The 57,671-nt window shown below is 38.4% G+C and carries 50 protein-coding genes (1 of these 50 running past the window's edge); 9 read left to right on the top strand and 41 right to left on the bottom strand.

What is annotated here, in order from left to right; all coding sequences use genetic code 11:
- Positions 1-1,251: the 5' portion of an AAA family ATPase gene (locus tag DVJ99_RS00250; RefSeq protein ID WP_114602690.1), read on the bottom strand. 846 nt of this gene lie to the left of the window's left edge; only the first 1,251 of its 2,097 coding nucleotides appear in the window; the start codon lies at positions 1,249-1,251; its stop codon lies beyond the left edge, outside the window.
- A gap of 596 nt (positions 1,252-1,847) precedes the next feature.
- Positions 1,848-2,543, bottom strand: coding sequence for a GTP pyrophosphokinase (locus DVJ99_RS00245; RefSeq protein WP_114602689.1), 696 nt, complete (start codon positions 2,541-2,543; stop codon positions 1,848-1,850).
- A 215-nt stretch (positions 2,544-2,758) separates the two neighbouring features.
- Between DVJ99_RS00245 and DVJ99_RS00240 the strand changes: the two genes are divergently transcribed.
- Positions 2,759-3,958: a GTP-binding protein gene (locus DVJ99_RS00240; protein WP_114602688.1), complete on the top strand. Its 1,200-nt coding sequence runs from the start codon at positions 2,759-2,761 to the stop codon at positions 3,956-3,958.
- 184 nt (positions 3,959-4,142) lie between these two features.
- Here DVJ99_RS00240 and DVJ99_RS00235 read toward each other — a convergent pair whose 3' ends face one another.
- The 5 genes from DVJ99_RS00235 to DVJ99_RS00215 all read right to left on the bottom strand — a co-directional run bounded on the left by DVJ99_RS00235 (position 4,143) and on the right by DVJ99_RS00215 (position 9,260).
- Complete coding sequence (locus DVJ99_RS00235; protein ID WP_114602687.1) at positions 4,143-4,547, bottom strand: DUF2188 domain-containing protein; 405 nt, start codon at positions 4,545-4,547, stop codon at positions 4,143-4,145.
- Between the two features lie 42 nt (positions 4,548-4,589).
- Positions 4,590-6,515 (bottom strand): FUSC family protein, encoded by a 1,926-nt coding sequence (locus DVJ99_RS00230; RefSeq protein WP_114602686.1) that lies wholly within the window; start codon positions 6,513-6,515, stop codon positions 4,590-4,592.
- A 154-nt stretch (positions 6,516-6,669) separates the two neighbouring features.
- On the bottom strand, positions 6,670-7,377 hold the full coding sequence (gene budA, locus DVJ99_RS00225; RefSeq protein ID WP_162912116.1) for an acetolactate decarboxylase: 708 nt from the start codon (positions 7,375-7,377) through the stop codon (positions 6,670-6,672).
- Between the two features lie 85 nt (positions 7,378-7,462).
- Positions 7,463-7,771, bottom strand: a complete 309-nt coding sequence (locus DVJ99_RS00220; RefSeq protein WP_114602684.1) for a putative quinol monooxygenase — start codon at positions 7,769-7,771, stop codon at positions 7,463-7,465.
- 214 nt (positions 7,772-7,985) lie between these two features.
- The gene (locus tag DVJ99_RS00215; RefSeq protein WP_114602683.1) at positions 7,986-9,260 is read right to left on the bottom strand and encodes a pyruvate MFS transporter; all 1,275 of its coding nucleotides are present in this window, start codon (positions 9,258-9,260) and stop codon (positions 7,986-7,988) included.
- A gap of 410 nt (positions 9,261-9,670) precedes the next feature.
- Here DVJ99_RS00215 and uptA point away from each other — a divergent pair, with 410 nt between their 5' ends.
- Positions 9,671-10,285 carry an undecaprenyl phosphate transporter UptA gene (uptA, locus tag DVJ99_RS00210; RefSeq protein WP_114602682.1) on the top strand — a complete coding sequence of 205 codons (615 nt, stop codon included), beginning with the start codon at positions 9,671-9,673 and terminating at the stop codon, positions 10,283-10,285.
- A gap of 53 nt (positions 10,286-10,338) precedes the next feature.
- Here the strand turns inward: uptA and DVJ99_RS00205 are convergent, their stop codons facing one another.
- Both DVJ99_RS00205 and DVJ99_RS00200 read right to left on the bottom strand, forming a co-directional pair.
- On the bottom strand, positions 10,339-11,001 hold the full coding sequence (locus DVJ99_RS00205; RefSeq protein ID WP_114602681.1) for an ABC-2 transporter permease: 663 nt from the start codon (positions 10,999-11,001) through the stop codon (positions 10,339-10,341).
- A complete protein-coding gene (locus DVJ99_RS00200; RefSeq protein WP_114602680.1) occupies positions 10,998-11,855 on the bottom strand; it encodes an ABC transporter ATP-binding protein in 858 nt (285 codons plus the stop codon). Before DVJ99_RS00200 ends, DVJ99_RS00205 begins: the two co-directional genes overlap by 4 nt.
- Positions 11,856-12,076: 221 nt before the next feature.
- Between DVJ99_RS00200 and DVJ99_RS00195 the strand changes: the two genes are divergently transcribed.
- The gene (locus DVJ99_RS00195) at positions 12,077-14,029 is read left to right on the top strand and encodes a fructose-1,6-bisphosphatase (protein ID WP_114602679.1); all 1,953 of its coding nucleotides are present in this window, start codon (positions 12,077-12,079) and stop codon (positions 14,027-14,029) included.
- Positions 14,030-14,109: 80 nt separating this feature from the next.
- Here the strand turns inward: DVJ99_RS00195 and DVJ99_RS00190 are convergent, their stop codons facing one another.
- Positions 14,110-17,079: a glycoside hydrolase family 2 TIM barrel-domain containing protein gene (locus tag DVJ99_RS00190; RefSeq protein ID WP_205527042.1), complete on the bottom strand. Its 2,970-nt coding sequence runs from the start codon at positions 17,077-17,079 to the stop codon at positions 14,110-14,112.
- Positions 17,080-17,173: 94 nt separating this feature from the next.
- Between DVJ99_RS00190 and DVJ99_RS00185 the strand changes: the two genes are divergently transcribed.
- Complete coding sequence (locus tag DVJ99_RS00185; protein ID WP_105993093.1) at positions 17,174-18,016, top strand: AraC family transcriptional regulator; 843 nt, start codon at positions 17,174-17,176, stop codon at positions 18,014-18,016.
- A 66-nt stretch (positions 18,017-18,082) separates the two neighbouring features.
- Here DVJ99_RS00185 and melB read toward each other — a convergent pair whose 3' ends face one another.
- The 4 genes from melB to DVJ99_RS00165 form a co-directional block, all read right to left on the bottom strand.
- Entirely contained in the window at positions 18,083-19,480 is a 1,398-nt protein-coding gene (gene melB / locus DVJ99_RS00180) for a melibiose:sodium transporter MelB (RefSeq protein ID WP_114602677.1), read from the bottom strand.
- Between the two features lie 237 nt (positions 19,481-19,717).
- On the bottom strand, positions 19,718-21,781 hold the full coding sequence (locus tag DVJ99_RS00175; RefSeq protein ID WP_114602676.1) for a heavy metal translocating P-type ATPase: 2,064 nt from the start codon (positions 21,779-21,781) through the stop codon (positions 19,718-19,720).
- 103 nt (positions 21,782-21,884) lie between these two features.
- On the bottom strand, positions 21,885-22,778 hold the full coding sequence (locus tag DVJ99_RS00170) for a VOC family protein (protein ID WP_114602675.1): 894 nt from the start codon (positions 22,776-22,778) through the stop codon (positions 21,885-21,887).
- Positions 22,779-22,927: 149 nt separating this feature from the next.
- Positions 22,928-24,001, bottom strand: a complete 1,074-nt coding sequence (locus DVJ99_RS00165; RefSeq protein WP_205527041.1) for a metal ABC transporter solute-binding protein, Zn/Mn family — start codon at positions 23,999-24,001, stop codon at positions 22,928-22,930.
- A 344-nt stretch (positions 24,002-24,345) separates the two neighbouring features.
- On the opposite strand from DVJ99_RS00165, the gene DVJ99_RS00160 reads away from it, so the two are divergent.
- Positions 24,346-24,627, top strand: a complete 282-nt coding sequence (locus DVJ99_RS00160) for a GNAT family N-acetyltransferase (RefSeq protein WP_114602674.1) — start codon at positions 24,346-24,348, stop codon at positions 24,625-24,627.
- Positions 24,628-24,698: 71 nt separating this feature from the next.
- Here the strand turns inward: DVJ99_RS00160 and DVJ99_RS00155 are convergent, their stop codons facing one another.
- The 9 genes from DVJ99_RS00155 to DVJ99_RS00120 form a co-directional block, all read right to left on the bottom strand.
- Positions 24,699-26,480, bottom strand: coding sequence for an ABC transporter ATP-binding protein (locus DVJ99_RS00155; protein WP_114602673.1), 1,782 nt, complete (start codon positions 26,478-26,480; stop codon positions 24,699-24,701).
- Positions 26,464-28,260 carry an ABC transporter ATP-binding protein gene (locus DVJ99_RS00150; protein ID WP_114602672.1) on the bottom strand — a complete coding sequence of 599 codons (1,797 nt, stop codon included), beginning with the start codon at positions 28,258-28,260 and terminating at the stop codon, positions 26,464-26,466. The genes DVJ99_RS00155 and DVJ99_RS00150 overlap by 17 nt, the downstream gene beginning before the upstream one ends.
- A 41-nt stretch (positions 28,261-28,301) precedes the next feature.
- Positions 28,302-29,300, bottom strand: coding sequence for a D-2-hydroxyacid dehydrogenase (locus tag DVJ99_RS00145; protein WP_114602671.1), 999 nt, complete (start codon positions 29,298-29,300; stop codon positions 28,302-28,304).
- A gap of 166 nt (positions 29,301-29,466) precedes the next feature.
- Positions 29,467-30,138, bottom strand: coding sequence for an NAD(P)H-dependent oxidoreductase (locus DVJ99_RS00140; protein ID WP_114602670.1), 672 nt, complete (start codon positions 30,136-30,138; stop codon positions 29,467-29,469).
- A 78-nt stretch (positions 30,139-30,216) separates the two neighbouring features.
- Complete coding sequence (locus DVJ99_RS00135; protein WP_114602669.1) at positions 30,217-30,747, bottom strand: NAD(P)H-dependent oxidoreductase; 531 nt, start codon at positions 30,745-30,747, stop codon at positions 30,217-30,219.
- 74 nt (positions 30,748-30,821) lie between these two features.
- Positions 30,822-30,998 (bottom strand): hypothetical protein, encoded by a 177-nt coding sequence (locus DVJ99_RS13055; protein ID WP_162912115.1) that lies wholly within the window; start codon positions 30,996-30,998, stop codon positions 30,822-30,824.
- Positions 30,999-31,176: 178 nt separating this feature from the next.
- A complete protein-coding gene (sdaAA, locus tag DVJ99_RS00130) occupies positions 31,177-32,067 on the bottom strand; it encodes an L-serine ammonia-lyase, iron-sulfur-dependent, subunit alpha (protein ID WP_105993084.1) in 891 nt (296 codons plus the stop codon).
- A 13-nt stretch (positions 32,068-32,080) separates the two neighbouring features.
- Entirely contained in the window at positions 32,081-32,758 is a 678-nt protein-coding gene (gene sdaAB, locus DVJ99_RS00125) for an L-serine ammonia-lyase, iron-sulfur-dependent subunit beta (RefSeq protein WP_105993083.1), read from the bottom strand.
- A gap of 43 nt (positions 32,759-32,801) precedes the next feature.
- Positions 32,802-33,845: a PTS sugar transporter subunit IIC gene (locus DVJ99_RS00120; RefSeq protein ID WP_114602668.1), complete on the bottom strand. Its 1,044-nt coding sequence runs from the start codon at positions 33,843-33,845 to the stop codon at positions 32,802-32,804.
- 755 nt (positions 33,846-34,600) lie between these two features.
- On the opposite strand from DVJ99_RS00120, the gene DVJ99_RS00115 reads away from it, so the two are divergent.
- Entirely contained in the window at positions 34,601-35,170 is a 570-nt protein-coding gene (locus DVJ99_RS00115; RefSeq protein ID WP_114602667.1) for a hypothetical protein, read from the top strand.
- A 165-nt stretch (positions 35,171-35,335) separates the two neighbouring features.
- On the opposite strand, the gene DVJ99_RS00110 is transcribed toward DVJ99_RS00115, so the two are convergent.
- Together DVJ99_RS00110 and DVJ99_RS00105 are read right to left on the bottom strand one after the other, a co-directional pair.
- Positions 35,336-36,361 (bottom strand): LacI family DNA-binding transcriptional regulator, encoded by a 1,026-nt coding sequence (locus DVJ99_RS00110; RefSeq protein WP_114602885.1) that lies wholly within the window; start codon positions 36,359-36,361, stop codon positions 35,336-35,338.
- A gap of 64 nt (positions 36,362-36,425) precedes the next feature.
- Complete coding sequence (locus tag DVJ99_RS00105; protein ID WP_114602666.1) at positions 36,426-37,193, bottom strand: alpha/beta hydrolase; 768 nt, start codon at positions 37,191-37,193, stop codon at positions 36,426-36,428.
- Positions 37,194-37,383: 190 nt separating this feature from the next.
- On the opposite strand from DVJ99_RS00105, the gene DVJ99_RS00100 reads away from it, so the two are divergent.
- A complete protein-coding gene (locus tag DVJ99_RS00100) occupies positions 37,384-38,394 on the top strand; it encodes a HoxN/HupN/NixA family nickel/cobalt transporter (protein ID WP_240430795.1) in 1,011 nt (336 codons plus the stop codon).
- 51 nt (positions 38,395-38,445) lie between these two features.
- Here DVJ99_RS00100 and DVJ99_RS00095 read toward each other — a convergent pair whose 3' ends face one another.
- From DVJ99_RS00095 to DVJ99_RS00040, 12 genes are all read right to left on the bottom strand, one after another.
- Positions 38,446-38,772 carry a branched-chain amino acid transporter permease gene (locus DVJ99_RS00095; protein WP_114602665.1) on the bottom strand — a complete coding sequence of 109 codons (327 nt, stop codon included), beginning with the start codon at positions 38,770-38,772 and terminating at the stop codon, positions 38,446-38,448.
- Between the two features lies 1 nt (position 38,773).
- The gene (locus tag DVJ99_RS00090; protein WP_114602664.1) at positions 38,774-39,484 is read right to left on the bottom strand and encodes an AzlC family ABC transporter permease; all 711 of its coding nucleotides are present in this window, start codon (positions 39,482-39,484) and stop codon (positions 38,774-38,776) included.
- A gap of 84 nt (positions 39,485-39,568) precedes the next feature.
- Positions 39,569-39,964 (bottom strand): acyl-CoA thioesterase, encoded by a 396-nt coding sequence (locus DVJ99_RS00085; protein WP_114602663.1) that lies wholly within the window; start codon positions 39,962-39,964, stop codon positions 39,569-39,571.
- Between the two features lie 78 nt (positions 39,965-40,042).
- Positions 40,043-40,600, bottom strand: a complete 558-nt coding sequence (locus tag DVJ99_RS00080) for a GNAT family N-acetyltransferase (RefSeq protein ID WP_114602662.1) — start codon at positions 40,598-40,600, stop codon at positions 40,043-40,045.
- Positions 40,601-40,757: 157 nt separating this feature from the next.
- The gene (locus tag DVJ99_RS00075) at positions 40,758-42,500 is read right to left on the bottom strand and encodes a pyruvate oxidase (protein ID WP_105993074.1); all 1,743 of its coding nucleotides are present in this window, start codon (positions 42,498-42,500) and stop codon (positions 40,758-40,760) included.
- A 109-nt stretch (positions 42,501-42,609) separates the two neighbouring features.
- Positions 42,610-43,296: an LrgB family protein gene (locus tag DVJ99_RS00070; RefSeq protein WP_105993073.1), complete on the bottom strand. Its 687-nt coding sequence runs from the start codon at positions 43,294-43,296 to the stop codon at positions 42,610-42,612.
- Positions 43,293-43,679 (bottom strand): CidA/LrgA family protein, encoded by a 387-nt coding sequence (locus DVJ99_RS00065; protein ID WP_114602661.1) that lies wholly within the window; start codon positions 43,677-43,679, stop codon positions 43,293-43,295. The genes DVJ99_RS00070 and DVJ99_RS00065 overlap by 4 nt, the downstream gene beginning before the upstream one ends.
- A gap of 436 nt (positions 43,680-44,115) precedes the next feature.
- Entirely contained in the window at positions 44,116-44,652 is a 537-nt protein-coding gene (locus tag DVJ99_RS00060; RefSeq protein ID WP_114602660.1) for a YdhK family protein, read from the bottom strand.
- 113 nt (positions 44,653-44,765) lie between these two features.
- A complete protein-coding gene (gene cidR, locus DVJ99_RS00055; RefSeq protein WP_105993071.1) occupies positions 44,766-45,653 on the bottom strand; it encodes a cidABC operon transcriptional activator CidR in 888 nt (295 codons plus the stop codon).
- A 151-nt stretch (positions 45,654-45,804) separates the two neighbouring features.
- The gene (locus DVJ99_RS00050) at positions 45,805-46,995 is read right to left on the bottom strand and encodes an ABC transporter permease (RefSeq protein ID WP_114602659.1); all 1,191 of its coding nucleotides are present in this window, start codon (positions 46,993-46,995) and stop codon (positions 45,805-45,807) included.
- On the bottom strand, positions 46,992-47,672 hold the full coding sequence (locus DVJ99_RS00045) for an ABC transporter ATP-binding protein (protein WP_114602658.1): 681 nt from the start codon (positions 47,670-47,672) through the stop codon (positions 46,992-46,994). The genes DVJ99_RS00050 and DVJ99_RS00045 overlap by 4 nt, the downstream gene beginning before the upstream one ends.
- Entirely contained in the window at positions 47,669-48,796 is a 1,128-nt protein-coding gene (locus DVJ99_RS00040) for an efflux RND transporter periplasmic adaptor subunit (protein WP_114602657.1), read from the bottom strand. Before DVJ99_RS00040 ends, DVJ99_RS00045 begins: the two co-directional genes overlap by 4 nt.
- Positions 48,797-49,057: 261 nt before the next feature.
- Between DVJ99_RS00040 and DVJ99_RS00035 the strand changes: the two genes are divergently transcribed.
- Complete coding sequence (locus DVJ99_RS00035; protein WP_114602656.1) at positions 49,058-49,678, top strand: YIP1 family protein; 621 nt, start codon at positions 49,058-49,060, stop codon at positions 49,676-49,678.
- Positions 49,679-49,809: 131 nt separating this feature from the next.
- Positions 49,810-50,646 (top strand): alpha/beta hydrolase, encoded by an 837-nt coding sequence (locus DVJ99_RS00030; RefSeq protein ID WP_114602655.1) that lies wholly within the window; start codon positions 49,810-49,812, stop codon positions 50,644-50,646.
- On the opposite strand, the gene DVJ99_RS00025 is transcribed toward DVJ99_RS00030, so the two are convergent.
- The 4 genes from DVJ99_RS00025 to DVJ99_RS13450 all read right to left on the bottom strand — a co-directional run.
- Positions 50,631-51,143 (bottom strand): methylated-DNA--[protein]-cysteine S-methyltransferase, encoded by a 513-nt coding sequence (locus DVJ99_RS00025; RefSeq protein ID WP_114602654.1) that lies wholly within the window; start codon positions 51,141-51,143, stop codon positions 50,631-50,633. The genes DVJ99_RS00030 and DVJ99_RS00025 overlap by 16 nt on opposite strands.
- Before the next feature lie 164 nt (positions 51,144-51,307).
- Positions 51,308-56,398: an Ig-like domain-containing protein gene (locus DVJ99_RS00020; RefSeq protein ID WP_114602653.1), complete on the bottom strand. Its 5,091-nt coding sequence runs from the start codon at positions 56,396-56,398 to the stop codon at positions 51,308-51,310.
- A gap of 677 nt (positions 56,399-57,075) precedes the next feature.
- The gene (locus DVJ99_RS00010; RefSeq protein ID WP_114602651.1) at positions 57,076-57,192 is read right to left on the bottom strand and encodes a YSIRK-type signal peptide-containing protein; all 117 of its coding nucleotides are present in this window, start codon (positions 57,190-57,192) and stop codon (positions 57,076-57,078) included.
- Between the two features lie 309 nt (positions 57,193-57,501).
- A partial coding sequence (locus DVJ99_RS13450; protein ID WP_205527043.1) for an LPXTG cell wall anchor domain-containing protein occupies positions 57,502-57,671 on the bottom strand: 170 nt, incomplete at its 5' end.

Here is a 57,671-nt window from a genome sequence, read left to right as displayed (position 1 = left end):
TTGGCCAATGATTTTGCTTTTGAGTCGTTTAGAAATGTTTTTCAAGCGTGCAATATCATTGTCATCCATTTGAGATACAGGAATACCAGTCATACGTTCTACAGTATCAGCGACATCTTGTACAGTTGCTGTTGAACCTTCGCCATGTCCTGATTCAAGTCTGTCTTGTAATTGTTTGATTTCTTTTTGGTATTTATCTGCATCAGAGTAAGCTTCTTCGCTGACTGCTTTAGATTTTTTATCTTCTAATTCTTTAATTTCTTTTTCAACTTCCACTTTGTCTACGACTGGATTTTGTGCAGCTAAGTGTGCAGCTGTAATATCTAAGATATCTAATGCTTTATCCGGTAATAAACGTTGAGGAATATATTGTACAGATAAGTCCACACATGCTTTCAATACATCATCCGGCAAGATCACGTTGTGGTGTTCTTCGAATTTTTCACGTACACCTTCTAAGATTTTTTGAGTATCTTGTGCTGAAGGTTCTTTTACAACCACTTCGTTGAAACGACGTGCTAATGCTGGGTCTTTTAAGATGTTGTTTCTATATTCATCTTGTGTAGTCGCACCGATAACTGAAATTTCACCGCGGCTTAATGCTGGTTTGATAATATCAGATAAGCCTTTGCTGCCTGAATCTCCGCCAGTTGAACCTGAACCGATGATTTGGTGGATTTCGTCAAAGAATAAAATGACATTTTTTCTTTCTTTAACGCTGTCTAACAAGTTTTGAATGTTTTCTTCGAAAGCACCGCGGTATTGTGTACCTGCTTCTAATGAAGAAATATTGACTGAGATAATTTCTTTATCTTTGATTGCAGCCGGTACATTACCTTTTACAATCGCTTGTGCTAAGCCTTCAACGATAGCTGATTTACCTACACCAGCTTCCCCTACTAAAATAGGGTTGTTTTTGTTGCGTCGGCTTAATACTTCTGCAGTATCTTGCACTTCTTTGTCACGGCCGATAACCGGATCTAATAAACCGTCTTTAGCTTCTTGTGTCAAGTTGCGGCCTACTTTTTCTAAATAGTCTTCTCCGCCTTGACCATTAGCTGCTTGTCCTGGTTGTGCACCTTGAACATGTTGTGTCGGTTGACCGCCTTGTTGTTGCAATGCTTGTAATTGTTCAGGCGATACTTCGCGACCATTGATATAATATTTTTTGTTTCCATCTGCGTTTTGCATATCTTGCATCATTCTTCTAAAAATTGAGTCAAATTCATTTCCGAAAAATCCGTTATTCATATATTCATAACCTCCGTTACTGTGCAAACATTAATCTTAATATGTTTGCGTTCCTATAATATTGTTATTTCTTCGATGCAAATACGTCATAGACTCACTTCTTGATGAACATTTGAATCTTCTTTGTACGACTGATAACTGCTTAAGTGCACTCAATTAGTTGATACATGATACTAATTATCACACTTAACTATTGCCATCATTTGAAAATTCAAAACACCGTGCCAGACAATATTCTTTAATTTGTAACATTCACCAATACTTTCCTATGGGGTACTTGCATCATTCGTTATTCTATTTAATCTTTAAACTTCTGTTACTATTAATTGTATATTTATTATTTGGTCAACTAAAGTCAAATAACTTAAATCCTTTTGTTATCCCCTCTATCAACCTTACATATGTAATTATAACGTATATTTATGCATAATGCAAGGGTTAAATATGCATTTTTCAAAGTTTTTTTGCTTTTTCACCAATTTTCACCTTTCTTGTATGTCACAAGGGATACAGCAGCTTATTTATGCGTTGTTTCCTATATATAGGAAGAAAAAGAAGCCGAATCTCATTAAAGATCCAGCTTCTTTGTTCGCTGCTTAGTTATTCTTGATTTTGCCATGCAGTGTTTGCAGTTTGTTTTCGACTGCTTTGATTTCTTCTGCACATTGTTTCAATGTATCTTGATAAATTTCTGTATTGGTCGCATTTTTATAACGCAGCTTATGTTCCAGGCTTGCCCACATATCCATACCGATAGTACGTAATTGAATCTCTACCGGTACATTTTCAACTTTATCCGTTAAAAATACAGGAATTGCCACAACAAGATGCAGGCTGCGATAACCGTTTTCTTTTGGGCTTTCAATATAGTCCTTTCGTTTAAGCAGTTTGACATCAGCTTGTCTTAATAATAATGAAGCTACAACTTCAATGTCCTCTAAGTAGTTGCAGACGACACGAATCCCTGCGATGTCTGTTATATTGTCTCGTGCAGATTCAGTCGTAACCGGAAGTCCCCTGCTTTCCAGTTTGCGTACTAAACTGCTGATTTCTTTAACTCTTCGTTCCATATGATGTATTGGATTGTGTTCATATAAAATTTGAAAGTCATTATCCAATATACTGAGCTTGGTACTGACTTCCTCTAATGCTGAAGCATATAAATGATGCAGACTGACAAAGTCTACCAGTTCCTCAATTTGATAGTGCTTTTCTTGGAACTTTTGAATATTGCGCTTTAAATCTTCTTTCAGCGCATTCAAATTTAAAGTCTCTCTTCTCTCTACATACATAATAATCCCCCGTTCTTTGCTTAGCTTCATTATAACGGAGTTAGCATGCAAACTTAATTATTTGCCACTCTAAAATAAACTAAATCGAAATAAATTATAACTTTCTATCTTTATAACATGAGCGCCGCTCCTTGCGCTGCAACCTTTTTTTCTATACAATATAAATCGTAATAATTACGATTAAACGTGTGTATATATAATAGGAGGATTTATTTATGGCTAAAATACCAGTAACTGTATTAAGTGGTTACCTAGGTTCAGGGAAAACAACATTACTTAACCATATTCTGCAAAACAGAGAAGGCTTGCGTATTGCAGTAATTGTCAATGACATGAGCGAAGTCAATATCGATAAAGACTTAGTCGTACAAGGCGGCGGTTTGTCACGTACAGATGAAAAGCTTGTTGAATTATCAAACGGCTGTATTTGCTGTACATTGCGTGAAGACTTGCTTCAAGAAGTTGAAAACATCGTTAAACGCGGCGGTATCGATCAAATCGTTATCGAATCTACAGGTATTTCAGAGCCTGTACCTGTCGCACAAACATTCTCATATATTGATGATGAATTAGGTATCGATTTAACACGTATCTGCCGCTTAGATACAATGGTCACAGTGGTTGATGCTAACCGTTTCATCAATGACATCAAATCAGAAGATCTGCTTGTAGACCGCGACCAAGGTGCTAGCGACGAAGACGAACGTACTATCGCAGACTTATTAATCGACCAAGTTGAATTCTGCGATGTTTTAGTATTAAACAAAACAGACTTAGTTTCTAAAGAAGAATTAGATAAATTAGAAGGTATCTTGCGCAAGTTGCAGCCGACTGCGAAATTCATTCGTACACAAAACTCTAAAGTAGAATTAAGCGATGTTTTAAATACAAGCTTGTTCGACTTTGAAAAAGCCAGCAACTCAGCAGGATGGCTTCAAGAATTAACTGAAGGCGGCCACGCGAACCACACACCTGAAACTGAAGAATACGGCATTTCATCATTTGTTTACGAACGTCGTCTGTCTTTCCATGCAGAACGCTTCCATAAGTGGTTGGAAAATATGCCGAATACAATTGTACGTGCTAAAGGGATTGTTTGGCTTGCACAATATAACCATGTTGCATGCTTAATCTCACAAGCAGGTTCATCTGTATCTATCCACCCTGTCACTTTCTGGGTCGCAGCAATGTCAGAACAGCAGCAACGAGAAATCTTGCATGAACGTGACGATGTACGCGAAAACTGGGATCCTGAATTCGGAGACCGCCATACACAATTCGTAATCATCGGTACTGACTTAGACCAAGAAAAACTGACAAAAGAATTAGACGAATGCTTATTAACAACAGAAGAATACGAACAAGACTGGTCACAATTACCAGAACCTTACGGCTGGCAAATTACACAAGCTTAATAAATGAACAAAAAGCCTCTTAACATCGACTGTTAAGAGGCTTTCATTATGAGTAAACGTTTCTGTTGCTCCCTTGATTCACTGTGCGGCACGCTCAGTTTTGCCGTTTCTGCCGCAGTGTTGTGAATCAGTAATTATTAAATACCCGGCTATTCAATAAAATAATCATAAAATGCTTTTAGTACTAAGGTTTGACATGTACTTGTGTGTTGCGGTTTTTCGCAATTTCTTCAGCACGCTGTACTGCTTTTTCTTTTGTATCATATTCATCTGCTGCACGTTTCGCACCATATGTCCGTACTTTCCACTTGCTATCTTCTTGATATACTTCTACATCATTATTATTTAATTGCGGACGTGCATCTTTATCTTTTTTATGCTGCGTCACATCTTTATCTTCCAATGCTTCGCGTTCTTTCTTAGTCGCATCTTGATACCACGATTCAGCTTGTTTTGTCGCAATCGGAATCGCAGTACTTTCATCATAACCGTCTTTTAACAGCGCATTGCCGATATCGATAGCTTTCTTACGCTCTAACGGCTCAAAATTCTTCCATGAATTCGGATAATCATCTAAAGTCCAAGGCATAAGCAACCTCCTAATAGAATAGCTTTATAGTATAACTACCACTTAATTCGGCTGCTCAACCGTTTCATTGCTTTTGAGACGTGCATATTGCTGAATGTTTAATAAGGCTGTTCGAATATTGACGTATTGCGGCAGTGATGGCAAGCCTGTACCTTGATAAATCGGCACATGCTTTTCAAAATGCGCTGCGATATCTTCAAACACAATCAAATATTGTCCCATGACCACGTCATCAATGGTTTGCGGGTTCGGATTATTTTGTGCTCTCGATAACATGAAGCTGATTTCTTCCAGCGCAAAGATAATCGGATAATACGCACTGATCTTCGTACTGTCTGCGAACAATTCACCGTGTGCATTATTATACATACTGTTCATATTGCTCAATTTAATGCTCAGTTTCAATTCGCTGTATTTAGGTTCATTGTTGCTTAAATAGTTATTTTTAGAGAACACATAATAGAAGAATGACATTTCATAGCGCACGACTTCCGCAATCGCACCCGGCAAGGTTTGAGATGCATTCTTGCGTCCTAAAATCAACAGTCCGATGACTGCGATAATAACACCGATAATTACATCTACTACTCGCGGCAATGCGATGAGTATCGATAATTTGCCTGAAGCTAAACCATTCAGCATGATCACTTGTGTCGTAATAAAAATCATCGCAACGGCATAGTTCGCACCGATGATAATCTCAGTTAATGTGGCACTGAGTGCTAATACTAAAATACTGATCACCATAGGCGGATGCAGCATTAAAATGAGTGTTAATAATAAGACACCGACAAAGGTACCGATAGTACGTGCAACAGCACGTTCCATACTATGAATGGTATGTGTACCGATTAAGATAGTATGTGCTGTTAATGGAATCCAGTACGCTTTATCAAAATCAAACATCAAGGCAATAAATACTGCTGTACCCATGATAATTAAATAACGCATCGTATTCATAAATACTAATGAGTCTAGTGTCAGGTTGTATTTCAATTGTTTGCCGTAAAGCGGCTGACGTAAATGTGCCTCGTATTCGATTTGTCCTGTCGGACTGTGCAAGATTTCATCAGTACGATAAATTTGTTTCTCCAATCGTTGGAAAACAACTGGGATATCGACTGTTTCCTTCCATTGCAGCGTCGTACTTTCGTCTATTGTTGAAAAGACACTGCGTTCAATGTATTCCATCATATCGATCAGCACATCAGGCAGTGTTTCGATTTCTTTCGTATTTAATTCTAGTAATTCTGCGAAGATACCTTCTGCATTATTATGCAGCAAATAAAGTCTTTGGAGCTGTTCTGATTGTTTCTTGCTTGAAGTAAATGAGGTAATCAGCTGTTTGTCTGTTGCTTTGAATTGACCGACTAATTTTTCAGCTGTTTGTTTGAATTTTTCCTTGTCTGAGAAATCCTTGAACAATTGAAGCAAAGACTGATATTCTCCTTCAATTGCACGTTCTTGGGTATTTTTCTTTTGCGACTTCAATAATATTGTGACGACTATAATCGTGAAAAGCCCGCCTAAGAAAACAAAGAAACCGCGAACCAATGCTTCATCCGGTGCAATCGGCATATTAATCGGCAGTGCAAACGTTACTATAAAGAAAGTAGCCGAAGGCCCTGGAATCTCTAATGCACTGAAAACATAATAAGTTACCACTGTCACGATTAATAATATCAGTCCGAATAATAAAGGAATCGAAACAGTGATAGTTCCTAGCATAATACAGAGAGTAAAGCCAATGGTACACCACCATAAAATACGCAATTTAGACTTATTGGAACCGCCGAAGACATAAATATTCGTCAGCGTACCGGTTGCTGCTAATAAGCCGTATTGAAAGTAACCGGTTAAATAGCCTATTAATAACGGGATGAGCATTAACAGACCTTGTCTTGTCCCCTTACTAATATTAATATTCTGCTTCTTGAATTTAAAAAGCGAGCTTAAATAATGCATCATCCGTTGATACTCCTTTCCTTTTCTCTATTGATCAACGTACCTATTGTATCATGAACGTCTATTGAATTATGCAACAACAAATGAGACAAAACAAAAACGCCAAGATATAATACTTTCGTATTATACCGTGACGTTAAATAATCATTGCGTAATGTTATTCGGCCATTCTGATTTCTTCATCAATATTTTCATAATCGATATCCGCTTCTAAGAACGCTTCATCTTGTGTCGGGAAGTGCTGCTCGAATGTTTCAGCATCACTGATATCCACACTGCCGCGTTCTAATTCAAAGCCTAAAATATGTCCGCCTACTGTACGGTCTTGATCGACGAAATGCAGATGGAAGCCGGCAGAACCTACACCATGGAACAATTCAGGTGTAAAGAAACCTACAATTGTACCGTTCACATAATCATAATGATGTTCCGGCTGACGATTCACCGATGTCATTAATCGTTCATAAGGCGGTTCTTGTTTAGGCATCATGCGTACATGTACATGGTTGAAACTGCCGTCGATGCGAATCGCTGAAAACAAGTTTCGGCTTTTCATTCGTTGTAAAATCTGATCGTATAACGCATCTTGTTTTGTTACTTCCAAAACTTCAAAAGATTGTGTCGGATCAAATTTAGTTATCGTCGCGAACGGCAGCATTTCATCTCCGTTCAAACGTCTGAATTCACCGTATTCATTTGCGTGGTATGCATTGCCGTTGACAAATATAACTTCACCATCGCAACCTGTTAACGTACCGATACCCATATCGCCCTGTTCCAGCATATCATTAATTGAAACAGTTCCTTGCAGCATTCCGGCCATTAACGTTGCTAACGTTCCATGTTGGTAAATCATAACTTTCAATCTCCTTATAAATACGAATTTGCTAACATCGTATCTTTCCTTTATTAATCTCTATTATAGCATTAAAGATGCAGGCTGCCTTGCATTACGCTTCATTTTCTGACAATGCTTCCGCATCATCGAACACTGTAATTTTCGGTTCATCTAAACATAACTGTACAACTTCTTTCCAATATACTTGGAAATGATCTGACTTTTTATGGTTTTCGAAACCTTCTTCGCAACTCCATTGCTCAATAATCGCAAAGGAATTAGGAATATTCGCATTTTCATAATGCTCATAACTATGGTTGGATGCTTCTGCTTGCGAAGCTGCGACAAGCTGCCCCATCAGCTCTAAGTATCTGTCGTAATTCATGTCGCTTACTTTTGTATTAACAATAACTGTAATCATATTTCTATACCTCTCTATAATTATATAAAATCAACATGTTACATTTTCCCCAAAAATGTACCTATCAACCATACATAACATAATTGCATCTATTATCAAACGCAAAGTGAATGCATACAAACAGGCCATGTTCTATAAGCAAGCCCCTTACACTGACCTATAATAACATGACCTTATTGACTAAATCTTGTATAAAGCTTATGTTTTTGTCAAATTACAATTTTGATTTATCGACCACAAGCGGTTCATCCGGTTTAACAAAGAACCACATAAATACAGCAACTGCAATTAAAATCAATAATGACTGCAATGTCCAAGTCCAGCCGATTAATTCTGCTAAAATACCCGCGATTAACGGACTTAACATCGCACCGACATTACCCCATAAGTTCATCCAGCCTGATACTGTACCTGAGAAGTTGCGTCCGATATCTGCAGCAGCTGCCCAGCTCATTCCTGTTGCGATACCCATACCGCTTAAGCATACAGCTAACCAAGCAATGTTGACTTCTAAGACTTCACTGCGGATCGCAAACAATAAACCGATACCGAAAACTACTAAACCGATAATCGCAATCGTACCGCGTGCCACAAAACGTGATTTGCCTGATTGTAAAATTTTATCTGAAATCGCACCTGCTGCCATGATACAAATAAACATTGCTAACCATGGTACACCGGCTAAAATACCTAAAGCTGTGTATTTCACGTGATATTGTTCCATTACATACGTTGGCAGCCAAATTAAGAATAAACCAACGATAAATTGTACAACAAAGTACTGAATCGCAATTGCATAGAAACTGAAATGTTTAAAGAAAGCACTCCAAGGTGCAGATTGTTTGTCACCTGTATCTACTACATCACGGCCCTCCATGATATAGCGTTTTTCTGCTTCATTGACCATTTTATGCTGCTCTGGCAAGTCTTTCGCGATAATTACCCATAATAACGCAATTACAAAACCTACCGCACCAAAGATATAAAAGACTGCTTGCCAATTAAACATGCTGACAATCCATACTGTCACAATCGGCGCAATTACCGGACCGAAATATGAACCGGCTAATAATGCACTCGATGCACGTCCTTTTTCGTTACGTGTAAACCAATAAGAGTTAAACACTGCATTTGATGGATACATCGGCGCTTCCCCAACTCCGAATAAGAAACGGACTGTATATAATAAACCGTGGTTCTTCACAAGACCAGTTAAGATCGTGAAGGCACTCCACCAAATCAAAGCAAGCGTCAACATTTTACGCGGACCGAATTTCTCCGCTAAAATCCCCGATGGAACTTGCATGATGGCATAACCCGCTGAGAAGAATGTTGCCAATAGACCAAATTGAGCCTTCGTCATATGTAAATCTTCCATCATAGGTGCCGCAATCAACGAGATGTTAGATCTGTCCATATAAGCAATAACCCCGATAATAAAGAATGCAAAAGCGAAGAACCAACGTACGTTACTCTTTCTTTCACTCATAGATATCCCAACTTTCTGTAATAAAGATACATTAGGTCATCATATGACCTAAGTTATTCTAGTAAATATTACCACTAATTGAAACCGTTAACAATAACTTTTTTACAAAAATATGAACGTTAAGCATTACACAATATTATTACGAACAGATATATACCCATAATCCTAAGTCTTATCACACTTGTCTTTTATCCGAATTCTGCACTCGGCATTAGATTTTTTAAAAATATATTTTAGATATGCATGCAATGAAATAATCTATCCTTTAACTTTTTTACTATAGGAATATCTAATTGGATGTTATTCGTTTCTATTTTTAGTACAATGAAGATTAGACACATTAAAACACAATCGTATATACACTACATATTCAATCGATATATAAAACTAAAGGAGCACTGCTATTTACCATGGAACAACTACTGACAGACTTTATCTCGCGCTTTGGGTATATTGCGATCTTCATTTTGATTCTTTCAGAGAACATTCTCCCCTTCGTGCCTTCAGAGATCGTTTTAACTTTTGCAGGTGTTTTAGCTGCTAAATCACACATTTCTATTTGGATGCTGCTGATTATTGCGACTGTTGCCTCATTCATCGGCTTATTAGTCCTTTACTATATCTGCAGCCTTGTCAACGAACAAAAACTATACCGTTTTGTCGATAAATACGGTAAATGGATTAAACTCAAAGGCAAAGATGTCGAACGTGCTAATGCATGGTTTAAAAAATACGGACCGATTGCAGTCTTTATCTGCCGCTTCGTTCCAGTCTTGCGTGTATTGATCACAATTCCTGCCGGCGTCAACAAAATGAACATCGTTACATTTGCGACACTTTCATTAATCGGTACAACCATTTGGAACTTCGGTCTGATCTACTTAGGCAAATCACTCAGTGATAACTGGCACGATATTTTAAACGTCATGCATACCTACTCATACATTATGTATGCCATCATCGCAATTGCACTTATCATCTTTGTATATCGCTATATTGCGAAAAGAAGACAAAGCCAGCATTAAGATTAAAGGAGCACGCCAACTGATAACTCAGTCAACGTGCTCCTTTATTTTACTTAAAAGTTTTGTTTATTGAATTTATGCACCGCAAACAAATAGCCTCCGAGTGCAATAAGGAAAGAAAAGATTAAGAATAAGAAAGTTCGGCTGATTTCAAATGCGGCGTGATGCATAGCTGCTTCTCCAGTTCCATAAATCATACCGCCGATTAATAATGTAACGACATTAAAGGCAATATAAATCACAACAAGAAGTACAGTAATGACCATCTGAATCAGATTGGACTTATCTGATCCTACCGCATAAGTAAACGGGTACAACAGCGAAAGCAAAAAGCTGAAGGATATACCTATTAAAAGTGCTGCAATAACTTGTGTCAGATTATTCATGCCTATCATTAAACGTACCGCAAAGATTACTAATGCGACTACTAAACCAAGACCTACTGTAATGAAGTAATACGCATAATGCCCTAGTACAATTTGTTTGCGGGTTACTGGCATGGTAATGGCGTACTTATACCAATTCGCTGCAGCTTCATTTTTCAAATTATCTGTCGGTGCAGTTACCGTAAAAGCGATAATAATGATTGCCACAAAGTTAGCGGAATCTTCATTCCCCAAAACGGTAAAAAAGATGCCTGCTAATAAAGCAATAATCAGATATAAAATCAGCATATTTTTTGTAACATAATATTGACTATAAATCATGCCTTTCATCGGTACTCACCTCTCAAAATAATTTTGTTGACCTCATCAATGTGCTGAATCGGTTGGAGAGGCAATTGTGTTGTCCGTGCATTATGGATGACAACCGCTTCAATTTCCCCTAAATGTTCTTTTGCGGCTAAAACATCATCATATTCTAACTTATCAAACTCAGCTTGATCACATTTTACAATACTATAATGTTCAAATAAGTCTTTCTTCTCTATTTTCGCAAAGATTTCCCCGTTTTTGATAAAAATCAAATGTGTCGCTAATCGTTCGATGTCTTCCGCAATATGCGATGTCAAAAGCACACCGTGCTGTTGCTGATGAACGAACTTTTCGATTTCTTCTTGAATCTCATCTCGACTAGCCGCATCTAATCCCGCTGTCGCTTCATCAAGGATTAACAACTTCGTCTCATGCGACAAAGCAGCTGCCATAATCAGCTTCATCGACATACCTCTTGAAAAATCTTTAACCAGTTGCCCTGCCGGCAATTCAAATTGTTTAATCAAATTGAAGAAGTAATTGCTGTCCCAGTTTTGATACAGTGCTTGAAATACTTTCTCCAATTTTAAAATAGTCATCTTCTTTGGAAAGTTCATCGCATCAAAGACAACGCCTATGTCATTTTTATAGGCTGTATCTTTGGGCGTCACTTGTTTGCCGAAGAAATTGATCTGACCGCTGTCGACAGTATAACTGCCTGTAATCATACGAATTAATGTAGATTTGCCTGAACCATTTTTACCAATCAGCGCAACGATTTCCCCTGCATTCACTTCAAATGAAACATCGTTGATAAAGAAACGGCTGTCGGTAAATTGTTTTGTCAAATTCTGAACTGAAAGTAATGTTGTCATAGTACCTCCTATGTATACTTTATTCATTTTTTATCTTAACATAATTGATTAAAGCCTCCTTGTTTTTTTAAACTGATTTTAAAAATTGCTTTACAATAGCCATATTTTCTTCATGGATTCTATCTTTTTTTTCATCTTTTCAGTCGCGACCATTGAAAAATATTTAAAAAAGTACAATAATCAAATGTAAGCGCTATTATTATTGAGTCCAGGAGGAAAAAATGATTACCAACGAACGTGAACTTAAACATAAATATTTTGACTTGCTTGCGGAGAAATTCAATCACGAAGAACAACTTGCATCTGAGATTATCAGCCTTGAATCTATCTTAGAATTACCAAAAGGCACAGAACACTTTGTCAGCGACTTGCATGGCGAATTCGATTCATTCCAGCATGTATTGCGCAATGGTTCTGGAAATGTCCGCACCAAAGTAAATGATATCTTCAAAGACAAATTGTCTAATCAAGAAATCAGCGACTTTACTGCTTTGATTTACTACCCTGAAGAAAAACTGAAAATGGTGAAAAGCAGCTTTGATACCAAAGAACCTTTAAATCGTTGGTATGAAAAACGTATTGACCAAATGATTCAAATGGTTCAATATTCCGCTTCTAAATATACACGCTCTAAACTGCGCAAAGCCTTGCCTAAAAAGTTTGTGTATATCATTGAAGAATTACTTTATAAAACCAATGAACTCGAAAACAAAACACCTTATTACAATACATTGATGAATCAAATCATCGAAACACAACAAGCTGATGATTTGATTATCGGTCTTTCATATACGATTCAACGTTTAGTTGTAGACCATCTGCACGTTGTCGGAGATATTTACGACCGTGGTCCTGAACCAGAGAAAATCGTAGAAACATTAATCAACTATCACTCTGTAGATATTCAATGGGGCAACCATGATGCGATTTGGATCGGTGCTTATGCAGGTTCACGTGTATGTTTAGCAAACATCTTGCGTATTTGTGCACGTTACGACAACTTGAATATTGTGGAAGATGCCTATGGTATCAACTTAAGACCGCTATTAAACTTAGCTGAGAAATATTATGGCGACAATCCTGCCTTTCGTCCTAAATTACGTTCTGATTCTAACTTATCAGAACAAGAGCAGCTTCAAATCACGAAAATCCATCAAGCGATTGCGATGATTCAATTTAAATTAGAAATGCCGATTATCAAACGCCGCCCATCATTTGAAATGGAAGAACGTCTGGTATTAGAACATGTCGACTATGATAATTTGACTTACACATTGCATGGTCAAACACATGAACTGACAGATACATGTTTCGTGACAGTAGATCCGAAAGACCCAGCGCAATTATTGCCGGAAGAACAAGAAGTCATTGATAAATTATTAATCTCTGTACAAGAATCTGAGAAATTAAAACGCCATATGACTTTCTTAATGGATAAAGGTTCTTTATACCTGCCATACAACGGCAACTTATTAATCCACGGCTGCATTCCAATTGATGAGAACGGTAAAATGGAAGGTATGGAAATCAACGGCGAATTTTATTCAGGACGTCAACTGTTAGACCAATTTGAAGCATATATGCGTAAAGCATTCAGAAACAAAGACGTAACAGATGACTTAGCTACTGACTTAGTATGGTATTTATGGACTGGGAAATATTCATCCCTCTTCGGCAAACGTGCAATGACTACATTCGAACGTTACTTTATTAAAGATAAAGCAACACATAAAGAAGAGAAAAATCCATACTATTCATTACGAGAAGACCCAGAAGTTGTCGGCAAATTGCTTAAAGACTTCGACTTAGACCCTGAACAAGGCCATATCATTAACGGCCACACACCAGTCAAAGAAATCGACGGCGAAGATCCGATTAAAGCTGACGGCAAAATGATTGTCATTGACGGCGGCTTCTCTAAGGTATACCAATCAACAACAGGTATTGCTGGTTATACATTATTGTACAATTCGTATGGCATGCAGCTGGTTGCACATCAGCACTTCAATACGAAAGAAAATGTATTGCGCTATGGTGCAGATGAGCTTTCCACAAAACGTTTAGTGGACAAAGAATTAAAACGTAAACGCATCCGCGACACAAATACAGGTCAATTGATCAAAGAAGAAATCAGCAACCTGAAAGAATTGATGTACCACCGTTATACAGAATAATGATTAGAAAATGAAAAAGCATCAGAAGGTATTGTTATCGCCTTCTGATGCTTTATTATTTTGATAAGCTTTTACAGCTTTTAGTTGAAACTGATTGTAAATGCAAGGTCGTAATGGTCTGCATTCAAACGGTAACGTTCTGGCAATTCAGGTCCGCAGCTGTTTGTGCCGATACCGCTTTGTGCTGCATCAATATTGATAAATGTATAACCTTCTGATACTAATTGATCAGCATGTTCTACTTCAGTCAGCTGTTGATCTGAATATGGTTTTGCGTTGAAGCTGAACGGAGTTGCTGCGTTGAATGTCAGTTGCGACACGTTGTTTTCAACTTTAACAAACGTCGTATTATTATGGCTGCCGTCTTCTTGCGGACGAATATGCGGCCAGAAGTTCTCTTTCACACTTGAGACGAAGTAACCTAAGTGGCTAGCCAGCTGTTTATCGCTGTAGCTGCTGAAAGGTCCTTGTCCGTAATAAGCCAAACGCTCGAAATCTTTTGCAAGTTTGAACTCTAAACCGATACGCGGCAAGAACGGCATACGCGGATTTTTATCCAAACGCAGTGCTGCATCAATGTTGCCGTCATTTTGTACTTGCCATGTTAACGTACCTTCTAAAATTTTCGGCACACGGTGATTCACAATACTAATATCAAATCGGATACTTACAGCTTTTTCGCTCTTCACAATATTATAATCATACACACGTGTATAAGCATGCTGGTAACCCATTTCTTCCCAATCTGGACGTACATAAATATCATTGTCTGTAGGTGCACGCCAAATACTGACAGCGGTAGGTTCATGAAGCAGAATACTGTCATCTGCTTTAGCGAATGTCAGTGCAGCTGTTGTTGTATCAAATACAAACTGTGTTTGGTCGCCGATGACTTCAATTGTGTGTGCTGTGTCATCCACATTGACTTTCAAATCAGAAGCTGCGTCAAATCCGCCTGGTACAAATTGCAAACGCTCTGCAACTACTTGGTCATGACCGACTACAGTTTGATCTGCTGTACGCACATACTCTACTAATACATCGCTTAATTGATTTAATACTTTTGCATCTGCAATTTGTGTCAAATCAATTGTTGTTTCTGTATGCGGTTTGAAATCTTCTAACACTACTTGTTCTTCATAGATTTCGCCTGTTGTTGTTGTGAAAGTAAAGCCTAATGCAACAACTTCTTCAGCATTGATGAAATCTAAACGGTTATAGAATGTCAGTTGATGGTTGCGGTGTTTCGTTAAAATCACCGGACGATTCACTTGCTGGAATTCATAATAACCTTCATGCGGTGTTCTGTCAGGACTTACAATACCGTCCACACAGAAGTTGCCGTCATGCAGTACTTCGCCGAAGTCGCCGCCGTAACGATAAACCGGTGTGTTTGCATCTGTTTCGCTGATATCAATCGCATGATCGCACCATTCCCAAACAAAGGCACCGATAAAGCTTGGATAGTCTTCTAACAATTGATGATACTCTGCTAAACCGCCTGGAGAGTTCCCCATTGCATGTGCATATTCACATAAGATGAATGGCTGTTTCACTTTCTTATTCTCTAAATAACGTTCTTTGATTTCTTCTGGAGATGGATACATACGGCTGATCATATCTAATTTAGAGAAGTCTTCTCCGCCTTTTGCATAAAAGGCACTCTCATAATGAATCGGACGTGTCGCATCTAAATCTTTAGCTAATTTCGCTGCTTTTTCGATATTCACACCATAACCTGATTCATTGCCTAAAGACCACATAATGACAGATGAGAAGTTGCGCAATTGCACAATAGATGCTTCGATTCTATCTAAAATCGGCGCTTCATATTGCGGGTCATCTGCGATAATGTTAAAGTCTTTCGTATTTTCATCACCATAGAATAAAACAACACCGTGTGTTTCTAAGTCCGCTTCACTCATCACATAGAAGCCGTATTCATCTGCGAGTTCATAGAAGCGCGGTGCTTTAGGATAATGTGCTGTACGAATCGCGTTGAAGTTCGCATGTTTCATTAATGTTAAATCTTCATGCATTTGTGCTTCTGTTAATACATAACCTGTTTGAGGGTTGCTGTCATGATAGTTTGCACCGCGTAATTTAACAGATTTGCCGTTAATCCACAGCTGCTGCTTCTTAATTTCAACTTCTCTCAATCCGACTTGTTGTGTAATGATTTCATCCTCTGTTTTAATAACGAGCTGATAAAGATAAGGTGTTTCTGCACTCCAATACTGTGCATGCTCTACATTGATAACGATGTCGCCTTTTCGATTGCTTTTGACATCTTCAGCTACCAATGCACCTTCAGCATCATACAGCGATGCTGTGTAGTTCGGCTTGCCATGTGTATCTGTCACATTTAAATGCACTTGGCCTGTTTGTTTTCTTGTTTTTATTTTCGTTTGAATCACAAAGTCTTCAATACGATTATTTGGACGTTCTACAATATAAACATCTCTGAAAATACCTGAATGGCGGAACATATCTTGGTCTTCAAAATATGTACCATCTGAATATTTCACAACTAAGACTTCGATGTTATTCTTGCCTTCTTCGACAAATTCAGTCACATCAAAGCGAGAAGCACTGTGCGAAACTTGGCTGTAACCGACAAACTTGTCATTAATCCAAACATAATATGCACTGCTTACCCCTTCAAAGTTTAGGACAAATTGATTGTCTTTGTCATAAACTGAATCAATATTGAAAGTACGTTCATAATAGCCGCAAGGATTCTCTTTTGGTACGTAAGGCGGATCAAACGGAATCGGATATTTTATGTTTACATATTGTGTTTGATCGAAGCCATGCAAGTTCCAAACAGATGGCACCGGCAATGTTTGTGCAGCTTTTGTTCGGCTGGATTCAAAGTCTTCAATACTTTCGAAGAATCCGAAATTCCAATCTCCTGTTAAATTTGTCACAACTTTGTTTTCAGTTGTATTATCAGCGGATGGTTTATTTTGTTTTGGTATAAAGTATGCTGCATATGGCAATGTATTCACATGTAATTTATCTAAGTTATAGTGTAAATCTAAAGTCAATTGAGACCCTCCTAAAATATTTCTAAAATTCCATATTTTTCTCAAATGCAAATGGTATAATGGCTTTATCATATAAGAAAGAGAGTTGAAATATGTGCAAGTCTTCTGGACGAAATTTAAAAAACTGAGTTATGAAGCTCAAGTCGATGAATGCGGCATGGAAAAATTATATGCAGGCAACGGCTTTGAGTACACCGTCACCAAACCAGCTGTACTCCATATTGTCACTCAAGGCAGAGGTACGTTCATCGTTGATGGTTCAACTTATTATTTAAAAGAAGGAGATATCTTCTTACTCCTAAAAGGCATGGAAGTAAAATACTATTCTTCCGGTAAAATCCCATGGCATTATATGTGGGTCGGTTTCAGCGGATCGCATGCGCTCAATTACCTGAACCGTTCTACTTTAGCAGATGATTATGTCGATCAAAATCATGACACATCTGACTTGTTTAAACTCATTTTCAGAATCTGTGTCCTCGCTAACAGCATCATCACAGAAGAATCTCATGATATCCTGCTTAATCAGCACTTGCTAGAGCTGTTGTACTTGCTTACGCAGCGTTATCCTAAAGCAATCGAAGTACCCGAACAACTCGCATCGCAAGATTTAAAAGTCGCATTAGAATATTTCAACAATAACTTCAAAAGTCAGCAGACGACTGTAGATCAAGCAGCGAAACTCGCTAATGTCAGCCGCAGCAAATTATTCAAACTCTTTACTAAACACTTCGGCGTTTCGCCAAGCAAATATCTTAAAGAATTGCGAATGGGCTATGCTACACATGAGCTGACCTTTACCAACAAGCCGATTTATGAAATCGCTTCGGAATTGGATTATGCACAATCTGTCCCATTCACCAAAGCATTTACTGCGCATTTCAATCTCTCTCCTTCTGCCTACCGTGCAGAGAAATTAAATCATAAAAATTCATAAAACCATGCAAAAGCAGTGACCTGATTAATGTATTAATCCATGCGCACTGCTTTTGTTTATGGCTTTTTATAATTCGCGATGAATCGGTTCGCGTCCTTCTCTTTTACGTTTGTATTCTAACGTTTGTTCAATGTCTTTCAAGAAGTCGCCTTTTAGGTTGAAGGCTTTATGATAGAGAATACTGCAAATAATGATAAAGAAGATAGGTACACCGATCATACCGATTCTGATACCCCAAATCGTATCTGTTGTTTGTTCTACGTTTGGTACATAACCGATCATTGAAAGTCCGACACCCACACTTAAACCTGCAAAGGCTTGTGCTAATTTCACTAAGAATGTTTGTGTAGATGTGATGACACTCTCGTTACGCTGACCGAATTTTACTTCACTGTAATCAATAACGTCCGCAAGTGCAACTGTGTTGATTCCGACTAGTGTACCTGTACCAAAGCGGATACAAGCACCTCCGATAATGACCCAAATCGCCGCATGCGGTGCGATGAATCCAGCTGCTAAAATTACTACAAGGCCGATGATGATTCCGAATACCGCATAGTTGAAGACTGCACTGCGTCCGAATTTCTTAACAAGGTATGGGAAGATGAGCAATGAACCCATTTCCATTAAAATCATTGTGTTGAAAACTGAGAATAAGCTTTCTACACCCGCTACATATTTAAAGTAATACAAGATAATACCGTTAATCATTTGACCGCATAAGTTGAATGCTAAAATCACGCCGATAATCGCAAGCAGCTCTTTATTTTTGAATAAAATACGCCAAATGTCTTTAAAACGGATTTTGATTGCGTTCTGTCTTTCGATTTCTGTATCTTCATGTACGCAGAAGACTGTAATTCCGATAGTGATCAAGAATGTAATACTGCAAATAATCGCAAGTGCGAAAATACCTGCACCTTTGAAAGGTTCGCCTAACCAGCCATCAAGTTTATGGATAAACATTAATCCGAAGCTACCGATTACAAATGCCGCAAAGCTTGCGAAGAAACGCGGTACAACTGCGACTTCTTCACGTTCACGCGGGTTGTTCGTCAAGTTCGGCAGCCATGACCAATATGGAATATCCATGATTGTATACGTCATACCCCAAAGAATATAAATGATTGAAATATAGATATACATCCCGTTGCCAGGAAAGTTGAAGTTCGTAAATAACAACACTGTGATAACTGCGTTAATTAATGTTCCGATAACCAGCCATGTTTTGAACTTACCGAAACGGTTGTGTGTATTATCAACTACCATTCCCATGATCGGGTCGTTAATTGCATCCCAAATACGTGCAGCGAAGAATAATACGCCGACAAACGCTGGAGACAATCCGACAATATCTGTGATGTAAAACATCAAGAACAGGCTGACAATATTGAAGATTGCGTCTTTTCCGACTGTACCAAAACCAAATGCATACTTTTCAAACTTAGTTAATTTTCTTTCCAACCTTTTCACCTCTATCTAAAGACTGTTATTTCTTAAGCTGTTTTCTCGATATCGTTAAACTTTTACTATACATGTAAACGTTATCATTTTATCTGATACAAAAGAATATCCAAATCGTTCTTTTTGTTATCCAAATGTTTCCAGTTATGTATTTTTTGGTTGTTTTTGAACACTTTTTCATTAAAAAAACACCGCTTCCTTAAGAAACGGTGCAATTGATAGTATCAACATGACTTATTATTCTTTTTTAACTTTTAACATCATCGCATTCACTGCGACAATAACTGTACTTAATGACATTAATACAGCACCGACTGCAGGTGAAAGCATAATACCCATAAAGGCTAAAACACCTGCGGCAAGCGGTACTGCAATAATATTATAACCAGCACCCCACCATAAGTTTTGGACCATTTTACGCATAGTTGCCTTTGATAATTGAATGAAATACAGCATATCCATCGGATTGCTTTTCACTAAAATAATATCCGCAGAATCAATAGCGACATCTGTACCTGCGCCAATGGCTACACCAATATCTGCACGTACCAGACTCGGCGCATCATTAATACCGTCGCCGACCATCATGACCATTTGATTATCTTCTTGATAACGTTGAATAATGGATTCTTTATCCTCCGGCATTAACTGTGCATACACCTCATCAATACCGATTTGTTGTGCGACAGTATGCGCTGCTTGTTCATTATCCCCCGTAAGCATAACTACTTTAATGCCAGCATCATGCAAGGCTTTCACCATATCTTTAGAGCTTGCTTTGATTTGATCGCCTTGTGCGACAATACCTGTCACTTTGTCATCAATGATTAAATAGCTGACAGATTGACCTTCTCTTGCCAATCGATCGAAAGCTTCTTGGTCATACTCCAATTGATGAGACTGCAAATAAGATACACTGACGACTTTAAGGTGATGATGGTTCATTTCACCTTCCAAGCCGACACCTGGCAAGTTATGCACATTTTCAGCTTCAGGTATGTCCAAGTCTAAATCAGCTGCTTTATTCAATATTCCTTCGGCAAGCGGATGATTAGAAGATTGTTCAATCGCCGCAAAATAAGCCAAGACTTGTTCATCCGAATAATTTTCACTCAAGCTTTGATAATGATTCACCGCAAAGTTGCCTTCAGTTAATGTGCCTGTTTTATCCATCATGACAACATCCAGATGTTTCACTTTCTCTACCGCTTCTCGATGTTTAATCATGACACCATGGCTTGCGCCTAAAGATGTTGAACGTGCCACAACGAGTGGAATAGCTAATCCTAACGCATGCGGACAAGCAATTATCAATACAGTGACAAGACGTTCTAATGCAAAGTCCACACTGTGTGTAAGCATCAGCCAAACTACAAATGCGATAAATCCGACAATCACCGCAAAGTAGAATAAATAACCTGCGACTTTGTCCGAAAGCAATTCTGCTTTAGATTGGTCTTTTTGTGCATCGCTGATCAGTGTCATCACTTGGTTAATATAACTTGATTCTCCGACAGCAGTGACTTCTGCTTCTATCGTGCCTGAACCATTCATTGCGCCGCCGATGACTTTATCATCCGGCCCTTTTTCCACTTGTTTCGCTTCACCTGTAACCAGCGATTCATCAACGCTTGTTTTGCCTTTTTTGATAATACCGTCTGCAGGTATGTTTGAACCTGCTTGTACTTCAATGACATCACCAGTTTTCAAATCCTGCACAGGTACTTCTTTACGTTCGCCTTGTGCATCTATCACAATTGCTGTGCTCGGCAATAGGGCTGCCATTTTTTCTAATGCGTTGCCGGCATTGCCGACTGCTTTCATTTCAACCCAATGCCCTAAAAGCATAATTACAATCAGTGTCGCTAGTTCCCAGAAGAAATCCATAACATGTGCTTCAGCATGCACGATATGATTCATCGCAAATGCGTAAAGACTATAAAAATAAGCAACCGAAATCCCTAATGCTATGAGCGTCATCATTCCAGGTTTCTTTTGTTTCAATTCATCTCTCGCACCGCTTAAGAACGGCTGACCGCCATAGATAAACAAAGCAGTCGCTAATATAAGTACCAGCCATTCAGAATATGGAAATGTAAATTGAAACGGAAGCTTAATTCCCATCATCGGCGATAAGAAAATAATCGGTATCGCCATAATCAATGACACAAAAAATTTCTTTTTAAAGTCACCATGATGATGCATGTGATGCATACCGCCGCTGTCATGATGATGGTGATCATGATGTTGATGTTCATCATGCGGCATTTTATGTTCATGGTGTGTTGAATGTTGGGCCATTGACGTCACTCCTTTCTAGTTACATTATCAATATACCCCTTATAGGTATATTTAATCATAAAAAAAGTGCACAATGCCCTGAGACATTGCACACACTTGTCATTTATAGTTCTAACGGTTTAAGGTTTTGTGTTAATTCTTCACGTCTATCTTCGTATTGCGGCGGAATTTGAAGGTGTTCACCCATTGATTCAAATGGTTCATCTACCGCAAAGCCAGGTCCGTCTGTAGCCATTTCAAAGACAATGTCACCTTTTTCTTTAAAGTAAATTGCTTTGAAGTAATGACGGTCTTTAACTTCTGTTACGAAATAACCGTTGTCTTCCATGTGTTTTTGCCAATCTAAATGTTCTTCCTCTGTTGGGATAGACCATGCCACATGGTGGACTGTACCGACACCGAATAAGCCTTTAGGTAATGGTTGTGCCGCCATGATGATTTGATGTTTTTCTTCGCCTGTTGTTTCCAAATGGATTTTAGAAGGATTTTCACTAACTACATTCAAGCCCATATCATCTACTAAAGTACTGCGTGTACCTTGCGGATCAGAAGATAATAATTCTGTACCATGGAAGCCTAAAATTGCATTGTCTTCAGCTTCTTCTTCGCCTTCTACTAACGCAAGTGCTAAACCGTGCACATCTTTAAATTCTAATGTCGCATCGTCAAAGAGACCTGAAATTTTAGTTTCGATTCCTTTATCATTCAAATGTTTTTCCCATGCATCCATTGAACCTTTTGGAATTCTGAATGCAATACGGCCGACTTGTCCGCTGCCGACACGGCCTCTGTGCTGATTCGGCCAGTTGAAGAATGTCATAACCATACGTTTATCTTCATCTTGTCTTGAGAAATAAAGGTGATAAACACCCGGGTCATCAAAGTTCACTGTTTGTTTAATTAATTGCAATCCTAATACATCGCGGTAAAAATCTAAATTTTCTTGTGCATCCCCTACAATTGCGGAAATGTGATGAATACGTTTAATATTTTCCATAAACGAAAAACCTCCTCTATTCAGTATAATTATTATACTTACTTTGTTAATGCTATTATAGCACAAGTATAATTTTTATACCACTATTTTGTTTTAAAAAAATACGCACTTCCGATTTAACCGGAAATGCGTAGATTAAACGTTATCGATTAGCTGTCTAAAGCTTTTTTAAGAGACTCGATATTTTTCTTCATCAATGATTGATAAGTAATATCTTTGTCTTTCGCTTCATCTTTAGTTAATACAGATAAGTTGTGGAATGGTAATGGTTTAGTGTTTGTTTCTTTTCTGATGATGTCAGTGACTTTAGAACTGATGTTTTGTTCATATAATACATATGGTTGTTTTTCTTTCTTGATGTCAGAAACAAGTGCCATTAATTCTTTTTGAGATGGCTCATCGTTATTCATACCGTTAATACCTTCTTGTTCGAAGTCATAACGTTTCGCTAAGTAAGCTAATGAATCATGAGAGATAATAACTTTGTCGCGTTTTTTGTTTTTAGAAACGTCTTTTAATTCTTTATCTACATCATCGATGTCGCCAACTAATTTTTTATAGTTTTTCTCGTAGTAATCTTTATGATCAGGGTCTTTTTTAACAAATGCGTCTTTGATTTCTTTCGCAAATGTTTTGTCCGCTACTGGATCTAACCAAATATGAGGATCATATTTGCCGTGGTGGTGATGGTGTTCGCCGTGTTCTTCGTGTTCACCATGTTCTTCATGATCACCGTGCTCTTCATGGTCGCCATGTTCATGATCGCCATGTTCTTCGTGTTCACCGTGTTCGTGCTCATGTTCATGTTCTTCGCCTGGAAGAATTGCGCCTTTGTCTAAGCCTTTAGTTAATTCAAGAACGTTGTCTTTGTTTTTAACTGTTTTCGCAATTTTACCTGCTGCTGGGTCCATTTCTTTGTTTGTATAAATGAATAAGTCGCCTTTAGAAATGTTCATGACTTCTTTTTGTGTCGGCTCAAAGCTATGTAAGTCTGAACCTGGCGGGTAAATTGATTTCACATCTGCGTATTTACCACCGATTTGATCCGCAAAACTTTGGAATGCGAATACTGTAGTATTAACTTTCAACTTGTTGTCTTCACTGACTTTTGCGTCTTTGCTGCCTTTATTGCCGCTATCTTTGCTGTCGCTGCCTGAGTTGCCGCAAGCTGCTAAAGCTACAGTTAAGACAAGTGCGAGTAATGAATAAATTACTTTTTTCATCTTAAAAAGGTCCCTCCAAATCGTAATCATTATGGTTTAAACTATACCCCTAAATACAGGTAAATGCAATGGTATTCTACAAATCTTTTAGATTTCCAGAATTCTGAAATTTTTATTGCTGTAATTTATAACAAACCTACTAGCCCGTTCACGATTCATATAACCTATAAAGCAAAAAGTATTCTAATTAAAAAGGAATCAACTGTTTATTATAATTGTATTTAAGAAAGCGTTTTCATTAAAGAAATGATAAATTTTGTGTAATACCCTTGTTTCTTCCCCTTCTTATTGTGTACCATTTAGGTAGGAGTTTGACTTAAAAAATAAATAAAGAGGGGTTAACTATGACAGATATGAAACAGGGCGACCATAAATTCTTTATGGGGGAAGAAAGTGCACCAAGTGCCATTATCGAATTCAGAGAGGAAACAGATAATGTCATTGATATTTTCCACACTGCAGTCAGTGATGAATTAGGAGGCCAAGGTATTGGGACGAAATTGGTTGAACAAGTTGTAGACTATGCCAATGAAAACCATCTTAAAATTACTGCCAGCTGCTCATTTGCACGACGTGTAATCGACAAATTCCCTGAGTTCAAACAATTCTTAGCTGGAAAAGAATAAGCATACATATATGTAGAAGCACCTAAGGTCGTCTGACCCTAGGTGCTTTGCGATTTTTATAACCTTTTCAATCAACCGTTTTGAAGCAAGAACATATTATAATAGATTCCTTTTTGCGCAAGCAATGATTCATGGTTACCGCGTTCAACAATCTCTCCGCGATTCAACACTAAGATTTGATCAGCATCTTGAATCGTTGAAAGCCGATGCGCAATCGCAAGTGTAGTACGTCCTTTTCGCATCTCTTTCAATGAATTTTGAATTTGTTCTTCTGTTTCAGAATCAATAAACGCAGTGGCTTCATCTAAAATTAAAATTTTAGGATCAATCGCCATCGTTCTCGCAAACGCAATTAATTGTCTTTCACCGCTTGAAAAGGCACTGCCCTTTTCAATCACTTTATGTTCATAAGTATCAGGCAATTGTTCAATAAAACGATCTGCATGCACAAACTGTGCGGCTGCTTTTGCTTGTTCATATGTCATCGTCGGATGATATAAACGGATATTCGATAAAATAGTGCCGTAAAAGATAAACGGATCTTGCAATACCAACCCTACTTTATGTTTCAGTTCTGTTTTCGGCAATGTCTTAATTGAATGTCCATCTACTAAAATATCCCCTTGATAAAATTCATAGAAACGCATGAACAAATTGATAATCGTACTTTTACCTGATCCTGTATGACCGACGAGTGCTACAGTTTCACCTGGATTTGCGGTAAAGGAAATGTGTTTAAGTACATTATGTTCGCCATCATAACTGAAAGTTACATCTTTAAATTCTATTTTGCCTTGTGTAATCGTATTATCTTTGGATTCAAGCTGCTCTGGCTCTAATGTATCATTATCTAACAATGCAAAGACACGATTCGCCGCTACTAAAGCTTGCTGGAAAATATTTAAATTCTGACTGACTTGGTTAATCGGTTCAAAGAAGCGCTGCATGTACTGTACAAAGGCATAAACAATCCCTGCAGTTACTGTAGATGAGAAGCTTAATAATCCGAAATAACTTAATATCATCACAGTCGCAAAAATACTCAGCATCCCTATAGCAGGACGCAGCAATAAACCATCTAAGCGAATCGTCTTCAAATTGTATTGATAATACGATTCATTGATCTCAGAGAATTCCTTTTGAAGCCGTGCTTCTTGGTTGAATACTTGAATCATGCGAATGCCTTCTATTGATTCAGCAAGTTTCGCATTCAAATCAGACAACCGCTGTCTCGCTTGTGCAAAAAGCAATGAAGCATATTTACGATACAAGCTTAAAATCAAAATAATAATCGGCATGAAACATAGTGCCATGAAAGCTAAACGTACATCTAGTATAAACATCATGATAAAGCTTGAAATCACTGTAAACAATGCGGTTAAGAATGTCGCAAAGACCCCGACAAACATATTGACAATGGCCTCTGTATCGTTCGTTAAACGTGATACAATACTGCCGCTAGGTACTTCATCAAAGTACTTCATTCCCAGTTTGCCGATTTTCTCAAATGCGTCGATACGCAGTTGCTGAATAATCTTAAAAGCAAAGTTTTGGAACATATAAATATTAATATACGTTGTGACGGCACCGATTAATTCAACACTAATAAACAGCACAATCAGCCAAGTGATTTCATGTTGCGGAAAGTGTCTCGGTGTTAAATAATCATCGATAAACACTTTTACTAAATACGGCGTTAGAACACTTGCGGCAGTAGAAATACCAAGCATTAAAAACGCGGCCGCAATCAGCCATTTAAACGGAATCGTATAACGCATTAAACGAACTAACGTCCGCCATTGGTCGCTTGCGCTAAGTTGATGGTCAGTGTGTGCTTTATGTTGTTTCGCCATGAGGATCATCTCCTTCCTCACGTGCAGCTTGATCTAAATCTTTTGTCAGCTGCTCGCGCAATTGCTGCGATTGGTAGGTTTGATAATACCAGCCTTGATTGTGCATCAGTTGTTCATGTGTACCTTGTTCTGCGACTGTACCGTCTTCCATAACAATGATTAAATCTGCATGACTGACTGCACTCATACGGTGTGCAGTAATAATATTCGTTTTGCCTTTTCTGTCATGATGCATATTGCTTAAGATTTGTTCTTCTGTCGCAGCATCTACTGCAGATAAAGAATCGTCAAAGATAAGTACAGGAGGATTATTAATTACCGCACGTGCAATAGAAACACGCTGTTTTTGACCGCCTGATAAAGATACACCGCGTTCTCCGACAATCGTGTCATACCCTTTAGGGAAGTGGATAATATCTTGATGAATGTCACTGAGTTCAGCTGCTTGTTTCACTTGCTGGTCTGACACATCAGGCTGTGCAAAAGCAATATTTTCACGAATCGTAGTAGAAAATAAAAAGTTATCTTGCGGTACATAACCGAACATGGCACGCAAATGCTTGATTTCATAATCCCTTAGAGGTCTTTCGCCATAAGTAATATCTTCTGGTCTTTGTGTATCAAACTCTCTTACCAGCAGGCGCAGCAATGTGCTTTTACCTGAACTTGTGCGACCGACAATCCCAACTGTCATGCCTTCTTCAATCGTAAAGCAGACATTTTTCAATGCAGGCTGCTCTGCATCTGGGAAAGTAAAGGATTCGATTTGGTAACGAATGGTTCCAGAAGGATAGCCTTCTATCTTGTAAGACAAATCTATTTCGTTTTCTGCATCTAAAATATCGCTGATACGTTCATAAGAAGCATGTCCTCTTTGGATGACATTAAAGAAGAATCCCAGAGCCAGCAACGGCCATACCAGCATACCCAGATAAGTGGTTGTCGTGATTAATTGTCCTAATGTAATGGTGTTATTGAAAATCATAAAAGAACCAAAGACAAGCGCTAAGAAATAACTGGTACCGATAACCAGCATAATCGTCGGATCAAATAATGCATCGATTTGAGCTACCTTTAAGTTCTTTTTCACTACGTCATCGCTGATACGTTTGAAATCTTTTTGGTCGCTTTTTTCATAGCCCATTGTTTTAGTTACTTTTATACCCGCAATACTTTCTTGTGTCTTATCATTCAGCCGGCTGAATGCTGCTTGTGCTTTCTTAAACCCTTTACTCATCAATCTGCCGTAATAACTGGATAATATGACGAGTACAGGCAATGGCAGCATCACAATCAATGTCAGCTTCCAATTGATTGTAATGGCCATAGTTACTAAGATAGAAGTTCCTGTAATCATTGAGTCCCCTATCATTAATACACCAGGTCCGGCAGTGCCTTGTATCGCATTAATATCATTCGTCGCATGGGCCATCAAATCGCCTGTTCTTCGGCGTTGAAAGAATGACGGACTCATCGATGTATACTTTTCATAAAGACGATTGCGTAAAATTCTGCCTAGTTTGTTGCTGGTACCGAAAATCAGCACACGCCATGTATAACGCAATATGTAAATCATGACAGCCGCACCTGCAAGCAGCAGCATATACATTAATAACTGGCGCCCGGTTAAACGTTCTGATGCGATAGCATCTATCGTTTTACCGATAATTTGAGGCGGAATTAATGAAATCAGTGCAATACCAAGCAAGACAATCAAACCGAAAAGGTATTTGAATTTCTCTTGTTTGAAAAACCAGCTCAACTTCATAAACACTTTCATAATGAACGTTCCCCCTTTCTGAAAATTGGTTCACGTACTTGTTAATTTACTCTATGCTGTGCATCTCCTGTATTCAATACTTCCATCGTACTATTCAATCCGCCTTCCGCAAGATTTTTCACAGCTTCATTCGTGAAGAACGCAATGTGCGGAGAAGCTAACACATCGTCGCGTCGGATTAATTCCAATAAATTTTCATCTTCGATTGTTTGTTCAGAAAAGTCTCTGCGATAATAATGTGCTTCATTTTCATACGTATCAATCACAGCACCTGATACTTTATTGCTGTTTAATGCATTAAGCAATGCCTCAGTCTCTACAACAGTACCGCGTGCCGCATTAACTAAAATGACACCATCTTTTAATTGCTCAAATACAGCTTCATCAAACAAATGATATGTCTCTTTATTGCCCGGTACATGGAGCGAAACGATATCCGCTTCTGAAATTGCCTCAACTAAAGTGTCTTTGTAGTCTACAATATTTTCAAGTTCAGGATTTCTGACTGGATCATAACCGACAATCTTGCATCCAAAACCATGGAATAATCGAGCAGTAACACTGCCGATACGTCCAATACCTACTACAGCAACCGTTAAATCTTTAACCGGACGCGAAATTAATGGTTGATCCCATACAAAGTTATGCTGCTGCATACGCTGTTGAATCAAAGGCACTTGTCTGACAAAATACAATGCCCCTGTTACCGCAAACTCAGCAATCGAACTTGGCGAATAACTCGGTACTGTCGTAATAATCAAATCATGCTTTGCAGCTTCCTCTAAATCATACATATCGAACCCTGCACTGCGCTGTGCAATTTGTTTGATACCGTAACTTGCTAAAATCGGATAGAAGTCCGAATTAAAAGGTCCATTATGAGATAAAGAAAGGCCGTCATATCCTTTCACTGTTGCGATATTTTCTTTTGTCATCGGTCCGCTCTCATAATCAACTTCAATGTTGTCGTGTTTTGCGGCCCAATTTTCAATTGCCGGCACTTCGTAAGGTGCCACGTTAAACATTTTAATTTTAACCATTGTAACGCTCCTTTATGTATTCATTCTATGAAGTGAGAATAAAATAGATTGATAGCTTTAATTATAGCAAATTTGCACCTATAACAAACACAAAATTCTGATAATTTATATTGTATAACTGAACAAAACAAAAGACCTGAGCTGCTTAACCCAGGTCTATAAAATATTATTCAATCCATTCAATAACGTCATCATAAGCTTGACGTGTTTTGCCGCGTTTAGGCTCATCTGCACGATAACCGAATGCGACCATTACTGAAGGCAAGAATTCATCTTCATTCATAATGCCTTCATCAGAAAGCAATTGTGTGACCTCTTTCATACCGAAGCCTTCAATCGGACATGAGTCTACACCTAAGAACGCAGCAACAGACATCATATTGCCTAATGCAATGTAAGTTTGTTTGCTGGCCCAATCCCATAATGAACGTTCGCTTTCATAAAGATTCAAACTGTCATTTTGGAACGCTTCATAACGTTGGTTCATATCGTCTAATATATCATCTGGCACATTTTTAATTTCTTTCATAATGTGTGTTAAGTATTCAGTACCTGGACGTACGTTTTTGCGTGCTAAGATAATCACAAAGTGAGAGGCAGTATCTAATTGGCCTTGTGCACCCCATGAGACTTCTTTTAATTTTTGGCGCAATGTTTCATTTTGAACGACTAGGAAACGCCATGGTTCTGACCCGATAGAACTTGGTGACAGACGTCCTGATTCAATAATTGTGTGGAAATCTTCTGAGCTGATTTTTTTATCTGGGTTGAAACGTTTTGTCGCATGTCTGAAATTGAATGCGTCTAAAATTTGTTCGCGTATCGCTTGTTGTTCCATTAATATTTCGCTCCTTATCATATGTAGTCACCTATAGTATAGTGGAGCCTATCAAGAGACTAAAGGAAACTGCTTAATTTAATACGCTGAGAATTTTTCAAGGAAACGGATATAATCTGCCGTATTTCCAGCTAATTCTGATTTATTATTAATCTTGTCTGTTTCATATATCGCATGAATGTCGAAGAATTTTCCTCCGACTAAATGTACGACACCGATAATCGGCGAACAAATTTCTTCTAACGTAAATCCGATAGCATTATCTTTTTGATAATGCGCTTTCGGCTGTCCGCATGACACTGCTAAAGCGAAACGTTTTCCTTTTAAGCCGTCCGAATCAAAATCAAAGTCTCCTGAATAAACTTGATCGAACCATTCTTGCAAAAGCGGCGGATAGTTCAACCAGAAGACAGGATACTGAAATACTATATGATCATATTGCGCTATGAGATGTTGTTCTTTTTTTACATCAATTTTGCCGTTAGGATACGCTTGATACAAATCATGTACATCCACTAACTCAGAATGCTGTTTTAGTTGTTCCTTCCAAGCTTGATTTACTGTGCTTTCGTTTAAGTTGGGATGTGCAATGATAACGAGTGTTGACATGATATTCATCCTTTCAATGAAATAAAAAATGAGATGCCCCCGAAGTCATCTCATTTAGAAATTTGCTGATTTAGTTATTCCCCTTTTATCTCCATCATTAACTTAGTGTAATAGAATAAGAATACAATGATCATACTGATTGACATAGACTTCAATAAGTTATTCATCATTGTCCCGATATCCGTCAGATAAAATGTGATAGCTGAGTTAATGATGAAAGCTACAAAAATTAATAATAATCGAGTTATCATATCCCATCATCCCCTTTTGACTAGTTTACCTATAAAAGTGATAATTTGCAATATGATTTTTGAATTTTGTGAAAATTTATAAATGCATATAGAAAAACACACAACCTTTTAGTGATTGTGTGTTTCTCAAAAACCATTAATCTATCTTTTAAATGGAATTTACATATTTTAGTAACAATTATGATTTAACTTCAGAGTCTCCGAAGATTTTACGTTTAATTGCTTCACCTGTAGGTGTACCTGCTAAACCGCCTAAACCAGTTTCACGTAATTCAGCTGGTAAGTTACGACCTACTTTGTCCATAGCTTCGATAACTTCGTCAACTGGGATACGGCTTTCCACGCCAGCTAATGCTAAGTCAGCTGAAATTAATGCGTTGCCTGAACCGATCGCGTTACGCATAACACATGGAATTTCTACTAATCCTGCAACTGGGTCGCATACTAGACCTAAAAGGTTGCTGATTGCGATTGCTAAAGCATGACCAGATGCTTCAGGAGAACCGCCGAATGTTTCAACTGCCGCTGCTGCTGCAATCGCTGCTGCTGAACCTACTTCAGCTTGGCAGCCGCCTGTTGCGCCTGCAACACTTGCGTTGTTAGCTACAACACGTCCGCAGATTGAAGCTGCAAATAAGAAGTCTACCATTTGATCTTCTGTAAGATTGTGTGATGCTTCTAATTTGAATAGTGTACCTGGGATTGTACCCGAGGAACCAGCTGTCGGAGTTGCACAAATGATACCCATTGCTGCGTTAACTTCGTTTGTCGCAACTGCGCCCATAACCGCTTGCATCATTTCTTTACCAGCTAACGCATGGTTGTTATCATTGTAGTTTTTGATTTTAATGGCATCTTGGCCAGTATACCCTGTAACACTTTTTACGCCTTCGCCAGTTGTCCCTTTTTCAACTGCGTCGCGCATTACTTCTAAGTTTGTTCTCATTTGTTCGCGGATTTCTTCACGAGATTTACCGCTTAATTCCATCTCTTCTTGAATCATAATTTCTGAGAATTTCATATCATGTTCATTCGCATAATCTATGATCTCTTTAATTGAATCAAACATACATTACACCTCTTTATTTTATATATGCAAAGTTTAAGTCGCTATACTTTTCTCTCAATTTATTCAGTACGTCTTCTGATAAAGCTTTGTTTAAATGCAATGCCATTAAACAGCCATCAGGATTAATTGTTTTAATTTCTTCGTTGATGTCTGCACCATGTTCGATTAAATCGTTAATCAAATGGTTGATTGTCGCATTATCTGTTGGTCCATCGATTTCTAATAATGGTAAGCCATGGTTCATTAGAATACATTGACCATTGACATTAATGCTTTTGATTTTAATTGTACCGCCGCCGATTGAAATACCGTTTAATTCAATGTGGCGATCTCCTTGTTTTGCTTTAATTAATGCACAGTTAGGGTGTTCACCTAAGCTTCTGCCTGTTTCTTCAATGAAACGAACACCGATACCTTCGTCTTTTGCAATGTCTACTGCGTTTTTAATACGTTCATCGAACGTACTGTAACCGAGTAAACCTCCGATAATCGCAACATCAGTACCGTGACCTAAATGTGTTTGTGCGAACGATTCATAATAATGAACTTCAATATCTTCTGGTTCGCCTTGCAATACCATTCTTGCTGCGTTGCCTATTTTAACTGCACCTGCAGTGTGTGAACTTGATGGTCCCATCATTACTGGACCTATGATATCAAATGCGCTTTGGTAGTCATGTTTACGTGCCATAGCGTAATGTCATCTCCTTAATCTCTTTATAAGAAATGTTCTATTAATTTGCTTCTGACGGTTGAGCTTTTTTACCTGGTAGTTTGTCAGTAATTTTCTTGAAGTTGATTTTTTGGATTACTTTACCTAAAATCCAGCCAAGAATGATACTTGTTACAATGACAGCTACGATTGTAATAGCTGATGGAATAGGTTTGTTGAATCCGAATAATACAATAGCACCAGCTATTGGTGTTGCCATTCCCGTTACATTGATTACTAAACCTGCAATAGTAACGATGATCGCGTTAAACATACCGACAATGGCGTTTGCGCCATAGAGTTGAATCGGATACTTCGCTATCGTATCAATTTGTGTTAATGGTTCAACTGCAACAGCGAATGCTTTACCTAAGCCGCCGATTTTAAGTGTTCTGAATAACATGAAGTTAACGAATGATGAACCTGTACAAGTTAATGCACCGATTGCCATTGGAACACCTGTTAAGCCTAATAGACTTGTTAATACCATAGAACTTAATGGTGTCATACCTACTACCGGAACGATTAAACCTAAAATAACTGCAAGTGCATATGGATTATTGTCACCAACTGCTGTAATCGCACCACCGATTTGTCTTAACACAGCCATTACTCCTGGTGAAATTAATCCAGCGATTCCGAATGTTAATGCCGGAGCCACTAAAATCACTACAATCAAGTCTAAGCCTTCTGGTACTTTTTTCTCAATTAATTTAATTAAGAAGCTGACTAAGTAAGCTGCGATAAATGCAGGAAGTAATTTTTGATCGTGTAATACTAATCCGATGATTACTGCGAAAACAGGTGAGATACCCATTTTCATACCTGTAAAAATCCCTACTGCGATACCGCTTAAACTCCCAGCCATATCTCCTATTCTTTGGAAGAATTCAATGTGAAACACACCGCCGATTGCGTAACTTAAGAACGCTTGCGGCAAGAATGTCGCACAAGCAGCACCTGATAGTGCTTGCAGCCCCTGTTTACCGTAAGGAGCGAACTTTAAGAATAAAGACATTGCTAATAGGACTAGCAATAACGTCCCAGTTCCTAAAATAATATCCATGCCAAATGACCTCTTTTCCTACTATATTTAATTTTCCTACCACCGACATCATACTACCTTTGATGAAGCGTTTTCAATAGCTTAATTATATTAATTGTGAACATATTGCGAATAATTTCACAAACTATTTAATTAGGTTATAATTACTCTGTTTTCTTGATATATATTCCTAAATATTCGTACTTTGGATATAAAGTTGTCACAATTAGTATAAACATCTATTGATATTTCAAACACTAAATCATAAATAAAAATAATCTACGAACCCGAAAAATAATGATAATAACTCCCTTTAGCTTTTTATCATTATTTGTCTATACAAATTATTTTCCATATGTAACTATAACACTTTGCAAAATAACTTTAACCAACGAATTAGACACAATTTGTCGGGTTTATCCTTTCATTCCTTGACACTCCAAGTTTTCATAGTACTTTCATAGTGAAAATGTTCTAATATACTGAATATTTACGAAGTTTATCAATCCTTTAACTCAGATTAAATCCTGCTTAACATTCCTATGCCATCCTAGAGTTGAAGAAGTTGAACATTAAAGTGCTGACGGAAAGCAATACTATTCTTATTTATCATTTGTACATCCCAATGAACCCTTCATAAATAACATATCCGCAGCTGCTTTCAACTTTCTTCGTTGTTGTCGAAATCGTCTGTTTCATCCTTTTGGATTTACACATTGCCAGTTGACACCATGGATGACATGACACTTTCATTTTGGAATAGGAGTGTTGTTTTCATGCGTATGAAGTTAAGTAAAGAGAAATGCTTGCTTCATGTTTCAACAATCGCTTTAAGCGGTTTACTATTTACTAATATGCCTGGAGTGATAAACGCTGCCGAAAATAATGATGTCTCAAACGAACAGTCCGCTAAGCAATCCGCTTTGGTCCAAAATTCAGAAACATCTCAATCACTTGATGACAACCCTAACGCATCAAGTACAACTCTTGTGGCTGATGGTGCAGAAGATCAACCCGATACTGCTTCTTCATCAAATACTCAAACGCACCCTTCAGCAGCAAGCAAAGCAGATGCAAATGAAGTTAGCAAAGCAGCAGCTGCTGAGTCCACAACAAATCAACAAAAAGCGGTACAAAACAATGAGAGTCAAAAATCAGCAGCAACTTCAGAAGGTCAAACTGGGCAAGATGCAAGCACAAAACATCAAGGCGAACAATCATCATATGCTGCCTTGCCAAAAGCAGGACACGTTGACCATCCAGAATCAGGTGCTGTCATAGCCATTATTATTGGTATTGTAATATCCACTGTTGCCCTTATAAGGGTGCGCAGACAAAACCCTTAAATGTATCCGTTAAACAAACAATCAAAAGCATTTTAAAAATCCCTAGTGTATCATTTCTAAAATCCCTAATAAAACAGACCTCGTCACATGCTATGTCTTTTCTCCCTTTCTTTAAGACATGCTGACAAGGTCTGTTTTTATTTTATTATTTTGTTTTCACGTACTTTATAGATGTTTACGGCTGGATGCTCTCTCGTTCAAACATGCGGCCAACCAATCTGATGTAATCGTATCGGTTTCGCCATCAAAGTACTGTTTCAATCGTTTGAAAATCGATGCACCGATTGTTTCTGAATCAATACCGACAGAAGTCAGTTCAGGCGCATGTACTTTATTCCAGCTGTTTTCTTCTAATGTAACGACTGCGACATCTTCTGGTACAGATAACTCTTGTGCTTTCAATGCTTGCAAGATACCAGTAAGCATCGCATGGTTCGCTGCGATTAATGCTGTCGGATGCTGTGCTTGACTGAATAATGCCTGTGTTGTCTCATAACCATAACGCTCTGTCGCATTTAAACTTAAATCTGTATATTGATACGCAATCAGACGCTCATCCATTTGAAATTCAAAATCTTCAAGTGCAGCTTTATAGCCCATTCTGGAATCTGCTGTCGCACTGGATGCTTCATTGCCTAGAATCAGCGCAATGGCTTTATGATTGTGCTGCAATAAATGTTCTGCTGCTCGATATGTTGTATCTTCGTAGTTCATACCGATATACGGCAATAAACCGTCTTCAATTTGATTATCAATAATAACCATCGGAATATCTCTCCAGCGTTTCGCAATACGCATTTGTGCAGACACCGGAGATACGATGATGCCGTCGACTTGTTGTGAAACGAACCAATCGATCAATGCATCTTGACGCGCAGCTTGTTCGTTAGAAGCCATCGCAATAATACGAATACCTTCAGAACCTTCTTGATGTTCTATCGCATCGATAATCGAAGCATAATAGGCATCATGTCTCGGCATAATAAATGCGATAGTCTTTACACTTTCTCCGCGTAAAGATTGAATATAGCGACTGGGTTCATAACCTAACATTTCTAATGCTTCAACGACACGTGTACGTGCATTATCATTTGCCACATGGCGTTTATCTTCTAAAATCTGATTGACTGTCGCAATCGAGAGTCCAGAAATTCTCGCAATATCATGTAACGTAGGTTGTGTTTTCTTCATTTTCATTCATACTCCTTGAGTGGTTGGAATTCGCAGCAACAAAAAAATCATCTTGAGGATCTGATTATTTCGCTGCCTCATCCATCGACATTTCAAATTCTAACCAATTTACAATATCTGATAATAACATACCACGATACGAAGATACATTTAATAACTCATGATCCAGCCCATCATAAATTCTTAAAGCTTTATGCGTTGTTTTGGATTTTTTGAAGAACTCTATCGCATCATCCGAACTTACCACTCTATCGCTGCCGCCATGCATAATCAACACTCTGTCATCAAACTTTGAAAATTCGATATCCATTTTGCGTACCGCTTCACGAAACGTCTTAATCATCATATGCTTCTTCAAATTTTCTTCTCTGCCATGACTTTGAAGCTCGACAGATTGATCCACCGCATCATCACGAAAGACCGGCTGGCCAGTCGGCGATAAACCGCCAGCAGAAATATAGCCGTATACTTGATGCGGATATCTGATACCGAATAATGTAGCTATCGTACCGCCTACACCATGCCCCAAGATAAACACTTTGCCGTGCAAGTTATCTTTCACATAATCCACAACTGCTTTCAAATCTTCAATCACTACATCCACATGGTCCAACAGCTTCTCTTCCCCGGGAGTATTGCCATGACCGCGCTGATCATAACGAATTACATTATAGTCATACTCATTAAAAAACGAAGCCACACTATCATAATCATCTAAGTCTTCCGTTAACCCCTGCACAATAATTAAGTTCGCGATAGGTCTTTCCCCTAATGTGATCTTGCTGTAAAGGTTCACATCGTCAAATGATGAAATATAATTGATGTCTGACACATTCAAAACCTCTCTCTCTTTCAATCCTTAAAATTACCATTATACTTCCTTTACCCCTTACACATGATGACATACACGCTGATGTCTTTTTCTTTGAAAACATACAATAACCTTTTACTTTCACTGGTCTCAGTATTAAAATAATAACGTTGCTTAATACTAAATTTAAACAGAAAGCAGTTGACACCTATTGAATCATCATCTTGTACCTAAACAACCTATCCTCCCCTATTTGCTCATTGTCGCAGCGTTGCATGGGCTGGGATTGCTATTTTTATTTATCGCAGGACAAACACATCCTGTGCTGTTCGGCATGGGACTGTTAGCTTATACTTTAGGACTGAGACATGCTTTTGATGCTGACCATATTGCCGCAATCGATAATACAGTACGTAAATTAATGCAGGAAAAGAAAAATCCGATCGGCGTCGGTTTTTATTTCTCTATCGGCCATTCCAGTGTCGTCTTTATAATGGCGTTGCTGCTGGGAATTTCAGTCCGCTTTGCGAAACATCAGCTCCCTGCTTTCCAAGCTGTCGGCGGTATCATCGGCACCATTGTTTCCGGTATGTTCTTACTGTTAATCGGTATTTTGAATTTAATCATTCTTATCGCATTGATACGTTTGTTTATGCGCTTGCGTTCAGAGCATCTGCACCACGAACAGTTAGATGAACTGCTCGCTTCACGCGGCTTAATCAACCGCTTCGTCGGTCCTTATTTCAAATGTATCAATCAAAGCTGGCACGTATTGCCGTTAGGCTTCCTCTTTGGATTAGGATTTGATACTGCAAGTGAAATTGCATTGCTGGCGCTCTCTTCAGGGGCCTCTGAACAATCCATTTCACTCATCGGCATCTTAGCCTTGCCGCTGCTCTTTGCGGCCGGCATGAGTTTGTTAGATACATTAGACGGCCTATTAATGCAGTCCGCATACCATTGGGCTTTCTTAAAACCTGTACGCAAAATCTATTACAATATCACAATCACTGCGATATCTGTCATTGCGGCACTTATCATCGGTATGGTAGAACTTATGCAAATTCTGATTGATCACTTCCATTTGCAAGGCAGCTTTTGGAATACTATCGCAGCCATTGAATTCGACCACTTAGGTTATATTCTTGTTGCGGTCTTCATTTTGATATGGATGCTTTCTGTCTTTATTTGGAAAACAAATCGATTCGAAGAAAGCCATTAACAAACAACTATAATTTTAAAAAAGCAATCCATGCACCATGATGGATTGCTTTTAAAATACAAATTGCACTAATAACATATAGACAATCGTTCCCCCTGCAATAGATATCAGCATATTGCGTTTAATGACATGCAATAAGATGATGACCAGTATTGCGATAAGTTCAGGCAAACCATGATTGCCGGTTAACACAGGTGTTTTGCGTAAAGCATAGACGACTAAAAATCCAAATACTGCAGCAGGCAGTACAGTACCGAGATATTGAATAAATTTAGGTGTCGGCTTGTCTTTCGAGAAAATCAGAAACGGCAAAAAACGAGTTAACATTGTCCCGATGACGACCACACCGATTGTGATAATTTGCTGCGTCAAAGTCATATTAAGCCACACCCTTTCTGCTGAAATAGCCTCTCAACAACGTTAAAGCAATGACAATTAAAATCATTGAAGGCAAGATAAAGTGGTTCGGACCGAATAGGATGAGGCAAATTGTCGGTAAGATTAACCCGATAAGTGCACTGACATGATTCTTTTCTTTAAGCCATGATTCTAAGAAAATGACCACAAAGAGAGCAACCATCACAAAGTCTAAGCCTGTAGTATCAAACTTGATAAACACGCCGAACCAGCTGCCGACTGTTGTGCCTAAGAACCAATAAATTTGATTGAGCAATGTGACATAAAACATAAACAATGTGCGGTCCACATGTTTAGGTACATTTGCCATATTATTGATGACAAAGGTCTCATCACACATTCCGAAAATCAAATATGGTTTATATTTGCCTGTGCCTTTAAACCGGTCTAACATCGAAATACCATAAAATAAATGCCTGGAATTCAGCATCAGCGTCAGAATAAAGACACTAAAAGGATTAAACGGCGCAAGCAATAAACTGCCGGCCACAAATTCCATAGAACCTGCGAAAATCAATGTACTCATCAACATTGCATAAATAGGATGAAATCCTAACGAATGCATATAAATCCCGTACGCAATGCCGATAAAAGAAAAACCCGCAAAGATGGGGATGGTTTGAGGGAAAGCAGCTTTAAGCGCTGTTAAATGCGGATGTTGCTTTTGTGTCATGCCTATCATGCCTCTTTTCTGATATGTATATTACAAAATCTCCGAAAACAAGTGTTTTCGAAGATTGACTATTACTATTATGCATTAAATATTTCTGAAGACATCTGGAACAGGGATGATTTTCTGTTCTTCCAAATTGAAAAATCCGCCGTATTGCATACCTTTGCAATGTACTTTATCACCTGAACTGATTTCAAATTCAAAGACCCATTTCATTCGGCTGATTTTTGTTAACCAGCATCTGCCTACTGGGCGATCATGAATTGTGACTGGTATTTTATAATCTGCTTCAGTATGCATCAAAATCGGAGAAATCGATTGTTTCATCATTTCAGAATAATTCATATGCTGATTAATAAATAACGTTCTTAAATCTTCAAACCATCTGATATATACAATGTTGCTGACAATGCCCATTGCATCTATGTCATAGCCGTTGACTTCTATTTCACTTTCTGCGACTAATTTACGCTCATTCATTACTGACAACTCCTATCTCGAAACTTACGTTATCAGTATAACAAAACTCCTTTAAACGTTGACAGGCGTTACCTTAATTTATAATGAATTTTGTGAATTGAATTCGCGCTTAAGCAATGCATATCTTACAAAATCTTCATATTGTCCGCGTTCATACAATTCTTCTTTATCCGTACCGACATATTGAAATCCTGCACGTTTAGCTACGTTTATACTTGGTTCATTTTTGATATTCGCATGAATTGATAATTTATTCAGGTTCAATGAATTAAATGCAAAGTCGCATAATGCAGTCAAACAACGTGTCATAATCCCTCGACCATTATATTGACTGCTCAGCCAATAGCCTACCCAAGCTTTCTGATGATCTTGGTTCACTTGATGCAAGTCTATCGTACCTACGAGCTGGTCTTGATAGTAAATTAAAAATAATCTGCCTGTGCCTCTTGATTGATGTGCAAGCATCAATTTAATAAATTCTATCTCATCTTGAACTGAAAGCGTGTGATCAATAAAAGGAAGATAAGTTGAAAGAAACGCTCTTTCTTGCTCAATCACATTAAATAACGATTGTGCCATTTGTATTTCTGGCTGCACGAGTTTCAAATCATTATCTATTGGAAGGTATAACATCATAAGCACAATCCCCTGCTTTCCATTTTGAATAATATCCTGATTATAGTTGAATTAACTGAATATTTCAATATCTATTAAAAAGAAAAAGCAACGTGTAATGAAATGCATCATTACACGCTGCTTGAATATTAGAAATTATATTTGATTATCTTTCAAATTATAAGAAACGTTTTGCTGCTACTGAAAGCGGTGGAATTTCTTCTAAGTCTAATTTTTTATCTTCAGTAATAGATCTGTATGCCCATTTAGCATAGTTGATTGCTTCGTCAGGTACGATTTTACCTGGAAGTGGTGCAGCATTAGCATCAACGTGTACGTCAACGATTGTTGGACGGTCTTCGTTTAATGCAGCTTCAACGATAGTGTCGATGTCTGCTGGGTCTTTCAATGTGTAACCAGCACCGCCGCATGCTTCAGCGAATTTAGCCATATCCATATCTGAGAAGTCGATAGCATATTCTAATTCACCAGCTGCTTGTTGTTCATATTTGATGAATGCCAATTCTTTGTTATTCATGATGAAGATAACCATCGGCATGTTGTATTGAACTGCAGTTGCAAAGTCTTGCATTACCATTTGGAATGCACCGTCACCAGCGATACCGATAACTTGACGGTTAGGGAATGCTACGTTAGAAGCAATTGCTCCTGGTAATGCACAGCCCATAGTACCTAACCAGCTTGAAATAATGAATTCGTTGCTTGGTTTAAGGCTTAGGTAACGTGTAGACCAAACTGTAGATGTACCTACGTCGATTGAGTAAACAGCATCATGGTCTGCTTCTCTGTTGATTGCACCCATTAAGTGTTCTGGACGAATTGGGAATGCATCGTTATCAAGGTCTTTTTGCATCCATTCTTTCCAAGTTTTCATGTTATCTAAAGCTTCGTCTAAGAATTTACGGCTTTTAACTGGTTTCACTAAGTCGTTTAATTCGATTAATGAAGTTTTAGCGTCGCCGATAATTCCAGCGTTCACTTTGAAACGATGTCCGATTGCTTTCGGATCAACGTCGATTTGAACTGCTTTGATATTTTTCTTAGGTAGGTAGTCAACGTAAGGATAGTTTGTACCAACCATAATTAATAAGTCAGCATTTTGCATTGCTTGATATGCTGGTTTAGTACCGATTTTACCAATGTTTCCTAAGTTGTACGGGTGATCATCAGGGATGATAGTTTTAGCTGGTAAAGTAATGATTGTAGGGATTTTAGCTTTGTTGATGAAAGCTTCTACTTCCGGACCAGCATGTTTAGCACCAGTACCCATTAATAATACAGGTTTTTTAGCTTTGTTGATTAATTTAGCTGCTTTTTTAATTTTAGCTTGGTTTGGAGCTGGGATTGTTGGGCGTTTTTTATTAACTGGTTTGTTAGTTGTGTCTTTAACTTTGCGAGTTAATAAGTTGTTAGGCAAGATTAAAGTTGCCACACCTTTTTTCTCATAAGCTGTTTTGATAGCTTCGTTTACGATACCGAAGATATCATCATCTTTTTCGCTGATTTGACGGTTGTAAACAGAAACATCATTACATAAGTCTAATAAGTTTGTTTCTTGGAAAGCTTTAGTTCCTAATAAGTTGCTGTTAGATTGACCAACTAATACTAATTGAGGAACACCGTCCATTTTAGCGTCATACATACCATTTAATAAGTGGATTGCACCTGGTCCTCCGATTGCTAATGACACGCCGATTTTACCAGTAAGTTTAGTGTAAGATGCTGCTGCTAAGCTTCCTACTTCTTCATGACGAACATGATAGAATTTGATTTGTTCGCTTACTGTACGCAAGCTGTCTACTACCGCATCGATTGAGTCGCCAGGGATTCCGTATAAATGATCAATATCCCATTGTAGTAACGCTTCTACAAGTGCTTGATTTGCTTTAATTTTTGCCATTTTAAAAATAGCCCCTTTCTATTCATTAAAAAAAGTAACTGTATTCAAACTACCCTTTAGTTAGTGTTTGATACTTCGTTATGCTTGAGCGTCGTTATATATAAAACTCTTAATAAAACAAAATGATGAGAATCGGTAATAATACAGAACTGATAACTGCAGTTAAAATCATACCGATTGAACTGAATGCACCAGATTCTAAATCCAATTCCAGTGCTTTAGCCGTACCGAACGCATGAGATGCATTTCCGAATGCAAGCCCTTTTGCAATGGAAGTTCTGAAGTTGCCCATGCGAAGCAGCATTGAACCAAGCATACTGCCGATTAAACCAGTCGTAATAATGAACAATACTGTAATCGTATCCGCACCGCCCATCTGATGCGATACTTGGATACCGACTGCTGCAGTAATTGATCTTGGCAACAGTGTTACAATTTCTTCCTTATCGAAGCCTAGAATCTTCAACGAGAAATAAACTAACACAAAGTTGAGTAATACGCCAGTTAATACGCTTGTAAAAATAATATTAAAATTCTCAAAGATTTTATGACGGTTAATATACAGCGGATATGCTAAACATACAACCGTACAGCTCAGCAGATAATTGATTAAATGTCCGCCGGCCATGTAAGAATTATAATTCTGGCGGAATAATAATAACACGATTATAATTCCGATTGAAGCAACTAAGGCTGGATTTAAAAACGGGCTTGGGAACCGTTTGTGTAATCTCTTAGCTGCAAGATACATGAATACTGTGAGCAAGATCATAATGATGTCTTTAATAATAATCATGATGTGTGACTCCCCTTATCACCATGGAGTCTTCTAGCCATTTTCTCGGCAATAAGCCCAGAGACGTAAGCGACAGCAATTGTGCCGAGAATAATGACGCCGAAGAACACAATAAAATTAAGGTGAATGTCGCCTATGATATCCATTACACCAACGACAGATGGAATAAAGAAAAAGACCATCGTTGTTAAAAGGAAGTTGGAACCCGCTTCGACCCATTTGACAGGTATAATTTTAAATTGTAAAAGTAGGAAAAAGAGTCCTAGGCCGACGATACTTCCAGCTAATGGAATATGCAAAAGGCGTTGAAGGGTGTTGCCTAAATACGTGATGCCCATAATCAAGATAATTTGAAAGATAATCTTTAAAACTTTCGATATCATAAGCTAACACCTTTCTTTTGTTTAACTGTATAAATGGTCATTTTCATATCGGTTCTGGTGTCTGAACCTAAGTGTCCATCATCATTTATACATATTCTTTTGACTTACATTCCCTATTGTATGACAATTTTGTGTATCATAAAAATATCGATTTTAGATAGTATCTATTACTTTTTTCTATGTAAGCGATACCATCTATTACTTTTCATTCAAATCGAAACTTTCTGAAGATTACACCATGGCCATACAGTATTTACCCCTTTATCCTATTGTTAGCATTCGGCATTGCTTCGCAAAAACACGGCTGCTCGGCTTTACCGAACAACCGCTGCTGTAATCTTGCTTAAACGCACAAGTATGACAGTTCTAGATTGATTTGAATCAGGTTTTGCTGCAAACATTCGCTTTTAACCGCTTTATGACATTTAGATGAACTTTATTGATCTGCTGCTAATTCATCTTCTGTCATCCATTTATGGTTTTTCACCATTTTGCCATTGTCAGTATCTTTGTAATCCACCACATATACGTTTTTATCTTCAACTTTATCAATAGTTGCTTTAGCACCTTTCATACCTTTCATATGGTCCGCTTCTAAAGTAACTTGATCGCCGCTTTTAAATCCTTCTTTCGGCGCATCTTTGATTTCTTCATTTACTACCCATTTATGATGGTTTACTTTTTTACCGCCATTCGTCGGTTCATAGCTGACTTGGTACACTTTTGTGTGATAAACACCTTTAACCTTGCCTTCAGCATTCATCATGCCCGGCATATGCCCTTCTTTTAAGATGACTTTATCACCTTTTTTAAATTGGCTGTCTTTAGCTTGTTTCATTTGCTTTGGTGCATCGCTTTTTTGATTATGTTCCATTTGATGCTGTTCTGATTGTTTGTCAGATTGCTCTTGTGTCCCGCAAGCAGTTAATAATAAACCTGAAGCTATAACTGCAGCTCCTAATCTATAAAGCATTCTATCCTTCCTTTCTTGCTACATATACCATATACCCCTATATCGTATATAACAAACTTTATGCTTTAAAAGCGGCGTACCCTACAACTGTTTGTAAAGTACGCCGCTCTTTTTTAATCTTGCATCGTCAATGATGATTTCATGTAATCAATGTATTCTCTTGTCGCATAATTAATATATTTTTCTTTCTTCCATATAACTCCTAATTGCCATCGCATCGCAGAATCATTAATCTTTGAGCTATGTATCGGACCGTTTAACATCTTAACGATATTTTCCGGAAGAATACTGACACCTAATCCGGCAGTTAATAAGTTTTCGATAAAATTCCACTGAGAAATTTTAGAGATCGTTTTCGGTACAAAGCCAGACCGCTTCGCAGTTTCAATAATCTTATCATTTAAATAGAAATCTTCATTAAATAAGATAAAGTCCTCATTTGCGAGTTCATGCATCTCTACTACCTCTCTATTTGCAAGCGGATGTGTTTCGCTGACAACCAAAAGTAAATCTTCTGTGTAGAGCGGAATCGATTCAAAGATTGCACTATCTACAGGCAGTGTTGTAATACCGATATCAATCTCATTATTGATAATTTGAGACTCTAACGCTTTACCGCCGTTTTCTACTAAGTTATAAGTAATGTTTGGATACAGTTGGTGGAAGTTTCCTAATGTTTCAATGAATTTATTCATATTCATAACCGCTGATAAACCAATGCTAATGTGTCCTGCTTCTAGTCCTTTAAGCTGATTGACTTCTTTCGGCAGATTCTCGAATAGATTCATAATTTCCAATGACTTTTTATAAAAGATTTCACCGCTGTCTGTTAAGGTTAAATGACGCTTGCTGCGATCAAATAAAGCACTGCCGAGTTCATTTTCTAAATCTTTAATTGCTTTACTGATTGTCGGTTGTGCAATAAACAACTCTCTGGATGCATTCGTCATACCCCCGTATTGTACCACTGCGATAAAGTATCCCATTTGTTTAATATCCAAAACCTTTGTACCCCCTTTCACAACGTTTTTAATCCGTTAAATTAAACATATCCACTTTCAAAGAAATAATCAACTGCTTCTCTAAAATGTACCCGATATTTTCATTATAAAAAAACCGAGGAACATTAACGTTCACCCGGTTAAAAAAAGACTATTTAATGATATCAATTAATTCTTTCTTAGCTGCTGCACGTGCAGGAATCCAACCGAAAACAATACCGATTAAAGATGAGACACCTACAGCAAGCAGCACAGATCCTAGAGTCACTGCACTCTTAATATAATCCGGTGTGACCGCATCAACAAGAGAGGCAATAGCAATACCTAATACTAATCCGATGATGCCCCCGATTAAACATAAGACCACACTTTCAACTAAGAACTGTATTTCGATATCTCTTGCTTTTGCGCCGAAAGCACGTCTTATTGCAATTTCTTCAGAACGTTCAGCAACTGAAATATACATCACATTCATTACACCGATACCGGCAATGAATAGTGAAATACCAGCGACTGCCGCTACGAAATAAGTAATCGCATCAAATACTTTTTCGATACCCTTCATCATTTGTTCCATATCAGAGTACTGATAACTGCCGTTGGCTTGTCCGGTGCCTTTTTTACTTAAAGTCTTTGCGACTTTTTGTGCAACGTCTTTCTTATTCGAACCTTCTTCGATTTTCACTTCCAACTGTACAAAATCTTGTGTCAGATTCGGCAAGTAGCTTTCAAAAGTCTTTGTCGGCATATGCACTGTATTTGTTTCAAATTGATCACCATTAGTGACACCTGCAATTTTAAAACCTTGACCATTAATATATAAGGTACGGTTTACAGCTTTTTTGGGTTGATGGAACAATGATTTCGCTAACTTTTTATCTATCGTTACTACTTTTTCAGCTAAATCATTGTCATCTTCTGTAAACCCTTTGCCTTTACTGACCTTTTTATACTGCTTATTAATGTATATGTTCGCATCGCCGTTCTTTTGAGAATTCGTCACTTTAGCTTTGAATGACTGGTTTTTATCTTGTTTCTTCTGTGCTTTTTCAACACCCTCTACATTTTCTGCTAAAGTGATATCGCTAGGTGAAAACGGATCGATTTTATCATTGCTGTTGCTATCCAGAGATTGCATATAACTGATTAAAGCTGTATCTTTGCTGGCACCTGAATCTGAAAATTGTTCATTAGCTGTTTTCTTAAATCCATTACCTAAAGACATGATGGTAATGACTGCCGCAATACCGATAATAATACCGATCATTGTAAAGATATTGCGTCGTTTGTTTTTCATAATAGAGCGTAATGATACCGCCAGAATGTTTGAAAATCGGTTCATTTTACCACCTCTTCTTCTTGGATGCGTCCATCTAAGATATGAATAATGCGGTCTGCTTTTTCTGCGACAGCTCTATCATGTGTCACCATAATCATGGTCGTATGCTTTTCCTCATTCAAACGTGTAAATAACTGCATGATATCCTCAGATGTTTTCGAATCTAATGCCCCAGTCGGTTCATCAGCGATGATGAATTCCGGTTCGTTGACTACAGAACGCGCAATCGCAACACGCTGCTGCTGACCTCCGGATAATTTATTGGGTACTAATTGCTCTTTGTCATACAACCCTACATTATGCAGTGTTTCTATTACACGCTGCTTGCGTTCTTGACTGCCGATACCTGCATAAACTAAAGGAATACTGACATTTTCTAATACTGTATTATTTTGAATCAGCTTAAAGTTTTGAAAGACAAATCCTACCACACGGTTTCTGATTTCTGCGAGTTGGTTATCAGAACTTTCTTTATAACTTTTATCGTTGAAATAATAGTTGCCTTCATAACCTCTGTCAATGAAGCCGATAATATTGATCAGCGTACTTTTCCCTGAACCGGAAGGACCCATAATTGCGATGAATTCCCCTTTCTTTATTTCCAGGGAAATATCCTTTAAGATATGGTTCACCTTGTTGCCATTTTTAAAAGAACGATTAATCTTATCCAGCTTAATCATTGTTTCACCTCTATTGCATCACCATTTTTCAGAGATGCTTTCGGGTGCTTCACTAGACGTTCTCCAGTTTTGACGCCTGACTTCACATAAATATCGCCATTTTGTTTTTCAATTTTCACTTTCCGCTTCTCAACTTTATTATCTTTATTCAGCACATAAACAGTATTATCTTTGCCTAATACATTAGAAGGCAGTTTCACTTTATCTGTCGCAACAGCTGCATCTAAAGATAACCCTGGACGTACCGGTGATGACAATTGTCCGATGAGCACCGTATATTTAGATGCATCACTTGCATCTCCTTTGCCGGAAATATCATTCACAACTGGATTTGACGCTTGTGCTGTATCCATACCTTCTTCTGATGAGTCTCCGCCTTGGGCGGCTGCTGCGCCGCTCATACCGCCGCTGTTTAATTGTTCTTCATAGTTTGTCGGCAATTCAGAGATTTTTAAAATTTCGCCGAAACCTTTTTTCCCTGTACTGCTTACAGTATATTCGACTTTTTGGCCTTCTTTGATTTTGCTTAAATCATATTCAGAGACTGTTGTTTTGATTTGCGGATTTTTTGAAATCAATTGCAGAATAGTATCTCCTTCATTAGGATTTTCATCTTGTTCGATTTCGATTTTGCCGTCAAATGCCGCAAACAAACTGTCATTGATTTGATTATCTAATTGATTTAAAGATTGATTCGCTTTATCTAGCTGGCTTTGTGCATCAGATAATTGTTGATTCGCTTGTGTATCATTCGGTGCGCGATTGACCGCTTCTTGTGCCTTTTGTCTTGCTTGTTCTGCTTCATTCACTTTATTTACAAGACTTTGACGTTGATGATTATTAGTATTATAAGTAATAATTTGTTGACCTTTCTCAACTTCTTGGCCGTCTGAAACAGTAGTATTGATATAATCCCCTATCGACGAATTATTTTTATAAGACTTCACTGTTTCTGGAGAAGCCTTGCCTTGCATAGTTAACGGACTTTCTTTTTTAACTTTAAAGACTTGATATGTATCCTCACTATTCGATGTACCGGTTGCATTCTTCACAATCACAGCAACAATAAATAAGACTAAAACAGCTGCGATGATCGAAGCAATCCAAATAAGTTTCTTCTTCACACTGATTTTCTCTCCTTGCTTTGATTTTATTACTTCATTTGCATAATATCACAACTTAAAAATAAATAAATACCTTTACTGTAATTAAATTAGAAATTAAAATTCTTTAACTAACCTCTAATATTGATTCTATAATCTTTATCAAAAACACTGCATGAAAATGCAGAATTAAAGTATATTTTTCAATTTTAAGAAACCTATTTATTATAATAAACAATTATGATACGCTTTTGTTGAAATAAAAAAGAGAAGGAGTACAGCATGGAACATTCAAAATTACTATTAGGTTCAAACTTCCAAAAGTACAGAGAACATCCGAAATGGATCATCAACTTAATCATTTGGATTGTAATCGCACTTGCAACTTTATGGCTTAATTCTATTGCTACGGATTGGGCACAAGTCTTAAAAGACAGCAATCAAGAAATGAATCAAGCACAACTTGAACAATTCAAGTCCTTTATGATTCCCATAACTATTATTTCAGGAATTGTCGGGCAATTATTCTATCTGTTGTTTGCCTATCTGATTGTTTGGGGCATTGCGAGAATTTTTAAATCAGATGTAAGAAAAAGAAGTATCTTTGCAGGTACACTCTTCGCATTGTTAATCAGTTCGCTTGTCGCATTCGTAGTTGTAGGTATTCAAGCGATTGTAGGTTTAGACGTTGCACAAATTTCAATTACCAGCTTGAATATATTTGACAGTGGAAATAAAGTATTAGGAGTATTTAATCTCCAAACTTTATTATCTGGTTATTTATTCAGCTTGCTGCTTTATAAAACATGCAAGTTATCAGGAAAAGTTTCTATAATATTCGGTGTTATCTTAGTCGTATTATCTGTCGGTTTCGGCTTAATCGGCGCAATGGTGCAACCGTAAAAAAATCAGGAGCAGATGAACACATTCATGTTCATCTGCTCCTTTTTCAACTTCTCGCTACCTATTTAATCATTTAACCACTAAAATAGAGTTATTCATACATTTCAATTAGAAAGAAAGCAGGAATTACTATGTCGTCACACACTGTTACCGTTCTGACTCAAGACAAATTTGCTTTACCTATTCAAATACATTCACCAAAACAAACACCGAAAGGGGTTATTGTTTATTATCATGGCGGCGGTTTGATTGCAGGAACACCGCATGATTTGCCTCCTGAAGTGATTGCATTATTCACTGAACACTTTTATCTTGCAGAAGCCCCTTATCGTCTTGCGCCTGAAGCAAAAATCGATACGATTATGTCAGATGCTTTATGTGTATTTGATGCAGTTTTTGCAAAATATCCTGATCTGCCATGCTTTACTTTCGGACGTTCTTCCGGCGGCTTTCTTGCATTGCAGGCTGCATGTCAGTGCAATGTCCAAGGTGTGCTTGATTTCTATGGTTTCGCACAAGTTGCGCTTCCTGAATTGATACAACCGCATGCAGCATTTCGTCAAATGACTGCGCATTTAAACGAAGCGATGATTCAATTTATGATTCAGCCTGAGCCTATCATTGAAGGCCATGCACAATTCAGATATCCGCTTTATCTCTATACACGCGGCCAAGGACAATGGTTTGACTATACCGGTATTACTGATGAAATGAGACATACTTTGAATTTAGATAACGCCTCTTTAAAACAATTACCTCCTGTATTTATTGCACATGCGAAAAGAGATATCGATGTGCCCTATCACGAAAGCTTGCGTCTTATGCAGCATGCTGCCCATGCAGAATTAGTTGCGGTTGACAGCGACGCACATGACTTTGACCGTACTTTTAATACTGAAGCAGAAGCTGTCTATTTAAAAGCTGTGAAGTTCTTGCATCAATGGGCTGATGCTTATTCGCTGAACTGACTCAAATCATGATGTTCACATTGCAACAAATAACGTTTATTATCCAATCCGCCGCCGTACCCTGTAAGTTTACGATTATGGCCTACAACACGGTGGCACGGAATAATAATAGAGATAGGATTGCTTCCTACTGCACCTCCGACTGCTTGTGCCGACATTTTTGTTTTACCTCGAAGCTTAGCAATCTTTTGTGCAATTGATCCGTACGTGACTGTTTCACCGTAAGGTATTTTCGTTAATTCTTCCCATACTTGCTCTCTGAATTCTGTACCTGAAGCATGATATTTAAAATCAATTTCAGGATTTTCTCCTTTAAAATATGCATCTAACCAAAGGCTTGTTTTCTGTAAAACAGGCACCTCATTAATCTGCACCTTCTCATAATGCGGATTATCTTTATTGATTTGTCCTGGATAATAAACCCCTGTTAAGACATCATCTTCGCTCATCAATGTTAATAAACCGATGGGTGAAGGATAATCGCTTATTTTAATCATGACATCACCTTTTCTTCATTTTATATATTTAAACGTTTCAAAATCGGCTTTTGCTTGCGTTAAAATGCAATACTTTAATACATAGCGTTAATTCTATTATGTAAGAAAAAGAAGCACACCTCAAATGAGATGTGCCCCTTAAAATCTATACTGATTTTCAGTTCTTATTTTTCTTTGTCTTCTTTGCGGCGTTTGCCGAATAAGAAGATTGAACCTAGTAGTGCGAACAAGCTGCCGAATAATGTTGCGTTTTTAGCATTGTCATTTTGACCTGTATCTGGCAGTGCTTCTTCAGCTGGTTCAGAACCTGTATTATCTCCGACAATTGCTCTGACTACTTTAGAAGTGTTGCCGGCTTTGTCAGTTTCTACTGCTGTAATAACTTCGCCGCTTTCAAGCGCTTTTCCTTCTACAGCAGGTACAGACCAGCCGCCTTCTTGGTTCACTGTCGCTGTTTCTGTATGACCATCTGGGAATGTGACTTCTACAGTGTTGCCTGGTGTTGCTGTGCCTGTCACAGATGGACTTTCTTCTGGAACTTGGTTGATAACTGGCGGTTCTGGAGTGACTACAGTTGTGCCGCCTTGATTATCATCGTTCGCTGGCGGTGTCGCATTATCTGCTTTGCCTGTAACAGTTACTGATGATTCATCTGACGTATTGCCAGCTTCGTCAGTTGCTGTTGCAGTGATAACATCACCTTTATTAACTGTTGTACCTTCTGGTACATCAACTGTCCAGTTGCCGTCATTGTCTACAGTGCCTGTTGCTGTATTGCCGTCAGGGAATGTCACTGTAACATTGTCGCCTGGTGTGCCTGTACCTGTAACAGTTGTTGCTCCTTCATCAACAGGATCGATAACTGGCGCATCTGGCGCTACAGTATCTGTCACTGTTACTGATGATTCAGTTGATGTGTTGCCTGATTCGTCAGTCGCAGTTGCTGTGATTACATCATCTGCATTTAATGGTGTATCTGCTGGTACATCGACTGTCCAGTTGCCGTCATTATCTACAGTGCCTGTTGCTGTATTGCCGTTAGGGAACGTCACTGTAATTGTGTCGCCAGGATTACCTGTACCCGTTACGTTTGTTGCACCTGATTCTGCCGGGTTGATCGGTGGTGCATCCGGTGCGATTGTATCTGTTACAACTTGGTTGCTTGGTGTAGATGTGTTGCCGGCTTTATCTGTTTGTGTTGCTGTGACATTATCACCTGGGTTCAATACTGTGCCTTCTGGTACATTTGTTGTCCAGTTGCCGTCTTGGTCAACTGTTGATGTGCTTGTTGAGCCATCTGGATAAGTGACTGTCACTGTGCTGTTTGGTTCACCTGTACCTGTAATTGTTGTTGCACCTGATTCAATTGGATTGATTGGCGGTGCATCTGGTGCGATTGTATCTGTTACAACGCCTGTTGATGGTGTTGATACATTGCCTGATTCATCTGTTGCAGTTGCTGTAACTCTATCGCCGTCTACTAATGTTGTGCCTTCTGGTACATCTGTTGTCCAGTTGCCGTCTTGGTCAACTGTTGATGTGCTTGTTGAACCATTTGGATAAGTGACTGTGATTGTATCGCCAGGATTGCCGATACCTGTCACTGTTGTTGCACCTGATTCAATTGGATTGATTGGCGGTGCATCTGGTGCTGCTGTATCTTTTACAACTTCTGTACTTGGTGTTGATACGTTGCCTGATTCATCTGTTTGTGTAGCAGTTACACTATCGCCTGGGTTAAGCACAGTGCCTTCTGGTACATCTGCTGTCCAGTTGCCGTCTTGGTCGACTGTTGATGTGCTTGTTGCACCATCTGGATAAGTGACTGTGATTGTACCGTTAGGTTCACCTGTACCTGTCACTGTTGTTGAACCTGACTCAATTGGGTTGATCGGCGGTGCATCTGGTGCTGTAGTATCCGCAACAGTTGTTTCGCTTAAATCAGATTCATTTGGCTGACCGCTGTAATTGCTTCCGACAGTTTGGAATGCACTTACAACATCATCAGTATTCAATGGCGTATTAGATTCTACTGTCCAAGCTCCATTTGTATCTGCTTGTGTCGTTTGTGTTGTACCGTCTGGCAGATAGACAGTTACAGTACCTGATGGATAACCATTACCAGTTACTGTTGTTGCACCTGTTTCAATAGGATTGATTTCAGGAGCAGCTGGACGTGTAGTTACCGGAACATTCACTTGATCTGTTGAACCATCTGGATAAGTTACTGTTGCCGGAACATCGACTGTGCCTGGTACTGTACCGTCTGGTAATGTTGACGGATCGTTGACTGTAACTTGAGGCAATGATTGTTCCGCTGGATAGTTAGGGATTGTCACATTGCTTGTTACGTCGTTTTCAGTTGTTGCGACACCCGCATTTTGTTCAATAGGGTTCGTTGTAGGTGTATAATCTTCTGTCATTGCTGTGCCAGTTGTTACCGGAACATTGACATTATCAGTTGAACCGTCTGGATATGTTACTGTTACCGGAACATCTACTGTGCCTGGTACTGTGCCGTCCGGCAATGTTGTAGGATCATCCACTGTGATTGTCGGCGGTGTTTGATCTGCTGGATAGCCCGGCACTGTTACATTACCTGTAACGTCATCTTCTGTTGTCGGTGTACCATTTGGTTTGTTCACTGGTGTTGCTGTCGGATCATACGTATCTGCTTGAGGATTGCCTGTTGTTACAGATACTGTTGTTTGATCGATTGAACCATCTGGATACGTTACTGTTACTGGAACGTCAACTGTACCTGGTACTGTGCCGTCTGGCAATGTTGTAGGATCATCCACTGTGATTGTCGGCGGTGTTTGATCTGCTGGATAGTCCGGTACTGTTACATTACCTGTAACATCATCTTCTGTTGTCGGTGTACCGTATGGTGTGTTAACCGGATTAGATGTCGGATCGTATTGTGATGCATCTGTATCGCCTGTAATTACTGGAACGTTGACTTTATCTGTTGAACCATCTGGGTAAGTCACTGTTACTGGAACATCGACTGTACCTGGTGTATTACCATCCGGCAATGTTGTAGGGTCATCTACTGTGATTGTCGGCGGTGTTTGATCTGCTGGATAGTTCGGTACTGTTACATTGCCTGTAACATCATTTTCTGTTGTCGGTGTACCGTTAGGTTTATTGACAGGTGTACCGATTGGATCATATTGATCACTTTGCGGTGTTGCTGTTGTAACCGGTACATTTACTTTATCTGACGTACCATCTGGGTAAGTCACTGTTACCGGAACATCCACTGTGCCTGGTACTGTACCGTCTGGCAATGTTGTAGGATCATCCACTGTAATTGTCGGTGGTGTTTGATCTGCTGGATAATCTGGAATTGTTACATTATCAATCACTTGGTTCTCTGTTGTCGGTGTATTGTAAGGGTTTGTAACTTCATTTGCTGTCGGATCATAAACTTGTTCGAATGTTTGAACAATGAATGAGTCTGCCGCAACATCGTTACCTCCACTTACAAGATATGCTGTATAAATACTGCCAGTTTGTGCATCTGTCGGTACTTGGAATTTACCTAATTGTTCGCCTTCTTCTGTAGTAGTAAATTCAGGTGTTTTCACTAGCACATTACCTGATGAATCTCTCCACTCAATGTGTGTAGGTAATGGTGACATTGTCGTACCTGGTAATGCGATATCTACATTTGCGCCTGGTGCTGCTGGTGTTGTAACCGCATCATATTTTAATACGTCTAATGAGATATCAGCTGTTGGAACTACTGCAAAGTTCACGTTATACCACATTGGATTCTGCACTAAGTTTTGTGCTGGTGAAGTTTGCGGTGTCCAAGATAAGTTTGTATTTGGTGCTCTGAATTCAGGGTTTGTGAATGAAGAATAAGTGTTCACAATATTGCCTTCAGGATTTTTAACATAACCATACATATAACTTGGATTTAATGTACCTTCAGGGAAACGCAATGTGTATTTGCCGTCTTGGTCTGTTTCACCATAAACTGTCGCAGAGATATATTCAGGATGCGCTTCTAATAATGTTTTTGCAGCTGCTGAACGTTCGCTTTCAGGCAAGCTGTTAACTTCTGCATTATAAGCATCTGCACCTTCTTTAGTTAATGATGACATGACAACTGTATAGCCATCTGCTTGCGGATCAGCTGCGTTATCATTTGGTCCAGTTGCTGAGTTGGCATAGTCGCCTGCACCTGTTTCTAACCAAACTTTACCGCTGACTGTGTTTTTAGTATTTAAGCTGACTGAAGGTGCTGATATAGGACCTTCTGTATCGTGAATTTGTTCAGCTTCAGGTGTTGTCATATAACCGCTTGTCGGTTTGACTGCCATAAAGATACCTGTACGCTGCATATTCGTACCGATTAATGGGAATTGCCCTAGGTTTGAATTCGTTACAGAATCTACATAAGCACCAGGGAAGAAACCACCGGCTTGTCGCAACATTGTTGCTGTATTGCCGTTTTCAGTTTGATAGTCGTTAATCCATAAACGATAATCTTGACCGCCGCTTGCAGTGTATTTATGAGTTTTACCGTTTAAGTCTTCCCAACCTTCTCGCAGGTCGAAAGCATAAGCACCTGGACCAACTTGGCTGCCGTCGCTGCTGCTGATTTGGTTACTTGTTTTAGCTGTATATACAGGTGATACAGCACCATCTGTATCAATCCATTGCATATAGACATCTGTACCTTCAGGTACTGCTGTAAGACCGTTTGACATTGTTGCAGGCGTACCATTATCCACTACCCAAGCACGTCCAGACAATGTATTTGGTGCGTTTGTCGCATCTGTTTGTGCTTTAATATAACCGTTCGCAAGTGCATCAGCTACAATCGGTGTTGTTGTACCTTGTGCTGGTGAAGCGAAAGTTGTTGGTACTGGTGCTGCTTCTGTTGCTGTTGTTGTATTTGCCGTAGTAGATTGCGGCGCTTCAGCTGAATAAGCTGACATTAATCTGCGATTTGCAGTTGTTTGTGTATTTGTAGCATTAATTGTATTCGCATCTTTGTTATCAGATGATTGCTGCAGCATTTTAGCCATTGCTACTTCAGGTGAATCTGTTGCTTCAACACCTGCTTGTGCCGCTAATTCCTGAACTTCTTGATTATCTGTTAAACCAGTATTCGCAACTGTACCGTTTTCTGGTTGTAATGTGTTCGTATCTACTGCTTCTAATGTTTGAGGTGTATTGACTGCTTCTGTTGGTGCTGTATCTCCAGTGTTAGTTGACCCAGGTTCACTAGTTGTCAAATTATTATCTTGTGCTGTTTGATTTTGTGTTGCTGCTGGTTGTTCAACTGTTTCTGGTTGCGGTGATGTTAAACTATCATTTGTTTGATTTTGTTGCTGTGTAGGAGTGTCTTTTGGAGTTGTCTCGTTAGATGTCGGTTGAGATGTATCTGCAGAACGTGTTTGTGTTGAATTTTCTTCAGTTGCCGGTGTCTCTTTCGTTGTATCGTTCTGTTTTGCAGTATTTGTCTCTTTTGCTGCAGTGTCTTGCGCAGTTGTATCTGGAGCAGTTGTTTCTTTAGTTTGAGAAGCTGCTGAGTCTGCAGATTCTGATTGCGTTGCTTCAGAAGTGTTTGCTGTAGTGTCTTTTGCTGTCTGATCTTGTGAGGATGTTTCATTAGTTGGTGCTGTTGTTTCATTAGTAGATGTTGCTGATTCTTTCGTTGTTTCATTTGGTGCTGTTGTCGGCTCTTGTGCTGTTTCATTTGCTGCTGGTTGTTCTGATGTTGTTGTTTGTTCTTGTGTCGTTTCAGCAGGAGTTGTTTGAGATGTATTTGCAGTTGAAGTATCAGTAGTACCTTCTGTTGTTGTGTTTGTTGATGTTTTGTCTTGGTTGGCTGTGTCATTTGAAGTACTATCTGTACTTGTACTGTTGTTTTGAGGTGTCGCAGTTGTTTCTGCTGCTCTTGCTTCGCCTCCTAAACCAAAACGGTTGCACCGACTACGATAGATGCAGCGCCTACCGTGAATTTACGGATAGAATATCTATTTCTGCGGCTTGCATCGGAAATTAATTTATTTTTTTGTTCTTTCATGCTCCGAATGTCCCCTTTCGAAATATGGAAATCAATCTAAATGCTAAAGTTGCCAACAATAAAAAGCCCTCTCATTTAATTTTTAATACATTGAATCCAATTACCTACTGTCAGATAGAAATTTGCTCTATTAAATGAGTAGCTATGCTAATAGTATGACCGTTTAAATTTAACTTAAACATAGTGCTATACCATAATGTTTCCTTAATCTTTAAATTTTACATAAAAATAGAAAGGACGCACCTTATTATGGCGCGTCCCTAACTTATCAAGCTATCTCAAAATATTTTTTAAAAATGCTTGGTAAAATTATTTTTCTTCTTTATTTTGACGACGTTTTCTAAACAATAGGATAGAACCTAATGCTGCGAAAAGTCCGCCGAATAATGTTGCGTTACCAGTTGAGTTACCTGTATCAGGTAATTCTTTAGATTCTTGAGCTTTAGATGGTTGCGCTTTAGAATCTGCAGTTGCTGCTT

Source organism: Staphylococcus sp. EZ-P03, from assembly GCF_003344575.1.
GTDB classification, from domain to species: Bacteria; Bacillota; Bacilli; order Staphylococcales; family Staphylococcaceae; genus Staphylococcus; species Staphylococcus simulans_B.
Note: the sequence above shows the minus strand (reverse complement) of the source record. Positions and strands in the feature narration are given on the sequence as shown.

Coding starts and splice junctions, on each gene's coding strand:
- DVJ99_RS00245 (WP_114602689.1), bottom strand. CDS start 2,543: ATGTATGTAGAGAGAAGAGAGACTTTAAATTTGAATGCGCTGAAAGAA.
- DVJ99_RS00240 (WP_114602688.1), top strand. CDS start 2,759: ATGGCTAAAATACCAGTAACTGTATTAAGTGGTTACCTAGGTTCAGGG.
- DVJ99_RS00235 (WP_114602687.1), bottom strand. CDS start 4,547: ATGCCTTGGACTTTAGATGATTATCCGAATTCATGGAAGAATTTTGAG.
- DVJ99_RS00230 (WP_114602686.1), bottom strand. CDS start 6,515: ATGATGCATTATTTAAGCTCGCTTTTTAAATTCAAGAAGCAGAATATT.
- DVJ99_RS00220 (WP_114602684.1), bottom strand. CDS start 7,771: ATGATTACAGTTATTGTTAATACAAAAGTAAGCGACATGAATTACGAC.
- DVJ99_RS00215 (WP_114602683.1), bottom strand. CDS start 9,260: ATGAGTGAAAGAAAGAGTAACGTACGTTGGTTCTTCGCTTTTGCATTC.
- uptA (WP_114602682.1), top strand. CDS start 9,671: ATGGAACAACTACTGACAGACTTTATCTCGCGCTTTGGGTATATTGCG.
- DVJ99_RS00205 (WP_114602681.1), bottom strand. CDS start 11,001: ATGAAAGGCATGATTTATAGTCAATATTATGTTACAAAAAATATGCTG.
- DVJ99_RS00200 (WP_114602680.1), bottom strand. CDS start 11,855: ATGACAACATTACTTTCAGTTCAGAATTTGACAAAACAATTTACCGAC.
- DVJ99_RS00195 (WP_114602679.1), top strand. CDS start 12,077: ATGATTACCAACGAACGTGAACTTAAACATAAATATTTTGACTTGCTT.
- DVJ99_RS00175 (WP_114602676.1), bottom strand. CDS start 21,781: ATGGCCCAACATTCAACACACCATGAACATAAAATGCCGCATGATGAA.
- DVJ99_RS00170 (WP_114602675.1), bottom strand. CDS start 22,778: ATGGAAAATATTAAACGTATTCATCACATTTCCGCAATTGTAGGGGAT.
- DVJ99_RS00165 (WP_205527041.1), bottom strand. CDS start 24,001: ATGAAAAAAGTAATTTATTCATTACTCGCACTTGTCTTAACTGTAGCT.
- DVJ99_RS00160 (WP_114602674.1), top strand. CDS start 24,346: ATGACAGATATGAAACAGGGCGACCATAAATTCTTTATGGGGGAAGAA.
- DVJ99_RS00155 (WP_114602673.1), bottom strand. CDS start 26,480: ATGGCGAAACAACATAAAGCACACACTGACCATCAACTTAGCGCAAGC.
- DVJ99_RS00150 (WP_114602672.1), bottom strand. CDS start 28,260: ATGAAAGTGTTTATGAAGTTGAGCTGGTTTTTCAAACAAGAGAAATTC.
- DVJ99_RS00145 (WP_114602671.1), bottom strand. CDS start 29,300: ATGGTTAAAATTAAAATGTTTAACGTGGCACCTTACGAAGTGCCGGCA.
- DVJ99_RS00140 (WP_114602670.1), bottom strand. CDS start 30,138: ATGGAACAACAAGCGATACGCGAACAAATTTTAGACGCATTCAATTTC.
- DVJ99_RS00135 (WP_114602669.1), bottom strand. CDS start 30,747: ATGTCAACACTCGTTATCATTGCACATCCCAACTTAAACGAAAGCACA.
- DVJ99_RS13055 (WP_162912115.1), bottom strand. CDS start 30,998: ATGATAACTCGATTATTATTAATTTTTGTAGCTTTCATCATTAACTCA.
- sdaAA (WP_105993084.1), bottom strand. CDS start 32,067: ATGTTTGATTCAATTAAAGAGATCATAGATTATGCGAATGAACATGAT.
- sdaAB (WP_105993083.1), bottom strand. CDS start 32,758: ATGGCACGTAAACATGACTACCAAAGCGCATTTGATATCATAGGTCCA.
- DVJ99_RS00120 (WP_114602668.1), bottom strand. CDS start 33,845: ATGGATATTATTTTAGGAACTGGGACGTTATTGCTAGTCCTATTAGCA.
- DVJ99_RS00115 (WP_114602667.1), top strand. CDS start 34,601: ATGCGTATGAAGTTAAGTAAAGAGAAATGCTTGCTTCATGTTTCAACA.
- DVJ99_RS00110 (WP_114602885.1), bottom strand. CDS start 36,361: ATGAAGAAAACACAACCTACGTTACATGATATTGCGAGAATTTCTGGA.
- DVJ99_RS00095 (WP_114602665.1), bottom strand. CDS start 38,772: ATGACTTTGACGCAGCAAATTATCACAATCGGTGTGGTCGTCATCGGG.
- DVJ99_RS00090 (WP_114602664.1), bottom strand. CDS start 39,484: ATGACACAAAAGCAACATCCGCATTTAACAGCGCTTAAAGCTGCTTTC.
- DVJ99_RS00085 (WP_114602663.1), bottom strand. CDS start 39,964: ATGAATGAGCGTAAATTAGTCGCAGAAAGTGAAATAGAAGTCAACGGC.
- DVJ99_RS00080 (WP_114602662.1), bottom strand. CDS start 40,600: ATGATGTTATACCTTCCAATAGATAATGATTTGAAACTCGTGCAGCCA.
- DVJ99_RS00075 (WP_105993074.1), bottom strand. CDS start 42,500: ATGGCAAAAATTAAAGCAAATCAAGCACTTGTAGAAGCGTTACTACAA.
- DVJ99_RS00070 (WP_105993073.1), bottom strand. CDS start 43,296: ATGATTATTATTAAAGACATCATTATGATCTTGCTCACAGTATTCATG.
- DVJ99_RS00065 (WP_114602661.1), bottom strand. CDS start 43,679: ATGATATCGAAAGTTTTAAAGATTATCTTTCAAATTATCTTGATTATG.
- DVJ99_RS00060 (WP_114602660.1), bottom strand. CDS start 44,652: ATGCTTTATAGATTAGGAGCTGCAGTTATAGCTTCAGGTTTATTATTA.
- DVJ99_RS00050 (WP_114602659.1), bottom strand. CDS start 46,995: ATGAACCGATTTTCAAACATTCTGGCGGTATCATTACGCTCTATTATG.
- DVJ99_RS00045 (WP_114602658.1), bottom strand. CDS start 47,672: ATGATTAAGCTGGATAAGATTAATCGTTCTTTTAAAAATGGCAACAAG.
- DVJ99_RS00035 (WP_114602656.1), top strand. CDS start 49,058: ATGGAACATTCAAAATTACTATTAGGTTCAAACTTCCAAAAGTACAGA.
- DVJ99_RS00030 (WP_114602655.1), top strand. CDS start 49,810: ATGTCGTCACACACTGTTACCGTTCTGACTCAAGACAAATTTGCTTTA.
- DVJ99_RS00025 (WP_114602654.1), bottom strand. CDS start 51,143: ATGATTAAAATAAGCGATTATCCTTCACCCATCGGTTTATTAACATTG.
- DVJ99_RS00010 (WP_114602651.1), bottom strand. CDS start 57,192: ATGAAAGAACAAAAAAATAAATTAATTTCCGATGCAAGCCGCAGAAAT.